The 57,671-nt window shown below is 72.2% G+C and carries 51 protein-coding genes, 1 tRNA gene and 2 rRNA genes (2 of these 54 cut by a window edge); 37 read left to right on the top strand and 17 right to left on the bottom strand.

Annotated features, from left to right (window positions below; all coding sequences use genetic code 11):
* Both O7603_RS09615 and rrf read left to right on the top strand, forming a co-directional pair.
* Positions 1-1,736: ribosomal RNA gene (locus O7603_RS09615) — 23S ribosomal RNA — on the top strand; it begins 1,374 nt to the left of the window's first position.
* Between the two features lie 81 nt (positions 1,737-1,817).
* Positions 1,818-1,934, top strand: a 5S ribosomal RNA gene (gene rrf, locus O7603_RS09610).
* A 96-nt stretch (positions 1,935-2,030) separates the two neighbouring features.
* On the opposite strand, the gene O7603_RS09605 is transcribed toward rrf, so the two are convergent.
* The gene (locus O7603_RS09605) at positions 2,031-3,704 is read right to left on the bottom strand and encodes a hypothetical protein (RefSeq protein WP_281576926.1); all 1,674 of its coding nucleotides are present in this window, start codon (positions 3,702-3,704) and stop codon (positions 2,031-2,033) included.
* Between O7603_RS09605 and O7603_RS09600 the strand changes: the two genes are divergently transcribed.
* On the top strand, positions 3,615-4,592 hold the full coding sequence (locus O7603_RS09600; protein WP_281576651.1) for a Replicase polyprotein 1ab: 978 nt from the start codon (positions 3,615-3,617) through the stop codon (positions 4,590-4,592). The genes O7603_RS09605 and O7603_RS09600 overlap by 90 nt on opposite strands.
* Positions 4,589-5,608 (top strand): HAD-IIA family hydrolase, encoded by a 1,020-nt coding sequence (locus tag O7603_RS09595; protein WP_281575344.1) that lies wholly within the window; start codon positions 4,589-4,591, stop codon positions 5,606-5,608. Before O7603_RS09600 ends, O7603_RS09595 begins: the two co-directional genes overlap by 4 nt.
* A 190-nt stretch (positions 5,609-5,798) precedes the next feature.
* On the opposite strand, the gene O7603_RS09590 is transcribed toward O7603_RS09595, so the two are convergent.
* Positions 5,799-6,137: an SCP2 sterol-binding domain-containing protein gene (locus tag O7603_RS09590; protein ID WP_281575343.1), complete on the bottom strand. Its 339-nt coding sequence runs from the start codon at positions 6,135-6,137 to the stop codon at positions 5,799-5,801.
* Between the two features lie 114 nt (positions 6,138-6,251).
* On the opposite strand from O7603_RS09590, the gene O7603_RS09585 reads away from it, so the two are divergent.
* From O7603_RS09585 to O7603_RS09565, 5 genes are all read left to right on the top strand, one after another.
* Positions 6,252-6,962 carry a hypothetical protein gene (locus O7603_RS09585; RefSeq protein ID WP_281575342.1) on the top strand — a complete coding sequence of 237 codons (711 nt, stop codon included), beginning with the start codon at positions 6,252-6,254 and terminating at the stop codon, positions 6,960-6,962.
* A gap of 202 nt (positions 6,963-7,164) precedes the next feature.
* Positions 7,165-7,374, top strand: a complete 210-nt coding sequence (locus O7603_RS09580) for a hypothetical protein (RefSeq protein WP_348651074.1) — start codon at positions 7,165-7,167, stop codon at positions 7,372-7,374.
* A 15-nt stretch (positions 7,375-7,389) separates the two neighbouring features.
* The gene (locus O7603_RS09575; protein ID WP_281575340.1) at positions 7,390-8,244 is read left to right on the top strand and encodes a TlyA family RNA methyltransferase; all 855 of its coding nucleotides are present in this window, start codon (positions 7,390-7,392) and stop codon (positions 8,242-8,244) included.
* A 67-nt stretch (positions 8,245-8,311) separates the two neighbouring features.
* Entirely contained in the window at positions 8,312-9,196 is an 885-nt protein-coding gene (locus tag O7603_RS09570; protein WP_281575339.1) for an NAD kinase, read from the top strand.
* Positions 9,197-9,397: 201 nt separating this feature from the next.
* Positions 9,398-13,126: a S8 family serine peptidase gene (locus tag O7603_RS09565; protein WP_281575338.1), complete on the top strand. Its 3,729-nt coding sequence runs from the start codon at positions 9,398-9,400 to the stop codon at positions 13,124-13,126.
* Between the two features lie 52 nt (positions 13,127-13,178).
* Here O7603_RS09565 and O7603_RS09560 read toward each other — a convergent pair whose 3' ends face one another.
* Positions 13,179-14,162, bottom strand: a complete 984-nt coding sequence (locus O7603_RS09560; RefSeq protein ID WP_281575337.1) for a helix-turn-helix domain-containing protein — start codon at positions 14,160-14,162, stop codon at positions 13,179-13,181.
* A gap of 91 nt (positions 14,163-14,253) precedes the next feature.
* On the opposite strand from O7603_RS09560, the gene recN reads away from it, so the two are divergent.
* The 9 genes from recN to O7603_RS09515 all read left to right on the top strand — a co-directional run bounded on the left by recN (position 14,254) and on the right by O7603_RS09515 (position 27,073).
* Positions 14,254-16,011 (top strand): DNA repair protein RecN, encoded by a 1,758-nt coding sequence (recN, locus tag O7603_RS09555; protein ID WP_281575336.1) that lies wholly within the window; start codon positions 14,254-14,256, stop codon positions 16,009-16,011.
* A 119-nt stretch (positions 16,012-16,130) separates the two neighbouring features.
* The gene (gene steA, locus O7603_RS09550) at positions 16,131-17,309 is read left to right on the top strand and encodes a putative cytokinetic ring protein SteA (RefSeq protein WP_281575335.1); all 1,179 of its coding nucleotides are present in this window, start codon (positions 16,131-16,133) and stop codon (positions 17,307-17,309) included.
* 26 nt (positions 17,310-17,335) lie between these two features.
* Positions 17,336-18,277: a copper transporter gene (locus O7603_RS09545; RefSeq protein WP_281575334.1), complete on the top strand. Its 942-nt coding sequence runs from the start codon at positions 17,336-17,338 to the stop codon at positions 18,275-18,277.
* A gap of 49 nt (positions 18,278-18,326) precedes the next feature.
* A complete protein-coding gene (locus O7603_RS09540) occupies positions 18,327-19,193 on the top strand; it encodes a hypothetical protein (RefSeq protein ID WP_281575333.1) in 867 nt (288 codons plus the stop codon).
* Position 19,194: 1 nt separating this feature from the next.
* Complete coding sequence (locus tag O7603_RS09535) at positions 19,195-20,889, top strand: lipid II flippase MurJ (RefSeq protein WP_281575332.1); 1,695 nt, start codon at positions 19,195-19,197, stop codon at positions 20,887-20,889.
* On the top strand, positions 20,886-22,052 hold the full coding sequence (locus tag O7603_RS09530) for a glycosyltransferase family 4 protein (protein WP_281575331.1): 1,167 nt from the start codon (positions 20,886-20,888) through the stop codon (positions 22,050-22,052). Before O7603_RS09535 ends, O7603_RS09530 begins: the two co-directional genes overlap by 4 nt.
* Entirely contained in the window at positions 22,052-24,571 is a 2,520-nt protein-coding gene (locus O7603_RS09525; RefSeq protein ID WP_281575330.1) for a hypothetical protein, read from the top strand. Before O7603_RS09530 ends, O7603_RS09525 begins: the two co-directional genes overlap by 1 nt.
* A 160-nt stretch (positions 24,572-24,731) precedes the next feature.
* On the top strand, positions 24,732-26,471 hold the full coding sequence (locus tag O7603_RS09520) for a CTP synthase (RefSeq protein ID WP_281575329.1): 1,740 nt from the start codon (positions 24,732-24,734) through the stop codon (positions 26,469-26,471).
* Positions 26,468-27,073 (top strand): NUDIX hydrolase, encoded by a 606-nt coding sequence (locus O7603_RS09515; protein ID WP_281575328.1) that lies wholly within the window; start codon positions 26,468-26,470, stop codon positions 27,071-27,073. Before O7603_RS09520 ends, O7603_RS09515 begins: the two co-directional genes overlap by 4 nt.
* A gap of 123 nt (positions 27,074-27,196) precedes the next feature.
* On the opposite strand, the gene O7603_RS09510 is transcribed toward O7603_RS09515, so the two are convergent.
* Positions 27,197-27,520, bottom strand: a complete 324-nt coding sequence (locus tag O7603_RS09510; protein ID WP_348651073.1) for a TM2 domain-containing protein — start codon at positions 27,518-27,520, stop codon at positions 27,197-27,199.
* A gap of 226 nt (positions 27,521-27,746) precedes the next feature.
* Between O7603_RS09510 and ald the strand changes: the two genes are divergently transcribed.
* The 9 genes from ald (at position 27,747) to O7603_RS09465 (ending at position 36,618) form a co-directional block, all read left to right on the top strand.
* Positions 27,747-28,862 carry an alanine dehydrogenase gene (gene ald / locus O7603_RS09505; RefSeq protein ID WP_281575326.1) on the top strand — a complete coding sequence of 372 codons (1,116 nt, stop codon included), beginning with the start codon at positions 27,747-27,749 and terminating at the stop codon, positions 28,860-28,862.
* 11 nt (positions 28,863-28,873) lie between these two features.
* Positions 28,874-29,866 carry a site-specific tyrosine recombinase XerD gene (locus tag O7603_RS09500; RefSeq protein WP_281576650.1) on the top strand — a complete coding sequence of 331 codons (993 nt, stop codon included), beginning with the start codon at positions 28,874-28,876 and terminating at the stop codon, positions 29,864-29,866.
* A 345-nt stretch (positions 29,867-30,211) separates the two neighbouring features.
* Complete coding sequence (locus O7603_RS09495; RefSeq protein WP_281575325.1) at positions 30,212-31,135, top strand: AAA family ATPase; 924 nt, start codon at positions 30,212-30,214, stop codon at positions 31,133-31,135.
* A gap of 41 nt (positions 31,136-31,176) precedes the next feature.
* Positions 31,177-32,211 (top strand): ScpA family protein, encoded by a 1,035-nt coding sequence (locus tag O7603_RS09490; protein ID WP_281575324.1) that lies wholly within the window; start codon positions 31,177-31,179, stop codon positions 32,209-32,211.
* A gap of 5 nt (positions 32,212-32,216) precedes the next feature.
* Complete coding sequence (gene scpB / locus O7603_RS09485; protein WP_281575323.1) at positions 32,217-33,239, top strand: SMC-Scp complex subunit ScpB; 1,023 nt, start codon at positions 32,217-32,219, stop codon at positions 33,237-33,239.
* Positions 33,226-33,996, top strand: coding sequence for a pseudouridine synthase (locus O7603_RS09480; RefSeq protein ID WP_281575322.1), 771 nt, complete (start codon positions 33,226-33,228; stop codon positions 33,994-33,996). The genes scpB and O7603_RS09480 overlap by 14 nt, the downstream gene beginning before the upstream one ends.
* Positions 33,997-34,187: 191 nt before the next feature.
* Positions 34,188-34,868, top strand: coding sequence for a (d)CMP kinase (cmk, locus tag O7603_RS09475; protein ID WP_281575321.1), 681 nt, complete (start codon positions 34,188-34,190; stop codon positions 34,866-34,868).
* On the top strand, positions 34,865-36,268 hold the full coding sequence (der, locus tag O7603_RS09470; protein WP_281575320.1) for a ribosome biogenesis GTPase Der: 1,404 nt from the start codon (positions 34,865-34,867) through the stop codon (positions 36,266-36,268). The genes cmk and der overlap by 4 nt, the downstream gene beginning before the upstream one ends.
* A 276-nt stretch (positions 36,269-36,544) precedes the next feature.
* Positions 36,545-36,618, top strand: a tRNA-Pro gene (locus O7603_RS09465).
* Between the two features lie 26 nt (positions 36,619-36,644).
* Here O7603_RS09465 and O7603_RS09460 read toward each other — a convergent pair.
* The 3 genes from O7603_RS09460 to O7603_RS09450 all read right to left on the bottom strand — a co-directional run bounded on the left by O7603_RS09460 (position 36,645) and on the right by O7603_RS09450 (position 38,260).
* Positions 36,645-37,670, bottom strand: a complete 1,026-nt coding sequence (locus O7603_RS09460; RefSeq protein WP_281576649.1) for a site-specific integrase — start codon at positions 37,668-37,670, stop codon at positions 36,645-36,647.
* Positions 37,671-37,843: 173 nt separating this feature from the next.
* Entirely contained in the window at positions 37,844-38,068 is a 225-nt protein-coding gene (locus tag O7603_RS09455) for a helix-turn-helix domain-containing protein (protein ID WP_281575319.1), read from the bottom strand.
* Positions 38,069-38,125: 57 nt separating this feature from the next.
* A complete protein-coding gene (locus tag O7603_RS09450; RefSeq protein ID WP_281575318.1) occupies positions 38,126-38,260 on the bottom strand; it encodes a hypothetical protein in 135 nt (44 codons plus the stop codon).
* Between O7603_RS09450 and O7603_RS09445 the strand changes: the two genes are divergently transcribed.
* Positions 38,253-38,765 carry a YfbU family protein gene (locus O7603_RS09445; protein WP_281575317.1) on the top strand — a complete coding sequence of 171 codons (513 nt, stop codon included), beginning with the start codon at positions 38,253-38,255 and terminating at the stop codon, positions 38,763-38,765. The genes O7603_RS09450 and O7603_RS09445 overlap by 8 nt on opposite strands.
* Positions 38,766-38,926: 161 nt before the next feature.
* On the opposite strand, the gene O7603_RS09440 is transcribed toward O7603_RS09445, so the two are convergent.
* From O7603_RS09440 to O7603_RS09430, 3 genes are all read right to left on the bottom strand, one after another.
* Complete coding sequence (locus tag O7603_RS09440) at positions 38,927-40,156, bottom strand: low temperature requirement protein A (RefSeq protein ID WP_281575316.1); 1,230 nt, start codon at positions 40,154-40,156, stop codon at positions 38,927-38,929.
* A gap of 243 nt (positions 40,157-40,399) precedes the next feature.
* On the bottom strand, positions 40,400-41,608 hold the full coding sequence (locus O7603_RS09435; RefSeq protein ID WP_281575315.1) for a low temperature requirement protein A: 1,209 nt from the start codon (positions 41,606-41,608) through the stop codon (positions 40,400-40,402).
* A gap of 316 nt (positions 41,609-41,924) precedes the next feature.
* A complete protein-coding gene (locus O7603_RS09430; protein WP_281570686.1) occupies positions 41,925-43,217 on the bottom strand; it encodes an IS110 family transposase in 1,293 nt (430 codons plus the stop codon).
* A 399-nt stretch (positions 43,218-43,616) separates the two neighbouring features.
* Here O7603_RS09430 and O7603_RS09425 point away from each other — a divergent pair, with 399 nt between their 5' ends.
* A complete protein-coding gene (locus tag O7603_RS09425; RefSeq protein ID WP_281575314.1) occupies positions 43,617-44,291 on the top strand; it encodes an SUKH-4 family immunity protein in 675 nt (224 codons plus the stop codon).
* A gap of 254 nt (positions 44,292-44,545) precedes the next feature.
* Here O7603_RS09425 and O7603_RS09420 read toward each other — a convergent pair whose 3' ends face one another.
* From O7603_RS09420 to O7603_RS09405, 4 genes are all read right to left on the bottom strand, one after another.
* The gene (locus tag O7603_RS09420) at positions 44,546-45,016 is read right to left on the bottom strand and encodes a hypothetical protein (RefSeq protein ID WP_281575313.1); all 471 of its coding nucleotides are present in this window, start codon (positions 45,014-45,016) and stop codon (positions 44,546-44,548) included.
* 75 nt (positions 45,017-45,091) lie between these two features.
* A complete protein-coding gene (locus tag O7603_RS09415; RefSeq protein ID WP_281575312.1) occupies positions 45,092-46,045 on the bottom strand; it encodes a hypothetical protein in 954 nt (317 codons plus the stop codon).
* A 399-nt stretch (positions 46,046-46,444) separates the two neighbouring features.
* The gene (locus O7603_RS09410) at positions 46,445-47,512 is read right to left on the bottom strand and encodes a hypothetical protein (RefSeq protein ID WP_281575311.1); all 1,068 of its coding nucleotides are present in this window, start codon (positions 47,510-47,512) and stop codon (positions 46,445-46,447) included.
* Between the two features lie 205 nt (positions 47,513-47,717).
* Entirely contained in the window at positions 47,718-48,275 is a 558-nt protein-coding gene (locus tag O7603_RS09405; protein ID WP_281575310.1) for an XRE family transcriptional regulator, read from the bottom strand.
* A 76-nt stretch (positions 48,276-48,351) separates the two neighbouring features.
* Between O7603_RS09405 and O7603_RS09400 the strand changes: the two genes are divergently transcribed.
* Positions 48,352-49,971: a bifunctional NAD(P)/FAD-dependent oxidoreductase/class I SAM-dependent methyltransferase gene (locus O7603_RS09400; RefSeq protein WP_281575309.1), complete on the top strand. Its 1,620-nt coding sequence runs from the start codon at positions 48,352-48,354 to the stop codon at positions 49,969-49,971.
* A gap of 338 nt (positions 49,972-50,309) precedes the next feature.
* Here O7603_RS09400 and O7603_RS09395 read toward each other — a convergent pair whose 3' ends face one another.
* Positions 50,310-50,897: an ATP-binding cassette domain-containing protein gene (locus tag O7603_RS09395; protein ID WP_281576648.1), complete on the bottom strand. Its 588-nt coding sequence runs from the start codon at positions 50,895-50,897 to the stop codon at positions 50,310-50,312.
* Positions 50,898-51,076: 179 nt separating this feature from the next.
* On the bottom strand, positions 51,077-52,258 hold the full coding sequence (locus O7603_RS09390) for a low temperature requirement protein A (RefSeq protein ID WP_281575308.1): 1,182 nt from the start codon (positions 52,256-52,258) through the stop codon (positions 51,077-51,079).
* A 245-nt stretch (positions 52,259-52,503) separates the two neighbouring features.
* On the opposite strand from O7603_RS09390, the gene O7603_RS09385 reads away from it, so the two are divergent.
* Genes O7603_RS09385 through O7603_RS09375 form a run of 3 tightly spaced genes read left to right on the top strand, consistent with a single transcriptional unit; the run spans position 52,504 to position 53,856 of the window.
* Positions 52,504-53,091, top strand: coding sequence for a TetR/AcrR family transcriptional regulator (locus tag O7603_RS09385; protein ID WP_281575307.1), 588 nt, complete (start codon positions 52,504-52,506; stop codon positions 53,089-53,091).
* On the top strand, positions 53,088-53,267 hold the full coding sequence (locus tag O7603_RS09380; protein WP_281575306.1) for a hypothetical protein: 180 nt from the start codon (positions 53,088-53,090) through the stop codon (positions 53,265-53,267). The genes O7603_RS09385 and O7603_RS09380 overlap by 4 nt, the downstream gene beginning before the upstream one ends.
* 25 nt (positions 53,268-53,292) lie before the next feature.
* Positions 53,293-53,856, top strand: coding sequence for a DUF4865 family protein (locus tag O7603_RS09375; RefSeq protein WP_281575305.1), 564 nt, complete (start codon positions 53,293-53,295; stop codon positions 53,854-53,856).
* Positions 53,857-53,947: 91 nt separating this feature from the next.
* Here O7603_RS09375 and O7603_RS09370 read toward each other — a convergent pair whose 3' ends face one another.
* A complete protein-coding gene (locus O7603_RS09370; protein WP_281575304.1) occupies positions 53,948-55,231 on the bottom strand; it encodes an FAD-dependent monooxygenase in 1,284 nt (427 codons plus the stop codon).
* Between the two features lie 18 nt (positions 55,232-55,249).
* On the opposite strand from O7603_RS09370, the gene O7603_RS09365 reads away from it, so the two are divergent.
* The 4 genes from O7603_RS09365 to O7603_RS09350 form a co-directional block, all read left to right on the top strand.
* Positions 55,250-55,828 carry a TetR/AcrR family transcriptional regulator C-terminal domain-containing protein gene (locus O7603_RS09365; RefSeq protein WP_281575303.1) on the top strand — a complete coding sequence of 193 codons (579 nt, stop codon included), beginning with the start codon at positions 55,250-55,252 and terminating at the stop codon, positions 55,826-55,828.
* 180 nt (positions 55,829-56,008) lie between these two features.
* On the top strand, positions 56,009-56,548 hold the full coding sequence (locus O7603_RS09360; protein ID WP_281575302.1) for a PadR family transcriptional regulator: 540 nt from the start codon (positions 56,009-56,011) through the stop codon (positions 56,546-56,548).
* 52 nt (positions 56,549-56,600) lie between these two features.
* Positions 56,601-57,341: an ABC transporter ATP-binding protein gene (locus tag O7603_RS09355; RefSeq protein ID WP_281575301.1), complete on the top strand. Its 741-nt coding sequence runs from the start codon at positions 56,601-56,603 to the stop codon at positions 57,339-57,341.
* Position 57,342: 1 nt separating this feature from the next.
* On the top strand, positions 57,343-57,671 hold the start of the coding sequence (locus O7603_RS09350; protein ID WP_281575300.1) for an FtsX-like permease family protein. 1,450 nt of this gene lie beyond the right edge of the window; the window shows 329 of its 1,779 coding nt (coding positions 1-329); it begins with the start codon at positions 57,343-57,345; the stop codon falls past the right edge of the window.

Here is a 57,671-nt window from a genome sequence, read left to right as displayed (position 1 = left end):
GGCATGAGTAGCGAAAGAAGGGTGAGAAACCCTTCCGCCGGATGACCAAGGGTTCCAGGGCCAGGCTAATCCGCCCTGGGTGAGTCGGGACCTAAGGCGAGGCCGAGAGGCGTAGTCGATGGACAACGGGTTGATATTCCCGTACCCGCGAAGGAGCGACCCTGATGAACCTCGTTGTGCTAACCACCCGAACTGCCGGCGACCTTCGGGTCAATGGTGGGGAGCGTGGGAACCTGGCGGGTAGTAGTCAAGCGATGGGGTGACGCAGGAAGGTAGCTGAGCCCGGCCGGTGGTTGTGCCGGGGTAAGCGTGTAGGCCGTGTCATAGGCAAATCCGTGGCACATGAAGGCTGAGACGTGATGCCGAGCCGATTCAGGTGAAGTCAGTGATCCTATGCTGTCGAGAAAAGCCTCTAGCGAGTTCCGAGCGGCCCGTACCCCAAACCGACACAGGTGGTCAGGTAGAGAATACCGAGGCGATCGGGCGAACTGTGGTTAAGGAACTCGGCAAATTGCCCCCGTAACTTAGGGAGAAGGGGGGCCGGAGACGTGAAGCCCCGCGCGGGTGGAGCGTTGTATGGCCGCAGAGAGCAGGGGGAAGCGACTGTTTACTAAAAACACAGGTCCATGCGAAGAAGTAATTCGATGTATATGGACTGACGCCTGCCCGGTGCTGGAACGTTAAGGGGACCTGTTAGCTCTTTCGGGGGCGAAGCGGAGAACTTAAGCGCCAGTAAACGGCGGTGGTAACTATAACCATCCTAAGGTAGCGAAATTCCTTGTCGGGTAAGTTCCGACCTGCACGAATGGCGTAACGACTTCCCCACTGTCTCAACCACAGGCCCGGCGAAATTGCATTACGAGTAAAGATGCTCGTTACGCGCGGCAGGACGGAAAGACCCCGGGACCTTTACTATAGCTTGACATTGGTATCCGAATTAGCTTGTGTAGGATAGGTGGGAGCCGGTGAAGTCCATACGCCAGTATGGGTGGAGGCAATCTTGAAATACCACTCTGGTTGATTTGGGTATCTAACTTCGGACCGTTATCCGGTTCAGGGACAGTGTCTGGTGGGTAGTTTAACTGGGGCGGTTGCCTCCTAAAAGGTAACGGAGGCGCCCAAAGGTTCCCTCAGCCTGGTTGGCAATCAGGTGTTGAGTGCAAGTACACAAGGGAGCTTGACTGTGAGACTGACAGGTCGAGCAGGGACGAAAGTCGGGACTAGTGATCCGGCACTTGCGTGTGGAAGCGGTGTCGCTCAACGGATAAAAGGTACCCCGGGGATAACAGGCTGATCTTCCCCAAGAGTCCATATCGACGGGATGGTTTGGCACCTCGATGTCGGCTCGTCGCATCCTGGGGCTGTAGCAGGTCCCAAGGGTTGGGCTGTTCGCCCATTAAAGCGGTACGCGAGCTGGGTTTAGAACGTCGTGAGACAGTTCGGTCCCTATCCGCCGTGCGCGTAGGATACTTGAGAAGGGCTGTCCCTAGTACGAGAGGACCGGGACGGACGAACCTCTGGTGTGCCAGTTGTCCCGCCAGGGGCACGGCTGGTTAGCTACGTTCGGAAGGGATAACCGCTGAAAGCATCTAAGCGGGAAGCTCGCTTCAAGATGAGGTATCCCACCCACATTGTGGGGTAAGGCCCCCAGCTAGACGACTGGGTTGATAGGCCGGAAATGTAAGCCCGGTAACGGGTTCAGTTGACCGGTACTAATAGGCCGAGGACTTGACTACTAAGCTGCTACGCGTCCACTGTGCAACTCCCGACAAACGAACAACAGACCCGTTGGGTGTTGTTTGATATGTCGATAGAGTTACGGCGGTCATGGCGGAGGGGAAACGCCCGGTCACATTCCGAACCCGGAAGCTAAGCCCTCCAGCGCCGATGGTACTGCACTCGGGAGGGTGTGGGAGAGTAGGACACCGCCGGACAATCTTCCAGTCGAGGGCCGCCCCATCCGGGTCGGCCCTCGACTGCGTAGCGCCGCGCCACCACCGGCGCAATCAGGAAGGATGTACCCCGTGAGTTCAGGACCGCAGGGCGGAGACCGCCCCCGTCGTTACGACGACCGCAGCGACCGGTCGGGCGAGCGCGACCGCGCGCCGCGGCGGGACGACCGTGACCGGCCGCCGTACCGCGGCGACCGGGACAACCGCGGCGGCCCGCGCGGCGACCGCGAGGGTGGCTTCCGGGGTGGCGAGCGCCGTGAGGGCGGCTTCCGTGGCGGTGACCGCGACGGCGGTACCCGAGGCGGGGACCGGCAGGGCGGCTTCCGGGGCGGTGACCGTCGCGAGGGTGGTTTCCGCGGCGGTGACCGCGAGCAGGGCTTCCGGGGCGGTGACCGGGAGCAGGGCTTCCGGGGCGGTGACCGTCGCGAGGGTGGTTTCCGCGGTGGTGACCGCGACCAGGGCTCCCGTGGCGGAGACCGTCCCGGCGGGTTCCGCGGTGGTGACCGTCGTGAGGGTGGCTTCCGTGGCGGTGACCGGGAGCAGGGCTTCCGGGGCGGTGACCGTCGCGAGGGTGGTTTCCGCGGTGGTGACCGCGACCAGGGCTCCCGTGGCGGAGACCGTCCCGGCGGGTTCCGCGGTGGTGACCGTCGTGAGGGTGGCTTCCGTGGCGGTGACCGGGAGCAGGGCTTCCGTGGTGGCGATCGTCGCGAGGGTGGCTTCCGCGGCGGTGACCGCGAGCAGGGCTTCCGCGGTGGTGACCGTCGCGAGGGTGGTTTCCGCGGTGGTGACCGGGAGCAGGGCTTCCGGGGCGGTGACCGTCGCGAGGGTGGTTTCCGCGGTGGTGACCGCGACCAGGGCTCCCGTGGCGGAGACCGTCCCGGCGGGTTCCGCGGTGGTGACCGCGAACGCGGCTACCGCGGCGGTGACCGCGAGGGCGGGTTCCGCGCCGGCGACCGGCAGGGTGGCTTCCGACCGGCCGACCGTGACGCGGACTTCCGCGGCGGCGACCGGACTGGCTTCCGGGGTGGCGAGCGTCGTGAGGGTGGCTTCCGCGGTGGTGACCGCGAGGGGGGCTTCCGTGGTGGCGAGCGTCGTGAGGGTGGCTTCCGGGGTGGTGACCGCGAGGGGGGCTTCCGTGGTGGCGAGCGTCGTGAGGGGGGATTCCGTGGTGGCGAGCGCCGCGAGGGGGGCTTCCGTGGTGGCGAGCGCCGCGAGGGTGGCTTCCGCGGCGGCGACCGTCGTGAGGGTGACTCCCGCGGTGGTGACCGTCGCGAGGGTGGCTTCCGCGGCGGTGACCGCGAGCAGGGCTCTCGTGGTGGCGAGCGCCGCGAGGGTGGCTACCGCGGTGGCGACCGTCGCGAGGGTGGCTACCGCGGTGGCGACCGTCGTGAGGGCGGTTTCCGTGGTGGCGAGCGCCGCGAGGGTGGCTTCCGTGGTGGCGACCGCGAGGGTGGCTTCCGCGGCGGCGACCGCCGTGAAGGTGGGTTCCGCGGCGGGGACCGTGACGGTGGCTACCGGGGCGGAGACCGTGACGGCGCGGCGCGGCGTGACGAGCGCGGGCCGCGTCCGGAGCGGGCGGGCGAGCGCGTCGAGGCGCCCGCGCTGCCCGACGACATCGTCGCGACCGACCTGGACAAGGACGTCCGCGCCGAACTGCTGTCGCTGGCCAAGCCGGTCGCGGAGAACGTCGCCCGGCACCTGGTCGCGACCGGTCAGCTGATCGACGACGACCCCGCCGAGGCGCTGGCGCACGCGCTGGCCGCCCGTCGGCTGGCGTCCCGCATCGCCGCGGTCCGGGAGGCGGTTGGCCTGGCCGCGTACCACGCCGGGGAGTGGCAGACCGCGATCGCCGAGCTGCGTACGTACCACCGGATGACCGGGCTGCAGAGCCACCTGGCGGTGCTGGCGGACTGCGAGCGGGCGCTCGGCCGACCGGAGCGGGCCATCGACCTGTTCCGTGGTGCCGACCGGGACGCGCTCGACCCGGCAACCGCCATCGAGCTGCTGATCGTCGCCGCCGGCGCGCGTGGAGACCTCGGCCAGAAGGACGCCGCGGTCGCCATGCTCCAGGTGCGCGAGCTGACCAGCGACGCGACCGAGGCGTGGACCGCCCGGCTGCGGTACGCGTACGCCGACGCGCTGCTCGCGGTCGGCCGGCGCGAGGAGGCCCGCGAGTGGTTCTCCCGCGCCGCGGAGGTGGACGCCGAGGGCGACACCGATGCGGCCGAGCGGCTGCTCGAGCTCGACGGGGTGATCATCGAGGGCGACGAGGAGGACGAGGAGTCGGCGGAGGAGATCGCCGCCGGCCCCGGCGCGCCCGGTGCTGTGCCGGCCCGGCCGGACACCGACCTCGTCGGCGACGACGACGCCGGCGAGCGTGAGCCGGACGTGCCCGCCGAGGTGCTCCCCGAGGCGGCGGCCGAGCTCGACGAGACGGCGGCCGACGGCGACGCGGCGGTTGACGACGCCGACGTGCCCGACGACGACACCGACGCGACGGATGACGACGACGCCGACCTCGCGACGGTGACCCGGGACGACGCCGTCGGCAGCGGCGGGGCGGACGATCCCGACCTGGCCGTTCGTGCCGGCGCCGAGGCTCCCGCGGGCCACGACGAGACGGGCCCGGTCGCCCGGTGACCGGAGACGCCGGGGCGCGGCTGGTCGACGGGTACGCGCAGGTCGTCTTCGACCTGGACGGCGTCATCTACCTGATCGACCGGCCGATCCCCGGCGCGGTCGAGGCGGTCGGCCGGCTGCACGCCGAGGGGCGGGCCGTCGCGTACGCGACGAACAACGCGTCGCGTCGGTCCAGCCAGGTCGCCGACCTGCTCACCGGGATGGGCGTGCCGGCCCGGCCGGAGGAGGTGCTGACCTCCGCGGCGGCCGCCGCCGAGTTGCTCCGGGACCGGCTGCCGGCCGGCGCCCCGGTGCTCGTGGTCGGCGCCGAGGCGCTGCGCGCGGAGATCGCCGCGGTGGGTCTCAGCCCGGTCGACCGCGCGGACGAGTCGCCCCGGGCGGTGGTGCAGGGGTACGGGCCGCAGGTCGGCTGGACCGACCTGGCCGAGGCGACGGTGGCGGTGCGCGGCGGCGCCACCTGGATCGCCACCAACACCGACCGCACCCTCCCCAGCGGGCGGGGGCCGCTGCCCGGCAACGGATCGCTGGTGGCCGTGCTGCGTACGGCGCTCGACCGGGAGCCGGACGTCGTGGTGGGCAAGCCGGAGCCGGGACTGTTCGCCACCGCCGCGCGCCGCGTCGACGGAGGCCGGACGCTGGTGGTCGGCGACCGGCTGGACACCGACATCGAGGGCGCGCGGCGGGCCGGGTTGGACAGCCTGCTCGTGCTCACCGGCGTCAGCGACGTACCCGAACTGCTCGCCGCCGAGCCGGCGCGTCGGCCCACGTACGTCGCACACGACCTGGCGGGGCTCTTCGACCCGGCGGCGGTGGTCCGGGTGCCGGGCACGACGGACGCCGGCGGCTGGTCGGTCACCGCGCGGGACGACCGCTTGGAGCTGAGCGGCGCCGGACGGCCGCTGGACGCGCTGGCGGCGCTCTGCGCGGCGGCCTGGTCGGCGTCGGCGGTCCCACCGGTCCGCGCCGGATCTCCGGAGGCCACCCGGGCGCTGACCGCGCTCGGCCTCCCCGACTGACCGCGGCCCGGCTTCCCGGCTGGGTGACTATCGCGTCGGCGGCTGGCCGGCTCCGCACCCACCCACGCCGGGTGGCACATCACGGGGTCAGACTCGCCGCGCCGGAGGGCCGTCGGGTCAGGCTCGCCGCGCCCCGGGCCGTCGCGGTCAGGCTCGCCGCGCCGGGGGCCACCGGGCGCGGGGCCGTCGGTCAGAGCAGCTTGCGCAGCTTCATCAGGTCGAACGGGTTGGCCTTGATCGACACTCGCCGGGAGGCCACAGCGCGGGCGATGTCGAGGTCGCCTCGGACGAGCGCGAGCAGGTCGTCGCTGCTGGTGCTCAGCGCGATCTTGGCCTTCGGGTCGTCGCCGTCGGTCAGGTCGACCAGCCGGCCGTCGGCCAGCCGGCCGTGGAACGCGGTGTCCAGGTCGGTGATCCGGCAGGCGAGCGTCCGGTCCAGGTCGATCCGCTCCCGGACGGTCTCGGCGTTGCTGTCCAACCGAGCGGCGAGCTGCTGCAACGCCTGCCGACACTCGTCCACGCTGGCCACCCGTCGCCTCCTCGCCGTACGCCACGCCGTCCCCGGCACCGTACCGCACAGGGCGGTCCCGAGGGCCCGGTAGCGTGACACCTGCACACCCCTGCCCCGTGGAAGGACTCAGGCATGCAGGACGCGTGGCGCGCCTACCTCGAGCTGGCCATGGGCCTGACGGAGGCGCCCCGGAAGAAGGCCCAGGACGCGGTGCGCCGGCTCGCCGGTTCGGGCGGCGCGACCGCCGCCCAGCTCCAGGCGCTCGGCGAGGAACTCGTCTCCACCGGCATGGCTAACCGGGAAGCCCTGACCAAGCTCGTCCGGTTCGAGGTCGACCGTGCGCTCGGCGCGGTCGGGCTGGCCACCGCCGAAGAGGTCGGCGAGCTGACCCGTCGCGTGCACGAGCTGGAGCGGCAGCTGCGGGAGGCCCGGGCCATCGGTCTCGGCGCGGCCGAGGCCGCCGCGCCGACGGGCGGTCCGGCCGCCGGGGCGCCGGTGGGCCCACCGTCCGCCCCCGCGCCGGTCACCCCCGCGCAGACCGGTTTTCGCCCGGCCACGGACCCGTCCGCCCCGCCGGCCCCCGGTCCGGTGCCGTCCACCGGTTCGCTCTCCGCCCCGGTCTCCGAGCCGCCCGCGAAGAAGGCGGCGGTGAAGAAGGCGGTCGCCAAGAAGGTCGTGGCCAAGAAGGCGGTGGCCAAGAAGGCCGTCGCCAAGAAGGCCGAGCCCGGCAAGGCCGTGGCGCGCAGGTCGCCGGCGGCGCTCAGCCCGACCGGGGGCGAGGCCGAGCCGGCCCGGCCGCCGAAGAAGGTGGCCCGCAAGCAGCCGCCGGGCGGTGCCGCGTGAGCCGGCCGACCACCTCCCGGAACCGGTCGTGACCGGCCCCATCCACCCGGGTCCGCCCGGGGCCCGGCCCGGCCCGCCGCCCGGCGGCCCGCAGGCGTCCCGTCCCGTCCCGGCACCCGGCGGCCCGCAGGCATCACGGCCCGGCCCGCCACCGTCCGGCGGTCCGCAGGCGCACCGGCCTGGCCCGCCACCGGGCGGTGTCCTGGCGTCCCGGCCCGGGCCGCCGCCCGGTGTGCGTCCGGCCCCGCCGCTCGCTGACGGGGACCTGGCGGAGGAGGGGCACCCGGCGGTCGACGCGGCCGTGCGGGCGATGGTCAACGCGGCGTCGCTGGCCCCGGCCGACCAGATCGCCCAGTACGAGGCGGCGTACGAGACGCTGCGCGAGACCCTCGCGACCATCGACCAGGCCTGAGACCGGAGAACCCCCATGGCACGTCGCAACCGGCTGGACGCCGAACTCGTCCGCCGCGGCCTGGCCCGCTCCCGTGAGCAGGCCGCCGCGCTGGTGGAGGCCGGCCGGGTCCAGCTGCGCGGTGTGCCGGCCCGCAAGGCGGCCGCGATGGTCGACCCCGCCGACGCGCTGCTGGTCACCGGCGAGGACCCCACCTCGGAGTACGTCTCCCGGGGCGGTCACAAGCTGGCCGGCGCGCTGGCCGCGTTCGGCGGGTTGCCGGTCGCCGGTCGGCGTTGCCTCGACGCCGGCGCGTCGACCGGCGGGTTCACCGACGTCCTGCTGCGCGCCGGCGCGGCCGAGGTGGTCGCGGTCGATGTCGGCTACGGGCAGCTCGCCTGGTCGCTGCGGACGGACGAGCGGGTGCGGGTGTTCGAGCGGACCAACGTCCGTACGCTCACGCCGGAGGCGGTCGGCGGCCCGGTCGACCTCACCGTGGCGGACCTGTCGTTCATCTCGCTGCGGCTGGTGCTGCCGGCGCTGGCCGGCTGCACCCGCCCCGACGGCGACCTGGCGCTGATGGTGAAGCCGCAGTTCGAGGTCGGCAAGGAGCGGGTGGGCGCCGGCGGGGTGGTCCGCGACCCGGAGCTGCGCGCCGAGGCGGTGCTCGGCGTGGCCGCGGCCGCCGCGCAGCTGGGGCTGGGCCTGGCCGACGTGGCCGCCAGCCCGCTGCCGGGGCCGAGCGGCAACGTCGAGTTCTTCGTATGGTTACGCCGGGGCGCGCCGCCGGCCGACCCGGAACGGGTGCGGGCGGTGGTCGCGGCCGGGCCGGAGGGCCCGACGACGGCCGGCGAGGTGCCGGGCGCGGCGGCGGAGGAGGTCGCAGGGTGAGCGGGAACAGCGGGCGTCGCACGGTGGTGGGTGCGGGCCGGCGTGCCGGGGTCGGACGGCGGTCCCGGTGAGCCGGTCCGCCCTGCTGGTCACCCACACGGGCCGCCGGCGCAGCACCGAGCACGCCCGGGCGGTGGCGGCGGACCTGATCGACGCGGGGTTCGAGGTGCGCGTGGTGGCCGAGGAGGCCGACGACCTCGACCTTCCCGGTGTCGTTCCGATCAGCGGTCCGGAGGCCGCCGAGGGCGCCGAGATCGTCTTCGCGCTCGGTGGGGACGGCACGTTCCTGCGGGCGGCGGAGCTGGCCCGGCCGGCCAAGGTGCCGCTGCTCGGCATCAACCTGGGCAAGGTGGGCTTCCTCGCCGAGGCGGAGATCGACGACCTCGACAGCGCGGTGCGTGACGTCGTCGGGCGCAACTACACCGTCGACGAGCGGCTCACCCTCGACGTCACCGCCGAGTTCGATGGCGGGCCGACGATCGAGTCCTGGGCGCTCAACGAGATCAGCGTCGAGAAGGGGGAGCGGGCCCAGATGCTTGAACTCCTCGTCGACGTGGACGGTCGGCCGCTGTCCCGGTACGGCTGCGACGGGGTGGTCTGCGCCACGCCCACCGGCTCCACCGCGTACGCGTTCTCCGGCGGCGGGCCGGTGGTCTGGCCGGAGGTGGAGGCGTTGCTGCTGGTGCCGATCAGCGCCCACGCGCTGTTCAGCCGGCCGCTGGTCACCGCGCCGACGTCGACGTTCGCGATCACCGTGGATCCGTTCACCACCCTGGCCGTGCTCTGCTGCGATGGTCGGCGGGTGTACGACCTGCCGCCGGGGGCGCGGGTGACGGTCCGCCGGGGCGCGCTGCCGGTGCGGATCGTCCGGCTGCGGGACCGCCCGTTCACCGACCGGCTGGTGGCCAAGTTCGGCCTGCCCGTGCACGGCTGGCGCGGCTCGCGCCGCTGACCCGCCTGCCGGAGGTCATCAAGATCCCTCGGCGGTAACCCGCCGGACATCTACGGGTCCGTCAGGTGCCCGCCCGGTGTCCACCTGGCGACATGTCGCCGGTGCGGCGGGCCGCGGCTAGTGACCGTGCGTCGATCCGCGTCGCAAACTCCGATCGGTCGATCTCTCTGAGACCGCCACCGGAGTAGAGGAGCGCATCGCATGCACAGGCCCCCACGCTGGCTGACCGCCGGCGCGGTCGGCGCGCTGGTCGTCGGACTCGCCGCACCGGCGTCCGCCGACCCGCCCGCCCGGCCCACCGGCCCGAACCCGGGTCCGACCGCCCCGGGTACCCCGCCCGTCCGCATCACCCTGATCACCGGCGACCAGGTCGACCTCGTCCCGGCGGCGCCCGGCCGGGTCGCCGCCACCGTCCGCCCCGGCCCGGGCCGGGAGCGGATCACGTTCCACAGCCTGGAGGTCGACGGCGGGCTGCGGCTGCTGCCCAGCGACGTCGTGCCCTACGTCTCCACCGGGGTGCTCGACGCCAACCTGTTCGACGTGCAGGAGCTGGCCGCCGAGGGCTACGGCGACGCCGCGCAGGGCGCGCTGCCGCTGATCGTGCGCTACCAGGAGCCGGCCGCCGGCCGGGTCCGGCCGCTCGCCGGCGCCGCCGACGCCCGGCCGCTGGAGAGCATCAACGGCGCCGCGATGCGGGTCGGCAAGGGCGACCTCGGCGGCCTGTGGACGACGCTGCGCGGCGCGCCGCAGGCGCGTACCACCGGTGCCGCGCCCCGGCTCGGCGGCGGCATCGCCCGGATCTGGCTGGACGGGCGGGTCCGCCCGACGCTGGAGCACAGCGTGCCGCAGATCGGCGCCCCGGCGGCCTGGGCGGCGGGCCGGGACGGCAGTGGCGTGAAGGTGGCGGTGCTCGACACCGGCGTCGACGCCGCCCACCCGGACCTGGCGGGCCGGATCGCCGAGGCGCAGGACTTCTCCGGCGCCGGCAGCGCACGGGACGGGCACGGCCACGGCACCCACGTGGCGGCCACCATCGCCGGCAGCGGCGCCGCGTCGGACGGCCGGCGCAAGGGCGTCGCGCCCGGCGCGCAGCTGCTGGTCGGCAAGGTGCTCGACGACGGCGGCTCCGGCTACAGCTCGAGCATCATCGCGGGCATGGAATGGGCCGCCCACTCCGGCGCGAAGGTCGTCAGCATGAGCCTCGGCGGCTCCGCGACCGACGGCACCGACCCGATGAGCCAGGCGGTCAACGACCTGACCGCCGAGACCGGGGCGCTCTTCGTGATCGCCGCCGGCAACGAGGGCATGCCCCGCAGCGTCGGATCGCCGGGCGCGGCGACCGCGGCGCTCACCGTCGGCGCGGTGGACCGCGACGACAACCTGGCCGAGTTCTCCAGCCGCGGTCCGCGGCTCGGCGACAACGGCCTGAAGCCGGAGATCACCGCGCCGGGCGTCGGCATCATCGCCGCCCGCGCCGCCGGCACCACCATGGGTACGCCGGTGGACGACGCGTACACCCAGGCGTCGGGGACCTCGATGGCGACCCCGCACGTGGCTGGCGCGGCGGCGATCCTCGCCCAGGAGCACCCGGACTGGACCGCCGGGAAGCTCAAGGACGCGCTGGTCAGCACCACGAAGGCCAACCCGGAGCTGACCGTCTTCGAACAGGGCGGCGGCCGGGTCGACGTGGCCCGGGCGCTCGGCCAGCGGGTGTACGGCTCGGCGACCGCCGACTTCGGTCGGGTGAACACCGGTGGCGCGGCGGTCGAGCGGACCGTGACGTACACCAACGGCACCTCGGCGGCGCAGACCCTGCGGCTGGCCCTGGAACTGCGCAACCTGGACAGCAACGCGGCCGAGACCGACGGGGTCTCCGTCGGCGGCGGTGAGGTGACCGTGCCGGCGGGCGGCAGTGTGGCCGTGCCGCTGCGCGCCGACCCGGCGAAGCTGGACCGTGGCCCGCACGGCGGCTGGCTGGTGGCCACCGGCGCGGACGGTGTCGCGGTCCGTACGGCCGTTGGGCTCACCCTCAGCGGCCCGCTGCACACCGTCACCCTGCGCGCGCTGGACATGGCCGGGCAGCCCGGCCTGGCGTCGGTGCTCACGCTCTTCGGCGAGCACCCCGAGTCGGACCACATCGGGTGGGTCCCCGGCGAGGCGCAGGTGCAGGTCGAGGAGGGCCCGTACCTGCTCGAGGGGCTGATCGAGCACGGCGCCCCGCTGGACGAGCAGATCACCCTGGTCACCGACCCCGAGCTCATGGTGGACCGCGACCTCACCGTGGTGCTCGACCCGCGCAAGGGCACGCCCGTGCGGATCGAGACGCCGAAGCCGACCGAGCAGCGGGCGGTGATCAGCTTCTACGAGCACCGGGTCTTCGGCAACGGTCGGCAGGTCGACCACGGCGTGATGTACTTCAGCACCATCCAGCAGGTGAATGTCACGCCGACCCGGCCGGTGCGCCAGGGCGAGTTCGAGTTCGCCTCCCGCTGGCAACTGGTGGCGCCCATGGTGGACGCCAAGGTCGGCAACGTCTCCGGCGCGTTGGACATCAACCTGCTGCACCAGTCGCCGGCTCCGACCGGCCGGCGGAAGCTGCCACTGGTGTGGGCGGGCGACGGCACCGCCGCCGAGCTGGCCCGGGCCCGGGTCCGCGGTGCGGCCGCGCTGGTCGCCGGCAGCTACGACCGCGCCGAGGAGGACCAGATCGCCGACGCCACGGCGGCCGGCGCCGCGATGGTGCTCATCGTCCGCCCGTCGGACCGGAGCGCGTGGACGGTCTGGCGCCCGGACGGGGACCGTCTGCCGATCCCGTCGCTGGTGGTCGCGTACGACGACGGCCAGCGCCTGATCGCGGCGGCCCGGAAGGGCCGGCCGACCCTGGACGTGACGCTGACCGTGGACAGCCCCTACCTGTACGACGTGTGGCAGGTCGCCAAGAACCGCGTGCCGGAGCGGATCGTGCACACGGTCACCGCGAAGAACACCGCCGAGGTGACCACCCGCTACGGCGACGTCGGCGGCGCCGAGTGGGCCACCGAGCAGCGGTTCGGATGGCGTCCCTGGCAGGAGTACTCCTGGAACGACGAGCAGCGGCTGGTGCGTACCGGCACCACCCGGCAGGAGTTCGTCAGCGCCGGTGACTCCTGGTGGCAGCAGCGGGTGCTGCACCGGCTCACCTGGTCCTGGGGGCCGCTGCTCGGCGGGCTCACCCAGCAGCCCCGACAGTACGCGGCCGACGACCGGGTCACCGAGACCTGGCACGCCCCGGTGGTCCGCCCGGCCGTGCCGGCCGGCGGCGGGGCGCGGGTGCCCACGCGCACCGGCGACACGCTCGACCTGCGGGTGACCGAGTTCGTCGACGCCGACGGCCACCACGCTCCGGCTCGCGGCAGCGAGGAGCCGGACACGGTGCAGGCCCGCCTGAGCCGGGACGGACAGCAGATCGCCGACCTCTCCGGTGGCTGGGCGCCCGTGCTCACCACCCCGGGCTCGGCCCGCTACCGGCTGGACCTGACCACGGCACGGTCCTCGGACGAGTGGCGCTACGCCACCCGGACCGAGACGGCCTGGCAGTTCACCTCGGCCCGCCCGGCCGGGGACACCGCCGCGCCGCTGCCGCTGCTCCAGGTCGACTACCACGTGCCCGCCGACCTGCGCGGTGAGGTGCCCGGTGGCCGGTCGCACCGACTCGGTCTGACCCTGCGCCAGCCGGCCGGGGTCTCCGCGCCGACCGGCACCAGCCTCCGGGCCGAGGTGTCGTTCGACGGCGGGCGGACCTGGCGGAAGGCGCCGGTGCAGGGCCACGGCACCCGGTTCACCGCCACGGTTCCGGCCGGCCGCGGCACCGTGTCGCTGCGGGTGCACGCGAGTGACCGGGCCGGCAACACCGTCGACCAGACCGTGCTCGACGCGTACGGCCTGCGCTGACGCGGGGCGGGGCGGGGCGGCGTGTGCCGTCCCGCCCCGTCGCCCGTCCGGCTCAGATCCAGCCGCGCCGGGCGACCTGGAAGGCCAGCCCGGGCCGGGTGTCCACGCCGGCGACCGCCATCAGGTCGGCGAGCCGGCGTTGCACCGTACGCCGGCTCACCCCGAGCTGGGAGGCGATGGACTTGTCCGGCACGCCGGCCACGAAGAGGGACAGCAGCCGGACCTCCTCGGCGTCCGGGCGGTAGCCGCCCGTCGCCCGGTCGGCCGGCAGGGCGGCGGAGCGCAGCGGCGTCGCCATCGACCAGTGGCTCTCGAAGAGGGCGAGCAGCGCGTCGAGCAGTTGGCTGCGGCCGATCACCGCGGCGCTCGTCTCCCCGACGTCCCGCTCCGGCACCAGCGGGCAGATGGCCGTCGTACCGTCCACGATGGCCAGTCGGACCGGCAGCCGGTCGATGACGCGGGCCTGCTCGCCGGCGCGGACGCCCTGCTCGACGTCCTCCAACGCGCCCGGTTCGAGGAGCATCTCCCGTTCGTAGATGGCCCGGTAACGCACACCGCGGGCCAGCGCGTCGAACTCCTCCACGTTCTCCTGGCCGAGCATGGCCAGCGGGTTCGCCCGGCAGAACCAGAGCACCTCGACCCGGGCCCCGTTCTGGAGGTCACGCAGGCGGTCGCGGAGCACCTGGGCCCCGGTGATCACCTCCACCAGGTGGTCGGCGTCGTGCCGGCGCATCCCGGCCCGGTACTCCTCGGTCAGCTGGGTGACCGCCGCCCGGGCGACCTCGAGGGCCTCCTGCCGGCGCAGCAGCGCCGCGCCGAGCGGAATGTCCGGTGCCAGCGGCCGCAGCGGCGCGTCCGGCTCCGGGCCGGTCGCCACCACCAACCCCTTGCCGCGCAGGGCGTCGAGGTGGGCGAGGATCTCGGCGCGGGGGCGGCGCAGCCGCTCGACCAACTCGTCGACCCGCGCGACCGTGAGCTGGACCAGGCAGCGGTAGAGCTCCTCGTCGCCCGGGGTCAGGCCGATCACGTCCAACACGGGGCAGAACTGTACGACGCCGTCGAACGGAGGACGACGCGGCGTCCGCCGGCTGGTCAACTGTCGGGCCCCGCGTCTACTGTCAGGTGCTGTGCTGGAAGAGCTGCGCATCACCGGACTGGGCGTCATCGAGGACACCACGCTGCCGTTGACCGGCGGCATGAACGTCATCACCGGCGAGACCGGTGCCGGCAAGACCATGGTGGTGACCGGCCTCGGCCTGCTCTTCGGCGGCCGGGCCGACGCCGGGCGGGTGCGGGCCCAGCCGGGCCGGGCCGTGGTGGAGGGGCGGCTGCGCCTGGCCGGCCGGGTGGCCGGCACGGTGCACGCCCGGATCACCGACGCCGGCGGCGAGCCCGACGACGACGGCTCGCTGCTGCTGAGCCGCACGGTCACCGTCGAGGGGCGGTCCCGGGCGCACCTGGGTGGGCGGAGCATGCCGGTGTCGATGCTCGGTGAGGTCGGCGAGCAGGTGGTGGCGGTGCACGGCCAGTCCGACCAGCTGCGACTGCTGCGCCCGGCCGAGCAACGGGCCGCGCTGGACCGGTTCGCGGGGCCCGAGCACGAGAAGCTGCTCGACGCGCTGCGCGAGGCGTACACGGGCTGGCGGCGGCTGGTCGACGACCTGTCCGACCGGCGGCGCAACGCCCGGGAGCGCAACCAGGAGGCGGACCTGCTGCGGCTCGGCCTGGACGAGATCACCCGGGTCGACCCGCAGCCCGGCGAGGACGACGAGCTGAAGGCCGAGGCGCAGCGGCTGGAGCACGCCGAGGGCCTGCGCACCGCGGCGCAGATCGCGCACCAGTGCGTGGCCGGGGGAGCGGAGGCGGCCGACGACACCCCTGACGCGGCCTCGCTGCTCGGCACCGCTCGGCGCACGCTGGAGGCGCAGGCCGGCACCGACGCGGCCCTGGGCGACCTGGCCGCCCGGCTGGAGGAGGCGGCGACCCTGGTCACCGACGTCTCCGCCGAGCTGTCGGCCTACCTCGCCGCGCTCGACGCCGACCCGGCCCGCCTCCAGGTCGTCTACGAGCGCCGCGCCGCGCTGCGGGCGCTGACCCGCAAGTACGCCGACGACGTCGACGGGGTGATCGCCTGGGCCGAGCGGGCCCGCACCCGACTGTCCGAGCTGGACACGTCCGACGAGCTCCTCGACGAGCTGGAGCGGGAGTCGCAGCGGCTGGCCGTCGAGGTGGCCGAGCTGGCCGGGCGGGTGTCGGCGTCCCGACAGGAGGCGGCCACCCGGTTCGCCGAGCAGGTCACCGTCGAGTTGGCCGGGCTGGCCATGCCGCACGCCCGGATCGAGGTGGCGGTGCTGCCCCGGCCGGCCGGGCGGGCCGAGCCGTCGCTGGCCGTCAACGGGGTCGAGGTCGGCGTCGGCCCGGACGGCGGCGACGAGGTGGAGCTGCGGCTGCTGGCCCACCCGGGCGCGCCCGCGCTGCCGTTGCAGCGGGGCGCCTCCGGCGGCGAGCTGTCCCGGGTGATGCTCGCCATCGAGGTGGTCTTCGCCGGCTCGGGCGGCCCGCCCACCCTGGTGTTCGACGAGGTCGACGCCGGTGTCGGCGGGCGGGCGGCGGTGGAGATCGGTCGCCGGCTGGCCCGGCTGGCCCGCAGCCACCAGGTGCTCGTGGTCACCCACCTGCCGCAGGTCGCGGCGTTCGCCGACCGGCACCTGGTGGTCGCCAAGGACACCGGCGGCGCGGTGACCACCAGCGGCGTCCGGGTGGTGGAGGACACCGAGCGGGCCCGGGAGCTTGCCCGGATGCTCGCGGGTTTGCCGGACTCGGATCTGGGTATCGCGCACGCCGAGGAGCTTCTGGCCGTGGCGGCCAAGGAAAGGCGGTCGTGACCGCCGGTATTGTGAGCGCAAGCACACCGGCGTGCGCTCTGGTGTGCTTCCCTGGGTAGGCGGCCCTGCTCAGGCATGTCGCGACAGAAAAGCCTGCCTCACATGCCAGGATGGTCACGATGCGTCTACCCACGTTGCGCCGGACCCGGAACGCGGTCCCGGGCAGTGTCCTCGGCACCGCGCGCCTCGACCGCCGGACAAAGCGGCTGGTCGGCCGGCTCCGCCCCGGTGACATCGCGGTGATCGACCACGTCGACCTGGACCGGGTGGCGGCGGACTCGCTGGTCGCTGTCGGTGTCGCGGCGGTGCTCAACGCGAAGCCGTCGGTCTCCGGGCGCTACCCGAACCTCGGCCCCGAGGTGCTGATCGGCGCGGGCATCCCGCTCCTGGACGACCTGGGTGAGGGGATCTTCGAGCAGGTCCGCGAGGGTGACACGGTGCGGATCGAGGGCAATACGGTCTTCGTCGGCGACGAGCCGGTGGCGCACGGCAGCCTGCAGGACGCCGAGACGGTGGCCAAGGCGATGGCCGACGCCCGAGAGGGGCTCTCGGTCCAGTTGGAGGCGTTCGCCGCCAACACCATGGACTACCTGAAGCAGGAACGGGACCTGCTGCTCGACGGCGTCGGCGTGCCGGAGATCCAGACCCAGATCCAGGGGCGGCACTGCCTGATCGTGGTCCGGGGCTACGACTACAAGGCCGACCTGGACGTGCTGCGCCCGTACATTCGGGAGTTCAAGCCGGTGCTGATCGGCGTCGACGGCGGGGCGGACGCGCTGGTCGAGGCCGGCTACACCCCTGACATGATCATCGGCGACATGGACTCGGTGACGGACGACGTGCTGCGCTGCGGGGCCGAGGTGATCGTGCACGCCTATCCGGACGGGCGGGCGCCCGGGCTGCCCCGGGTGGCCGGTCTGGGCGTTCCGGCGCTGACCTTCCCGGCCGCGGCCACCAGCGAGGACCTGGCCATGCTGCTGGCCGACGAGAAGGGCGCCTCGCTGCTGGTCGCGGTGGGCACCCACGCCACCCTGGTGGAGTTCCTCGACAAGGGGCGTGGCGGCATGGCCTCGACGTTCCTCACCCGGCTCAAGGTCGGCGGCAAGCTGGTCGACGCCAAGGGTGTGAGCCGGCTCTACCGGCAGAGCATCTCCGGCTCGTCGCTGCTGCTGCTGGTGCTCTCCGCGGTCGCCGCGATGGCGTCCGCGGTGGCCGTCTCCACGGTCGGGAAGGCGTACCTGGGCGTGGTCTCCGAGTGGTGGGACAATTTTGTGTTCCAGCTGGGCCAGCTCTTCTAGCTCCCGACGATCAAGAGGCTGCAAGCGTGATCAATTTCCGCTACCACGTGGTGTCGCTGACCGCGGTGTTCCTGGCTTTGGCGATCGGCCTGGTGGTCGGCACCGCCGCCCTCAACGGCCCGGTCGCCGACTCGCTCAAGGAGCAGGTCACCGCGCTGCGCAAGGACAACCAGCAGATGCGCCAGACGGTCAACAACGTGGAGAAGCAGCTGGAGTCCGAGGAGGGCTTCGCGGCCGAGATGTCGCAGGTCGTCCTGCCCGGCAAGCTCACCGGCCGCCGGGTGCTGGTGCTCAGCCTCCCGACCGGGCGGGAGCACACCGAGGGTGTGATCAAGATGCTGCGGCTGGCCGGCGCCGACATCACCGGCCGGGTCGACCTGCAGGACAAGTTCATCAACCCGGACAACAACACCAACCTGCTCGAGCTGGCGGTGACCGCCGTCCGCCCGACCAGCACCCAGACCACCGGGCTGCCGGGCAACGGGCACGGCGTGGAGACGTCCAGCGCGCTGCTGGCCAGCGTGCTGCTGGACCGGGCGCAGGGCGTCGCCCCGGTCGGCGACGCCGACCGGCGGTCGGTGCTCGCCGCGTACACCAACGCGGGCTACCTGACGACGGAGGACCCGGTCACCGGGCCGGCGGAGGCGGTCGTGGTGGTCTCCGGCCAGCCGTACGTCGACAAGGACTCCGCGAAGAAGGACGAGTCGGTGGTCAAGGTCGCCGAGCAGTTCGACCGGACCGGCGCGATCGTCGTCGGCGGCAACGGGTCGGCCGGTGGCAACCTGGTGGCGATCGTGCGCGGCGACCCGGTGCTCTCCCAGACGATCTCCACGGTCGACAACGCCAACACGATCCAGGGCCAGCTGGTCACCAGCCTGGCGCTGGTGCAGCAGCTGACCGAGAAGAAGGCCGGCCAGTACGGCGTGGGCGACAGCGCCGCGTCGTTGCTGCCTAAACTGCCCCAGTGAGCGAACCACCTACCCGGATGTCCGTCCACGAGACGATCGAGGTGACCGCGTGAGGATGCTGGGCCGGCTGCTGGCCGTCGGCGCCGGGGCGGCCGCCGCCCGCTACGCGCTGCGCCAGGTGCGCACCTCGCCGGCCGGCCCGGCGCTGGAGCGGACCAACTTCCGGGGCCGGACGGTCACCCTCGCCGCGGGCCCCGCGCTCGCGGCCGGGGCCTCGGGCGCCGCCGCGCTCGGCGCCACCAGCGCCGCCGCCGGCGCCGCGGCGCTGGTGGCCGGGGTGGGCTCCGGCGCGGTGGGGCTCTACGACGACGTCGTGGGCGCCCGACCGGAGCAGAAGGCGGCCAAGGGTTTCACCGGCCACCTGGCCGCCCTGCGCGAGGGCCGGGTCACCGCCGGGCTCGTCAAGATCGTCGGGGTGGGCGCGGCCGGGCTCGGCGCGGCCGCGCTGCTCGCCGTCGACCCCCGGGTCGCCGCGCACCGGCGTCGGCAACGGCAGGGCGCGTTCGGCCGCGGCGTTGACGTGCTGCTCGGCGCCGGCGTGGTGGCCGGCACCGCGAACCTGCTCAACCTGCTCGACCTGCGTCCCGGCCGGGCGCTGAAGTCCGGCCTGCTGCTCGGCACGCCGCTGACCGGCGGCCCGCACGGCGGGATCGCCGCCGGGGCGGTCGGCGCCGCCGCCGGGTTGCTCCCGGAGGACCTCGACGAGCAGGTCATGCTCGGCGACAGCGGCGCGAACGCGTTCGGCGCGCTGCTCGGCGTCGCGCTCGCCGCCCGCACCGGCCCGCTCGGCCGGGCCGGCGTCCTCGCCGTGCTCGCCGGCCTCACCGCGGCCAGCGAGAAGGTCAGCTTCACTCAGGTGATCCAGCGGACCCCGGGGTTGCGTGAACTCGACTCGCTTGGCCGACGCGCCGACTGACGTGACCAGACCGGCTCCCCTCGCCGGCGCCGGCCGGGTGGCCGGAGCGGCCGCGCTCATCGCCGTCCTCACCGTGGTCAGCCGGCTCGCCGGCTTCGGCCGCACCGCCGTGTTCGCCTGGACGTTGGCGCCCACCGACCTCGGCGGCACCTACTTCGTCGCGAACAACCTGCCGAACTTCATCTTCGAGATCGTCGCCGGTGGGGCGCTGGCCAGTCTGGTCGTACCGCTGCTGGCCGGCGCGGTGGCGGCGGGGGACCGGCCGGCGGTGGCGGCCACCACCGGCGCGCTGCTGACCTGGACGCTCAGCCTGCTCGTGCCGCTGGCCCTCGCGGTGGCCCTGCTCGCCCACCCGCTGGTCGGCCTGCTCGGCCCCGGGCTCAGCCCCGAGCAGCAGCAGGCCGGCGCCCGGATGCTGCTGCTCTTCGCCCCGCAGCTGCCGCTGTACGGGGTCGGCATCGTGCTCACCGGGGTGCTCCAGGCGCACCGGCGGTTCGCCTGGCCGGTGATCGCCCCGCTGCTGTCCAGCATCACCGTGATCGCGGTCTACCTCGGCTTCACCGCCTGGCAGGGACGGCTGGCCACGGTCGGCTCGGTGACCGGCGGCGGTGAGCTGCTGCTCGCCGGCGGCACGACGCTCGGCGTGGTGGTGCTCTCCCTCTCCCTGCTGATCCCGCTGCGCCGGCTCCGGCTGCGCCTGCGGCCCGGCTACCGGTTCCCGGCCGACGCCCGCGCGCGGGTCGGCGGGCTCGCCGTCGCCGGGGTGGTGGCCGTCACCGCACAGCAGATCGCCCTGGCCGTCGCGATCAACCAGGTGACCTACGGGGCCCGGTCCAACCCGGGCGTCTACAACACCGCGCAGGCGATCTACTTCCTGCCCTGGGCGGTGCTGGCCGTGCCGCTCGCGGTGGCCGCGTACCCGACTCTGGTGGCGGCGCGGGCGGCCGGCGACGAGCGGACGTACCGGGAGACCCTGGCGCCGGCCGTGCGGGGGGTGATGCTGTTCAGCCTGCTGGGCGCGGCGGCGCTGGTCGGCACCGCCGGACCGGTCGGGCACTTCTTCTTCGGCCAGCCGGAGGTCGCCGCGACCGCCGCGGCGGCGATCGCCGGTTTCGCGCCCGGCCTGGTCGGCTACGGCCTCTTCGCCGTGCTCACCCGGGCCCTCTACGCCCGGGGCGCGACCCGGTCGGCGACCGTCGCCACCGGGGTCGGCTGGCTGACCGTACCCGCCCTGGCGGTGCTGTTCGGGCAGGTGCTGCCCCTCACCGACCGGGTGCTCGCGGTGACCCTGGCCACCTCCGCGGGGATGCTGCTGCTCGGCGGCCTGCTGATCGCCGCCGTGGTTCGGGCCGCCGGTCGGGACGCCCTGGCCGGCGTCGGCCGGGCCGGGGCGGCCGGTCTGCTCGCCGCCGTGGTCGCGGGGCTCGGCGGGGCGGCCACCGGTCACTGGCTCGCCGGCCTGGGTGACGGGACCCCGACGACAGCGGGGGCACTCGGTCAGGGCATGCTGTCCGGTGTCGTGGTCGGCGCCCTGTTCCTCGCCGTCGCCTGGCTGACCGATGCGCGGGACGTGCGGCCGCTGCTCGCGGCCGTGACCCGCCGGCTCGGCCGGCGGCGCCCGTCGGCCGCCGCCGGCACGCAGGAGGACCAGCGCCCCGGGGAGCGGGGCGACGGGAAGGAGACCGTTTCCTCATGACGGACGCCTCGTCGGCGCCGCGGTGGCCCGGCTCGGTGGCGCTGGTGCTCGCCTCCAGCACCGGCGGCGTGGGGCAGCACGTCCGGTCGGTGGCCCGCGGCCTCACCGCCGCCGGCGCGTCCGTGCTGGTCTGCGGCCCGGCCGCGACCCAGGACCAGTTCGACTTCACCGGCGTGGGCGCCCGGTTCCAGCCGGTCGAGATCCCCGCCAGCCCGACGCCGGCCGACGCCCGGGCGGTCGCCTCGCTGCGCCGCGCACTGGCCGCCACCGGCGTGGACGTGGTCCACGCCCACGGCCTGCGGGCCGGGCTGGTCGCCGTGCTCGCCCGGCCGGCGGCGCCGCTCGTGGTCACCTGGCACAACGCGGTGCTCGCCGGCGGCGTCCGCGGCACGCTGTCCCGGGTCGCCGAGCGGGTCGTCGCCCGGGGCGCCCGGGTCGCGCTCGGCGCCTCCGCCGACCTGGTGGAGCGGGCCGCCGCGCTCGGCGCCACCGACGCCCGGCTCGCCCCGGTCGCCGCACCCACGCTGCCCGCCCCGCACCGCCGGCGAGCCGCCGTGCGCGCCGAATTCGGCGTGCACGACCAGCGGCCGTTGATCGTCTCGGTCGGCCGGCTGCACCCGCAGAAGCGCTACGACCTGCTCATCGACGCGGCCGCCCGCTGGCGTACCCGCACCCCGGCGCCGGTGGTGGTGATCGCCGGCAGCGGTCCGGCGTACCTGCCGCTGGCCGCCCGGATCTCCGCCGCCCGGGCGCCGGTGACCCTGCTCGGCCACCGCACCGACGTGGCCGACCTGCTCGCCGGCGCCGACCTCGCCGTCGTCACCAGCGACTGGGAGGCCCGCCAACTGTTCGCCCAGGAGGCGCTGCGCGCCGGCGTACCGCTGGTGGCGACCGCGGTCGGTGGCCTGCCGGAGCTGGTCGGGGACGCGGCGCTGCTGGTGCCGCCCGGCGACGTGGACGCGGTCGACACCGCCGTACGCGGGCTGCTCGACGACCCCGAGCGCCGGGCCGAGCTCGGTCGGCGCGGCGCCGAGCGGGCGGCGACCTGGCCCACCGAGGCGGACACCGTCGCCGCGCTGGCCGCCCTCTACGCCGAACTGGCCCCGCGATCCGGCGACTCCACCAGCCCGGATGCCGGAGCACCGTCGACGGGACACCGGTGATGCTGCGCCGACTGGTTCCCGCCCTGCTTACCCTGGTGGTGGTCGCGCTCGGCATCGCCGCGCTGGCGGCGCGCCCCGATCGCGGCACGCCGCACCGCACCGCCGATTTCGTGGTGGTCGCCGGCGTCGCCGGGCTGCGCTGGGAGGACGTGGACCCGCAGACCACTCCGACGCTGTGGCGGATGGCCGAGCGGGGCTCCATCGGTTCGCTGTCGGTCCGCTCCGCGCACCGGCCCACCTGCCCGGTCGACGGTTGGCTGACGCTGGGCGCGGGCAGCTTCGCCGCGTGGAACGGCAGCCGGCAGGCCGACGGTTGCCCGGCGGCGCCGGTGAGCGTGGAGCAGCCCGACGGCATCGGCGCCAACCTGCCCGACCAGGAGAGCGTGGTCCACTACAACCAGGAACAGCTGCCGTGGGACACCATGCCCGGGTCGCTGTCCGAGTCGGTGCGCTGCTCGGTGGCGGTCGGCCCCGGCGCGGCCGTTGCCGCCGCCCGGCCGTTCGGCCGGGTGGACCGGTACGCCGCGGCGCTGCCCGCCGACCCCGCCGGGCTGCTCGGGTCCTGCGTGCTCAGCATCGTCGACCTGGGCACCGTCGACGGCGCCACGACGGCGGACCGGGCGGCCGCCGCGCGACAGGCCGACGCCCAACTGGCCCGGGTGCTCGCCGCCCGGCCACCGCGCTCGCTGGTGCTCGTGGCGGGGATCTCCGACACCGACGAGACGGCCCGGCTGCACGTGGCCGTGGCCGAGGGTCCGGGCTGGGAGCAGGGCTGGCTGACGTCGGCGAGCACCGGCCGGGACGGCTACCTGCAGCTGGTCGACCTGGCGCCGACCGCGCTCGCCGCGCTGGGCCGGCCGATGCCGGATCGGCTCTTCCTCGGCCGCCCGGCGGTCTCGGTGGCGGGGCGCTCCGCCGAGCTGTCCGCCGCGATCGCCCGGCCGGCCGACGCGGACCGCGAGGCCGCCGCCCAGCGGACCGTGGCGGGCTGGTTCTTCACCCTGCTCGCCGGGGCCCAGATTGTCCTCGCCGTCGCGGTCCTCCCCCTGCTGCGCCGGGCGCGCCGGCACGCTGGCCCGTACGGGCCGCAGCCGGTCTCCCGCCGGGTGACGGCGACCGTCGAGCTGCTGCTCGTCGCCGCCGCTCTGGCGGTGCCCGCCGCCCTGCTCGCCGACGTGGCGCCCTGGTGGCGGGCCGAACGGCCGGGCTGGAGCTTCGCCGGGGTGACGGCCCTGCTGGTGCTGGCCGGCACGGCCGTGGTCCGGCTCGCGCCCGGGTACGCCAACACCCTCGGGCCGCTCGGCGCGGTCGCCGGGCTGACCACGCTGACCGTCGGCCTGGACGTGCTGACCGGTTCCCGGCTGCAGCTCAACGGCGTGGTCGGCTACGCCGCCCAGGAGGGCGGCCGGTACGCCGGCCTGGGCACCGTGGGGCTCGGGGTGTTCCTGGCCGGCGCCCTGCTGAGCGCGGGCTGGCTCGGGCAGCAGCTGCCGCGGGGCTGGCGGCCGGCGGTCATGGTCGCGGTCGGCGGTGTCGCCGTGGTGATCGTGGGCAGTCCGTACCTGGGCGCCGACCCGATCGGCGCGATCGCGCTCACCGCCGGGCTGAGCGTGGCCGCGGCGATCAGCGCCGGTGGCTGGCTGACGGTCAGCCGGCTGGCCTGGGCGACGATGGCGGCGCTCGCCGTCACGATCGGTTTCGCGGTGGTGGACGTGCGCCGCCCGCCCGTTGAGCGGGGCAGCCTGGGCCGGTTCCTGGCCGCGCTCGGCGACGGCACCGGCGGGCTCACCCTGCACCGCTCCAGCACGGCCAACTTCGACACCCTCGTGAACAGTCCGCTGACCCTGCTGGCCCTGGCCGGCGCGCTGCTGGTGTGGTTCGCCCTGTTGCAGCCCTGGGGCGGGCTCATGCGGCTGTTCGGCATCTATCCGGCGATCCGGGCCGCGATCGGCGGCACCGCCGTGGCGGCGGTCATCGGCGGCGTGCTCGGCGGTTCCGCGCTGGATGTGGCGGGTGCCGCCGTCGCCGTGGTGGTGCCGATGGCCGCGCTGGCCTCGCTCCGGGTGCTCGACCACTCCGCCGACCGGACGCTGCCCGCCGCCGGCCGCCCGCGCGGCGACGGCTCCGGGGTGGCCGGCGACGACGGGCCGGGCGCCACCGGCGAGGGCGGCACCGGCGGTGGGGGCGACGGCCCGACCGGCGGGGGAGGGCCGTCCGGCGCGAGCGTCGTGGCCGGGGACACCCTCCCGGCCGCCCCCGGCGGCACGGCGCCCCGGCGGCCGACCGCCGACCCGGCCGAGGACGCCACGAACGCCGGGCGCGCCGCCGACCGGCCGGACGGCCCGGCCGCCGTGGCCCCGGACCCGAGCCCCGCCGCGCCGGATCCCGAGGACTCCGCGGTGACCGCGGACCCGGATCGGACCGCTGCGCCGGACCCCGAGCATTCCGCGGCGGACGCGGATCGGCCCCCGGCGCCGCGTCAGGCCGCGCGGCCGTCGCGTCAGGTCACCGCGCCCTGACCGAGGGTTCACCACCGCACGGCACGCCGGGCGTGACCTGGGTGCGGGCTGCGTACGCCCTCCGTGGTGGTGTTACTCTGGAATCCCGTGGATCGCGTGATCATTTTGCTGATCGGCTCGGCGGTCTGCACGACCGCGACGGACGACACGGGAGCAGGCCTTGGCCCCTTCAGCACGGACGACCAGGCACATTTTCGTCACCGGGGGCGTGGCCTCCTCGCTGGGTAAGGGCCTGACCGCCTCCAGCCTCGGCAACCTGCTCAGCGCGCGGGGGCTCCGCGTGGTGATGCAGAAGCTCGACCCCTACCTCAACGTCGACCCCGGGACGATGAACCCGTTCCAGCACGGTGAGGTCTTCGTCACCGAGGACGGGGCCGAGACCGACCTCGACGTCGGACACTACGAGCGGTTCCTGGACCGGGCGCTCTCCGGCAAGGCGAACGTCACGACGGGGCAGATCTACTCCGACGTGATCGCCAAGGAGCGGCGCGGCGAGTACCTCGGCGACACCGTCCAGGTCATCCCGCACATCACCAACGAGATCAAGTCGCGGATCCTCGGCATGGCCGACCCGGACGCCGACGGCCAGGTGCCGGACGTGGTGATCACCGAGGTCGGCGGCACGGTCGGCGACATCGAGTCGCTGCCGTTCCTGGAGGCGATCCGGCAGGTCCGCCACGACCTGGGCCGGGACAACTGCTTCTACCTCCACGTCTCGCTGGTGCCGTACCTGGCGCCGTCGGGGGAGCTGAAGACGAAGCCGACCCAGCACTCGGTGGCGCAGCTGCGCAGCATCGGTATCCAGCCGGACGCCCTGGTCTGCCGCTCCGACCGGGAGATCCCGGAGAAGCTCAAGCACAAGCTGTCGCTCTACTGCGACGTGGACGCCGAGGCGGTCGTCGCCGCCCCGGACGCGCCGAGCATCTACGACATCCCGAAGGTGCTGCACCGCGAGGGGCTGGACGCGTACGTGGTGCGCCGGCTCGGCCTCTCCTTCCGGGACGTCGACTGGAACAGCTGGGACGACCTGCTCGAGCGGGTGCACCAGCCGCGGCACACGGTGACCGTCGCGGTGGTCGGCAAGTACGTCGACCTGCCCGACGCGTACCTGTCGGTCAGCGAGGCGATCCGGGCGGCCGGCTTCGGCCACCGCGCCCGGGTGCAGCTGCGCTGGGTGCCCAGCGACGAGTGCGTGACCCCGGCCGGCGCGGCGGCCGCCCTGGCCGGCGTGGACGGCATCGTGATCCCCGGCGGCTTCGGGGTGCGGGGCATCGAGGGCAAGATCGGCACCGCCCGGTACGCCCGGGAGAACGGCATCCCCCTGCTGGGCCTCTGCCTCGGCCTGCAGTGCATGACCATCGAGGTGGCCCGGCACCTGGCCGGGCTGGACGGCGCCAACTCGCTGGAGTTCGACGAGGAGGCGAAGCACCCGGTCATCGCCACGATGGCCGACCAGGAGGACATCGTCGCCGGCAAGGGCGACCTCGGCGGCACCATGCGGCTCGGGGCGTACCCGGCGACGCTCGCCGAGGGCTCGCTCGTCGCCGAGGCGTACGACAGCACCGACGTCAGCGAGCGGCACCGCCACCGGTACGAGGTGAACAACGCCTACCGGGACGCGCTCACCAAGGCCGGCCTGCACATCTCCGGCACCTCGCCGGACGGGCGGCTGGTCGAGTTCGTCGAGCTGGACCGGAGCCTGCACCCGTTCTTCGTGGCGACCCAGGCGCACCCGGAGCTGAAGAGCCGGCCCACCCGGCCGCACCCGCTGTTCGCCTCGTTCGTCCGGGCCGCGATCGCCTACTCCCAGGCCGACCAGCTCCCGGTCGACCTGGACGCGCCGGCCGCGGAGCAGGCCGCCCGCAACGGCGCGGCGGCGAAGGCGGCGTCCGCGTCGTGAGCGCCGTCGAGCACCGCTACGAGGTCCGTTCCCGCGAGCAGCGCTGGTCCGGGCGGATCTTCGACGTGGTCACCGAGGAGGTGACCATGCCGGGCGGCGGCACCGGGCTGCGGGACATCGTCCGGCACGTCGGGGCGGTCGCCGTGGTGGCGCTGGACGACGCCGGCCAGGTGGTGCTGATCCGGCAGTACCGGCACCCGGTGGGGCGGCACCTCTGGGAGCTGCCCGCGGGGCTGACGGACGTCTCGGGCGAGGACCTGGCCGCCGCGGCGGCGCGGGAACTGGCCGAGGAGGTGGACCTGACCGCCGGCCGGATGGACGTGCTGGTCGACCTGCACAGCTCGCCCGGGTTCACCGACGAGCTGGTCCGGGTCTTCCTGGCCCGGGACCTGGCCGACGTGCCGGCGGAGCGGCGCCATGACCGTCTCGACGAGGAGGCCGACCTCCAGGTGGTCCGGATCGACCTGGACGAGGCGGTGTCGATGGTGCTGGCCGGCGAGATCACCAACGCGTCCTGCGTGGCCGGGCTGCTCGCCGCGGCCCGGGCCCGGGACGCCGGGTGGTCGGTGCTGCGCCGGGCGGACGCGCCGCTGCCGCGCTGAGCCCGGCGCCGCCGTCGCGGCGGTGGATCCGGCCTGACCGGCTGTGGCGCGACCGGCGCACCCGGTCGACGAGAGAGAGAAGGGCCGTGCGGCTTTGCCGCACGGCCCTTCTCGTTGTCCGCGTCAGTCGCGCAGCGGGCGGCCCTGCCCGTCGACGCCGCCGTTCACCAGGATCAGGATGCCGTCGATGAGGCCCCAGAGGCTGCCGAGGCCGAAAGTGCACACGCTCACGACGAGCTGCAGCACGCCGATCTTGGTGTGGCCCATGTAGAACCGGCCGGCACCGAAGAATCCGAGCAGAATGCCCAGGATGCCCGCGACGACCTTGCTCTTGTCAGAAACGCCCTGGGGGTACCCGGGCTGGTAAGGAGGAGTGGTCATGACGCGACACCATATAGATCGACTCGCGTCCTGTCCGCAGCGGCACCCGGAGAGTGGGACGATAATGGACGAACACTGTCCTGACGGCTGAGGCGACGCCCCACCGGGCGGCCCGGCTCGACACCTGACACACCGTCAGTGCGTGCCGGCACCGGATGTCACAGTGCTGGCCCTCCCGGGCCGGCCACGCGCCTAGACTGCCGCCGGCGGGACCGGTGGACCGCGGCGGCAACGGGGCCGTCGCGCACCGCGCATTCGGGGGTGAGCGGCCCCGGAGAAAGGTGTCTGCATCGTGAAGGTCGGAATCCCACGCGAGGTCAAGAACCACGAGTACCGCGTGGCGATCACGCCGGCGGGCGTCAACGAGTTCACCCGCCACGGCCACGAGGTCTTCGTCGAGGCCGGTGCGGGCGTCGGCTCGAGCATCACCGACGACGAGTTCGCCGCCGCCGGCGCGAAGATCCTGGCGACCGCCGACGAGGTCTGGGACGCCGCCGATCTGGTGCTCAAGGTCAAGGAGCCGATCGCCGAGGAGTACCACCGGATGCGCGAGGGGCAGGTGCTCTTCACGTATCTGCACCTGGCCGCCTCGAAGGAGTGCACCGACGCGCTGGTCGACCGCAAGGTCACCGGCATCGCGTACGAGACCGTCGAGCTGCCCGACCGCTCCCTGCCGCTGCTCGCCCCGATGTCCGAGGTGGCCGGCCGGCTCGCCCCGCAGGTGGGCGCGTTCTACATGATGCGCACCGGGGGTGGCCGGGGCGTGCTGCCCGGCGGCGTCTCCGGCGTGTACGCGGCCAAGACCGTGGTCATCGGCGCCGGCGTCTCCGGCATGAACGCCGCCGCCATCGCGCTCGGACTGCAGTCCGAGGTGCTGCTGCTGGACAAGAACGTCGCCCGGCTGCGTCAGGCCGACGCCATCTACCGGGGCCACCTGCAGACCGTCGCGTCCAACGCGTACGAGATCGAGCGGGCCGTGCTCGACGCGGACCTGGTCATCGGCGCGGTGCTAGTGCCCGGCGCGAAGGCGCCCAAGCTCATCTCCAACGAGCTGGTGTCCCGGATGAAGCCGGGCAGCGTGCTCGTCGACATCGCCATCGACCAGGGCGGCTGCTTCGAGGACTCGCGCCCCACCACGCACGCCGACCCGGTCTACAAGGTGCACGAGTCGATCTTCTACTGCGTGGCGAACATGCCGGGCGCGGTGCCGAACACCAGCACCCACGCGCTGACCAACGTCACCCTGCCGTACGCGCTGGAGCTGGCGAACCAGGGCTGGCGCGAGGCGCTGCGCCGCGACCCGGCGCTGGCGTTGGGCCTGAACACCCACGCCGGCCAGGTCACCTACGGCCCGGTCGCCGAGGCGCACGGCATGACCGTCCTCCCGCTGGCCGACGTACTGGCCTGAGGGGCGGCGGGCTGACCGGACCATCCGACGGGGCCGGCACGGGCGTGGAGCCCGCGCCGGCCCTGCGCCGTGCCGTGCGCGGCTACCTGGACCACCTGACGGTCGAACGTGGCCTGTCGTCGAACACGCTCGCCTCGTACCGTCGGGACCTGGACCGCTACCTCACCACCCTGGTCGACGCCGGCATCGCCGACCTGGCGTCGGTCGGCGCCGGCGTCGTCGAGTCGCACCTGGCCCGGCTGCGCGCCGGCGACGAGGGGCATCCGCCGCTGGCCGTCTCCTCGGCGGCCCGGGCCGCCAGCGCGGTGCGCGGCCTGCACCGCTTCGCGCTGCGCGAGGGACTGGCCGGCGCCGACCCGAGCCGGGACGTGCGCCCGCCGACGCCGCCACGCCGCCTGCCCCGGGCGCTGCCGGTCGACGAGGTGGTGCGGCTGCTGGAGACCGCCGGCCCGGTCACCGCGACCGGCGAGGGCGCGCCGCTCGCGCTGCGGGACCGGGCGCTGCTGGAGTTCCTGTACGGCACCGGGGCGCGCATCTCCGAGGCGGTCGGCGCCGCGGTGGACGATGTGGACTCGGCCGAGGGGACCGTGCTGCTGCACGGCAAGGGCGGCCGCTCCCGACTCGTGCCGATCGGCGGGTACGCCGTCGAGGCGCTGCGCGCGTACCTGGTCCGGGCCCGCCCCGGGCTGGCGGCCGCCGGCCGGGGCACCCCGGCGGTGTTCCTCAACGCCCGTGGCGGCGCGCTGTCCCGGCAGGGCGCCTGGACCATCCTGCGCCGGGCCGCCGAGCGGGCCCGCCTGCCCATCGAGGGGCCCAATGCGGTGTCCCCGCACACACTGCGCCACTCGTACGCCACGCACCTGCTCGACGGCGGCGCCGACGTCCGGGTGGTGCAGGAGCTGCTCGGGCACGCCTCGGTGACCACCACGCAGGTGTACACGCTGGTCACGGTCGAGCGGCTGCGCGAGGTGTACGCCACCGCGCACCCCCGCGCCCGCGGCTGACCCGCGCCCCGGCGCCGCCCCCGGCTCGTCGGGCTGATCGCCGTCGGCCGCGGCGTCGTCGCCAGGGCGCCGTCGGCCGTGGCGACGCTGGAATCGGCGCCGCTGGACTCGGCGTCGTCGGCCTCGGCGCCGCTGGCCTTGGCGCCGTCGGCCTCGGCGTAGCCGGCCCACAGCGGGTGGTCGCCGACACGCCGAGCGGCTAGCGAACCGCCTGCTGATCGGTGGCGTACAGTCGGCATCGGCGCGGACCTCCTGGGGGCCTGGCAACCGGGGTACGCAGCGGCGCCGCGAAGGACGTCGGACGGCTCCGACGCCGGGTGGTCGTCGGGAGGGGGCAACGAGGACATGGCTGGCAACGGTGACCGTGCCGAGACCTGGACGTCGGAGCTCCGTGAGCAGCAGGCCGCGCTCGGCAACGACCTCGGCCCGGCCGACCCGGCCGCCTACACGATGCGCAAGCCCATCCCCGAGCCGATGCCCACCGACCGGCACGGGCCGGCCCGGATCATCGCGATGGCGAACCAGAAGGGTGGCGTCGGCAAGACCACCACCACGATCAACCTGGGCGCCGCGCTCGCCGAATACGGCCGCAAGGTGCTGCTGGTCGACTTCGACCCGCAGGGCGCGCTCTCGGTCGGGCTGGGGGTCAACCCGCACAACCTCGACCTGTCGGTCTACAACCTGCTCATGCAGGACGACATCACCGCCGAGGACGTCCTGATCAAGACGGACGTGGCGGGCCTGCACCTGCTGCCGGCCAACATCGACCTCTCCGCCGCCGAGATCCAGCTGGTCAACGAGGTGGCCCGGGAGATGGCCCTGGCCCGGGTGCTGCGGTCGATCCGCAAGGAGTACGACTTCATCCTGATCGACTGCCAGCCCTCGCTGGGCCTGCTGGCGATCAACGCGCTGACCGTCGCGCACGGCGTGCTCATCCCGCTGGAGTGCGAGTTCTTCAGCCTCCGCGGGGTGGCGCTGCTGCTGGACACCATCGACAAGGTCCGCGAGCGGCTCAACTTCGACCTGGAACTCGAGGGCATCCTCGCCACCATGTACGACAGCCGCACCACCCACTGCCGCCAGGTGCTCCAGCGGGTGGTGGAGGCGTTCGGCGACAAGGTCTACCAGACGGTCATCACCAAGACGGTCAAGTTCCCCGAGTCCACCGTCGCCGGCGCCCCGATCACCACGCTCGACCCGGCCTCGTCCGGGGCACGCAACTACCGGCAGCTGGCCCGCGAAGTGATCGCCGCCCAGACCGAGCGGTAGGCCGAACGCCGGATGTCCGGGTCGTGGACTACGGTTTTCCGGTGACCGCACCGTCCCTCGATCCGCTCGCGCCGCACGGCGCCGCTGATCCCGCGACCGCCGCCGAGCTGGCCGCCGAGGTCGACGGAGTGGCGCCCGCCGACGGGGCCACCGTCGAGGAGACGACCGGCTTCACCGTCCGGCTCGCGAACTTCACCGGCCCGTTCGACCTGCTGCTCCAGCTGATCGGCAAGCACAAGCTGGACGTCACCGAGGTGGCGCTGCACCGGGTAACCGACGAGTTCATCGCCTACATCCGGGCGATGGGCGACCAGTGGGACCTGGACGAGGCGAGCGAGTTCCTGCTGATCGCCGCCACCCTGCTCGACCTGAAGGCGGCCCGGCTGCTGCCCGCCGCCGAGGTGGAGGACGAGGAGGATCTCGCCCTGCTCGAGGCGCGGGACCTGCTCTTCGCCCGGCTGCTGCAGTACAAGGCGTACAAGGAGGCCGCCGCGCACATCGCCGAACTGGAGGCGGTCGGCGGCCGGCGCTATCCGCGCGCCGTCACCCTGGAGCCCCGGTACGCCGAGGCGCTGCCCGACCTGGTGCTCGGCATCGGCCCGGCGCGGCTGCTTAAGCTCGCGCTGAGGGCGCTCACCCCGAAGCCGGTGCCCGAGGTGTCCATCGCCCACGTGCACCTGGTCCGGGTCAGCGTCCGCGAGCACGCCACGATCATCACCGACCGGCTGCGCCGAGCCGGCATCGCGACCTTCTCGCTGCTCTGCGCCGACTGCGAGGCCACCCTCGAGGTGGTGGCCCGGTTCCTGGCGCTGCTGGAGCTCTACCGGGAGGGCCTGGTGGCCTTCGTCCAGGAGCAGGCCCTGGAGGAGCTGACCGTACGCTGGACCGGCCCCGCCGAGGGCGGCCCCGACCTGCAGATCGACGAGTACGCCGGCGCCCCGGCTGAGCCGGAGAGCACCCCGGCGGCAACCCCGCCCGCTGACGCGGCCGCCGAGACGCCGGACGACGTGGCCGCCGGTGCCGGGAAGGCGGGGGAGCGACCGGCGAACCCGGACGGGGGGACGAGCGAGGAGTGACCGCGATGAGCAACGAGGAGCGCCGGGACTCCCTGGCCGACCAGGCCGCCTCGTGGGTCCCGCCGTGGCAGCGCCCCACTCCGCTACCGGTGGAGAACGCCGAACCCGAGCCGGTCGAGGCCCCCGCGGATCTGGTTTCCGAGCGACCGCTGGACGGGCCGGAGACCACCGAGATCGCGGAGCAGGCCGAGGCCGCGCGGGCCGAGGCCCCCGCAGACCTGGGAACGGGGGCGCCCGACCCTAACCAGATCCCGAAGGACCCGGAGCCGGACCCCGATCAGGCCGACCCGTCGGCAGATCTTGGCATGGAAATGCCCCTGGAGGGGCCGCCAGGTACCAAGATCTCGCAGGCGCCGAACCTCGCGCCGGCTGACGGCGGGCTGCTGGCCGAGCCGGCGGAGACGGGGGAGGCCGGGACCGCGGCATCGGGCCGGGCGGCGGGGCGGCGGCGGTTGCCGGAGCCGGAGCCCGCGCCGGAGCTCGACGATGCCGAGCTGCGCGGCGCGCTCGAGGCGATCCTGCTGGTGGTGGACGAGCCGGTCAGCGAGCTGACTCTCGCCCAGGTGCTGGAGCAGCCGGCCGAGCGGGTCGGTGCGATGCTGGACGAGATCGCGGCCGGCTACCGCGCCGCCGGGCACGGCTTCGAGCTTCGGCGCGCCGCCGGTGGCTGGCGTCTCTACACCCGGCCGGAATACGCCACCTACGTGGAACGGTTCGTGTTGGACGGGCAGTCGGTCCGGCTGACCCAGGCCGCCCTGGAGACCCTCGCGGTCGTCGCCTACAAGCAGCCGGTCACCCGGTCGCGGATCTCCGCGATCCGGGGGGTCAACTGCGACGGGGTGATCCGTACCCTGGTGTCCCGCGGCCTCGTCGAGGAGTGCGGCACCGAACCGGAGAGCGGCGCGTTCCTCTACCGGACGACCACCCTGTTCCTGGAGAAGCTGGGGCTGAACACGGTTGACGAGCTGCCGCCGCTCGCGCCGTTCCTGCCCGACGACGTGGAAGAGCTGACCGATGCGACGCGATGACCGCACCCCCCGATCCGACGCCCCCGCCATCGAGGGCGCCGAGCGCCTCCAGAAGGTGCTCGCCGCCGCCGGCGTCGGCTCCCGGCGCGCCTGCGAGGACCTGATCTTCCGGCGCCGGGTCACCGTGAACGGGCGGGTGGCGCAGCTCGGCGACAAGGTCGACCCGACCACCGCCGTGATCCACGTCGACGGTGAGCGGCTCCAGGCCGACACCCGCCTGGTGTACCTGGCGATGAACAAGCCGCGCGGTGTGGTCTCGACCATGGCCGACGAGAAGGGCCGCACCGCCCTGGCCGACTTCCTCGGCAACCGCGTCGAGCAGCGTGTCTACCACGTCGGGCGGCTCGACGCGGACAGCGAGGGCCTGCTGCTGCTCACCAACGACGGCACCCTGGCGCACCGGCTGATGCACCCCTCCTTCGGGGTGCAGAAGACGTACCTCTGCGAGGTGTCCGGGCCGATCCCGCGCAACCTCGGCAAAAAGCTGATGGCAGGAGTCGAGCTGGAGGACGGCCCGGCGAAGGTCGACGCGTTCCGGGTGGTGGACACCCTGGGGCGGACCGCCCAGGTGGAGCTGACCCTGCACGAAGGGCGCAAACACATCGTCCGGCGCCTGCTGGGCGAGGTCGGCCACCCGGTGTCCCGGCTGGTGCGTACCTCGATCGGGCCGATCCGGCTCGGCGACCTGCGCTCCGGGCGGACCCGGCGCCTCACCAACGCCGAGGTCGCCGCGCTGTTCAAGGCGGTGGGTGACTGACCCCGCCGGACGGGGGTACCGCTGCCGGTAGGCTCCATGGCGGCCGGGCGACGGCCACGCGGTGGCGTGGGTCGCGCCCAGCGGCGTCGCGCGCGTCCCGGACGGGGACGGCGGGCATCATGGACGAGGGACATCCGCTCACGGCGCCGGAAGGCCGGCGATCCGTGAGGTACGGGCTGAGGAGGACGACGGTGGAGGAAAACGTGCGGGCCGGACGGTGCGTGGTCGCTGTGGACGGGCCGTCCGGTTCGGGGAAGTCCACCGTCTCCCGGCGGCTCGCCGCCGGCATCGGTGCCCGCTACCTGGACACCGGGGCGATGTACCGGGCGATCACCTGGGCGGTGCTGCGCTCCGGCGTCGACCTCACCGACGCCGAGGCGGTGGCCAAGGTCGCCGGGGAGGTGGACCTGCGCATCGGCACCGAACCGCAGGGGTACGCCGTGACCGCCGACGGGGTGAGCGTGGACGCCGAGATCCGTGGGCCGGAGGTGACGGGTGCCGTGTCCGCCGTGTCCGCCGTGCCGGCGGTGCGGGCGCTGCTGGTCGCCCGCCAGCAGGAGATGATCACCAATGCCGGCCGGATCGTGGTCGAGGGCCGGGACATCGGCGCCGTGGTGGCGCCGGACGCCGACCTAAAGGTGTACCTGACCGCCTCCGAGTCGGCCCGGGCGGCCCGGCGCAGCGCCGAGGACGCCACCGACGCGGCGGCGACCGCCGCCGACCTGGCTCGCCGGGACCGGCTCGACTCGACCCGCAAGACCTCGCCGTTGCAGCAGGCCCCGGACGCCGTCGTGCTCGACACCACCGAGCTGGGCATCGACGAGGTCGTCCAGCGGCTGCGTGACCTGCTCACCGAGCGGGGAGTGGCATGACCGACGGAAGTGGATGGGTCGAGCTGCGGGAACCGGAGGTCGACGAGACCGAGCCGACCGGCCCCCAGCCGGTGGTGGCCGTGGTCGGCAGACCCAACGTGGGCAAGTCGACGCTGGTCAACCGCATCATCGGCCGCCGGCAGGCGGTCGTCGAGGACATTCCCGGGGTCACCCGCGACCGCGTCCCGTACGACGCGCAGTGGTCCGGCCGCGCCTTCACGGTGGTCGACACCGGCGGCTGGGAGCCGGACGCGAAGGACCGGGCCGCGGCCATCGCCCTGCAGGCGGAGACGGCGGTGACCACGGCCGACGTGGTGCTCTTCGTGGTCGACGCCATGGTCGGTTCGACCGATGTGGACGAGGCCGCGGTGAAGATGCTGCGGCGCAGCGCCAAACCGGTGATCCTGGTCGCCAACAAGGCCGACAACGCCACGATCGAGATGGAGGCGACCTCGCTCTGGTCGCTCGGCCTGGGCGAGCCGCACCCCGTCTCCGCGCTGCACGGCCGGGGCTCAGGCGAACTGCTCGACGCGATCATGGACGCGCTGCCGGAGGCCCCGGCCATCGTCGAGAACCGTCCGCGCGGGCCGCGCCGGGTGGCGCTGGTGGGCCGGCCGAACGTGGGCAAGTCCAGCCTGCTCAACCGGTTCTCCGGGGAGCAGCGGGCGGTCGTCGACTCGGTCGCCGGCACCACCGTCGACCCGGTCGACAGCCTCGTGGAGATCGGTGGGGAGACCTGGCACCTGGTCGACACCGCCGGGTTGCGCAAGCGGGTCGGCAAGGCCAGCGGCACCGAGTACTACGCCAGCCTGCGGACCGCCTCGGCGATCGAGGCCGCCGAGGTGGCGGTGGTGCTGCTCGACGCCAGCGAGCCGATCAGTGAGCAGGACCAGCGGATCCTGTCCATGGTCACCGAGGCCGGCCGGGCCCTGGTCATCGCGTTCAACAAGTGGGACCTGGTCGACGGCGACCGCCGGTACTACCTGGACAAGGAGATCGACCGGGAGCTGCGCCGCATCCCCTGGGCGATCCGGCTGAACCTGTCGGCGATGACCGGCCGGGCGGTCGACAAGCTCGCGCCGGCGCTGCGCAAGGCGCTCGCCAGCTGGGAGACCCGGGTGCCGACGGCGCAGCTCAACCAGTGGCTGACCGCGCTGGTGCAGGCCACGCCGCACCCGGTGCGGGGCGGCCGGGCGCCGCGGATCCTGTTCGCCACCCAGGCCGGGGTGGCGCCGCCGCGCTTCGTGCTGTTCACCACCGGCCCGATCGACGCCGGCTACCAGCGCTTCGTCGAGCGCAAGCTGCGCGAGGAGTTCGGCTACGAGGGCAGCCCGATCGAGATCTCGGTACGCCCGCGCAAGAAGATCGGCCCCGGCGGTCGGGGCAAGGCGCACGGCTAGATCGACGTTCGGTCACGGGCCGGGTCGGGGCTTGCTCCCGGCCCGGCCCGTGTAGTTTCCCCACCCCTCTCACCCATCCTCGTAGTGCTGTAGAGGTGGTGCGGTGAGCCGCTCGGTGCCGGCTGCCCTGGGGTGGCACCGCGGCCGGACCTGCGGCGCTGACTGGCGGGCGACAGGCGGCCGGCGCGATGCGATGCCGGTGGGGCCTGTGCGGACGAGGGGACGATGCTGCGCTAAGCTGTACCGGCTGTCGCGGGGAAGAACACGCGGGAGCAACGGGACGTGGCGCAGCTTGGTAGCGCACTTGACTGGGGGTCAAGGGGTCGTCGGTTCGAATCCGGCCGTCCCGACGCAGGTAGAGGGGCATTTCTCGCGATCATGCGATGCCCCGCTGGGGACCATTTGGGGACCTCAGGCCGGTGAGATGCAAGGACAACGCCTCACCGGCCGCCCGGATCGACTTCCGATCCGGATGCAGATACCGCTGAGTCGTCATCAGCGAGCCGTGACCGGCGATCTTCCGCAGAACGTGCACCGGCACACCGGCATCCGCCATCCAGGTCAACCCGGTGTGCCGCAGGTCGTGCCGCCGCAGGTACTCAAAGCCCAGCGAGCTGACCACCTCATCCCAGTGCGTCGCGTCCCGCAGCACCGCCGTGCTGATCCGACCGCCACGAGGACCGACGAACAGCCGTGCGTCATCGTCGGCCGCCCGGTCGAGCTTCGCGGCCACCATCGGCCGCAACTCCTCGATGATGGGCACCTGCCGTGCTCGCTTGCCCTTGGTGCCCTTGTCGACCAGGCCGCCGGGGGCGGTGGTGGTCTGCCGGCGCACGGTCCACAGCCAGGTGTCCCGGTCGATGTCGCCCTTGCGCGCGCCGGACACCTCGCCGATCCGGGCCGCCGTGCCGGCCGCGAACATCACCACCTCACCCCAGCCGGGGTAGCGACCGTGCGAGCGCTCCACGAACGCCGCCGCCAGGGTGGTCAGCGCGGTCCAGTCCGGCAGCGCCAGGGAACGCGGGTTGTCCAACTCGTCCTCGGCCCGCTGATACTCCCGCTGCCAGCCGGTCAGCCGTGCCGGGTTGCGGTCGATCACACCATCTCGCACCGCCTGCTCCAGGACCCGGACCAGCACGGCGAGGCTGTTCTTCACCGTCGACCGTCCGCAGCCCTCGGCGATCCAGCCGTGCGCCGCCCGGTCCACCGCACCGTTCGTGATCATTCGGACCGGCAGGTGGCCGAGCGTCGGCACGACCCTCTTGCGCCACCCCGCCAGGTACGGGTCGAGCGTCTTGCCCTCCAGGCCGCGCAGCGCCAGGCGCATCACGCTCTCGCCGTACTCCGCCAGGCGCATCGACGCCGCGTCGGGGTCGACGCCGCCCCTCGCCGCGCGCTGCATGGTGCCGAGCCAGGCTTGCGCCTGCTCGACGTCCGCGAACGCCTGCGACTTGGAGCGGCGTCGGCCCGACGCCGGGTCGACCCACCGGACCCGGGCACGGTACGGGTTCGGCCGGCCGGGACGGTGCTCGACGTCCGTCGAGACGGCCACGCCGATCGGGAGCAGGGGAGTGATCACCGAGCCGAGTCCTCCGGATCGGTGCGGTGCCGCTCCAGCCACGCCCGAACGTCCTCCGGGTCGTACTTGACGACCCGGGCGGACAGCCGGATGAACGCCGGCCCCTGGACGGGGTCGGCGGTGCGCCACCGCCGGACGGTGGACGGGTCGACCTTCACGAGCCGGGCAAGCTCCTCTGTGGTCAGTAACGCGCCCGGTGCTGCCGGTACATCGATACTCATCGGATCCCCAATGTTGTCGGTTCTTCTGTCAAGGTGGGCTTGACGCTGGATCGCGCGTCAGGCGACGAGGGTCTGTAGGTACTCGCGGGCGGCGTCCTGGTGCTCTCGGGCCATCGCGGCGGACGCGTTGGCGAGTAGCGCGTCAGCGGTGGTGTGCCATCCGGCGCCCACGAATTGCAGGAAGTTGACCACGAGCGTCGTCCAGCTGAAGCGCGCGAAGATCCTCGAAGAGGGGTTCGCAGGTGAGTACTGGCTCGAGGTCGCAGGCCTCAGGACCGAGCTGTCGAAGCGCGACTGCGGCCGGGTGTCCGACATCCTCGAGATGTTCCGGATCATCACCTTCAGCATCGATCACCTCAAGGAGGACGGCACGCCTGTGGACGAGAAGCTGGCCTTCCAGCTCGAGTTCCGGGGCTTCGACCACAACGACGCGCTAGAAAGCCACATGGCGACGTACGTCGAGTACCAGATGCAGGACGATCGCTGGTCGGAGCTCAAGCCGCAGGTAGAGCGGAACGACCGCGGCAACTCCCACGCGCGAATGCTTGACACCTACATGCGGATGCTGGCCGAGTATCGCCGCATCATGGACAGCCGCAAGCGCGGATTCGATCGGTTCGATTACCTGCTGACGCTCGACGAACTGCAGCAGATCGCCGATGCGCGCGTGCATCCTTCGAACCGGCCGCAGCGCTGAGGACCCGCAGAGCGAAGCGGATTTGTCGCATCTCAGTTGGCGGACGAGTGTCGCGGATCTCTTGTCGTATCACATCTGCCCGGATTCTCTGCCTGGATTCTCTGTCGAGTCTCAGGACCTGCATGACGGAACAGTCTCAAGACGCGGCTGACACTTTCCGGCTAGCCGGGTGGTGACGGCAGTTCGGGTGGACGTCTGTGGGCGCGGGCCGTGTCGGCGATGGCGATCCCGGCGAGGACTGCGGTGGCGGCGATGGCGACCATGATTGGCGGCGCGTGGAGCATCGCGGGTGCCAGGGCTGCCAGCACGAGCACCCCGATCGGCCGATCCCGGGACACGCGGGCGAAGACCGCGTGTTCGAAGCCGGCCCGTCCGACCAGGAACAGCGCGGGTCCGCCGAGGATGACGGCGATCCAGGCCGGAGGCGTGCGTCCGAGTGGATGTTCGATGACGATTTCGGTGCTGATGGCGGTGAGGACGACGCCGGCCACCATGACCAGGTGGGCCCTTATCGTGGACGCGGCGAGGTGGGCTGGTTCACGGGCCGCTGCGATGGCTTCGGCCGTCAGTGCCCCGGCGCGGTGGATGTAGATCCGCCAGAGCAGCGTGGTGGTGGCGATCGCCACCACGAATGCCGCGCTGGTATCGGGCGTGAAGCCGGTGCCGCGAAGCGTCAGTCCGGTGACCAGGATCAACTCGCCGAGCGCGATGATGAAGATCTGCTGGTAGCGCTCGGCCAGGTGCTCGGCCACGGTCGGCAACGCCCACTTGGGTGTGCGGCCCAGCCCTGGCGCGGGAAAGTGGAGCGCGTATGCGGCGTAGTCGAGGGCGATCGCGAGCATCCACAGCGCCCCACGCGTCGTCCCGTGCGAGAGCGCCCCCGCGATCCACGGCACGGCGGACAAGCCGTACCAGAACAGCGCCCGCCCGGCGGTGCGCTTCAGTTCGCGGTGACGCAGGGCGATCACGAGGACGAGCCCGCGGCCCATGTTGACGGCGAGGTACGCGCCAGCGAAGACCAGGCCTTGCTCGCCGAACGCGTCGGGCAGCGCGACGGCCACCACGAGGCTGCCGACCAAGGATGCGATGACCAGCAGCTGTATCACCGGTCGCTGCGGGTCAAACCTGTCGGTTATCCACGCCGTGGCGATCCAGATCCGCCATACGGCCAGCAGCAGCACCAGGGCCTGGAAGGCGCCGCTCCAGGCCAGATTCTGGATCAGCGCGTGCGAGAGTTGGCTGAGCGCGAAGACGAATGCCAAGTCGAAGAACAGTTCCAGGAATGTTGCCCGCTGCGGCTGTTCGGGTCTCCGCAGCAGCTCATCCCCGCTACTCTCCATCGCTCGCCCGTTCTGTCGGCTTTGTTCAAGCGTTAGGTATTCGTACCACATCACCCTCTGGCTGCCGACAGCACGATGCGCCAAAGAGCCACTCCGAGGTCAACCACTTGCCGCTCGTTGCTGTCGGCGTCGCTGGTCGGACGTGTCACGAACATCCAAAAAGACTGGTCTGGCACCGAGGTCCTGACCCGACATGTCACGCAGGTCCTGAGACCGGACACGATGTCGAGTCCGATGTCGAGTCTCAGGACCTCCATGACAGAACGGTCGCGGGACGTGGGTGACACTTTCCGGCTAGCCGGGCGGTGAGGGCGGTTCGAGTGGGCGTCCTCGGGCGCGGGCCGCGTCGGACACGGCGATCCCGGCCAGGACGAGAGCAGCAGCGGCGGCGACAAAGACCGGCGGCAGAAAGATCATTGTCGGTGAGATGGCGGCGAGCACGAGGACCCCGGCCACGCGGATTCGGGACACCCGGCCGAACACCGCGTACTCGAAGATGGTCCGTCCGGCGAGGAACAGTGCGGGTCCGCCGAGGATGACGGCGACCCACGCCGGTGGTGTGTGCCCGAACGGGTGCTCGATGACGAGTTCGTCGCCGACGGAGATCGCGATGATGCCGGCGACCATGACCGGGTGGGCGTACATCGTCGACAGGGCAACGCGGAGCGGATCAGGGGCCGCGTCGACGGCCTCGCCCAACACCTTCCCGGCACGGCGGATGTAGATTCGCCACAGCAGCACCGTGGTCGCGAACGCCACCACGACCGCCGCGCTGTGGTCAGCCTCGAAGGCGTTGCTGCTGAGCCCGAACCCCGCCACCAGGATCAGCTCGCCGAGCGCGATGATGAAAAACTGCCGATGCCGCTCGGCCAGGAACTCGCCCGAGACCGAAAACTCCGCCGCACTGGCGCGGCCGCGCCTCGGCGTGGGCCAGCCGAGGCTGGCCGCCGTATAGTCCACGGCCACCGCTAGCGCCCACAGCACCGCACGCGGCCAACCCTGCATGACGGCGCCCGCGATCCACAGCACCGCCGACACGCCGAACCAGAACAGCAGCCGCACCTCGGGACGCTGCGCCCGCTTGTCGCCACGCCTAACGATCACGAGAAACAGGCTGCGACCGACCTGAATGGCGACGTACGCGCCGGCGAAGACCGGGCCGTGTTCGCCGAACGCCTCAGGCACCGCGGCCGCCAGCACCAAGCTGCCGAACATGGACCCGATGACCAGCACCTGTATCGCCGTCCGGCGCAAATCGGCTCTGTCGGCTGCCCCCGACGTCGAGCGAGCTCTCCACGTCGACCAATCGGTGTGGATCCACACACACCACACGGCGAGCAGCAGCACCAGCGTCTTGAAGGCGCCGCTCCAGCTCAGATGGTCCAGCAGCCCTTGCGAGAGCCGGAAGAGCGCGAAGACAAACACCAGGTCGAGGAACAGGTCCAGGAAGGTCGCCCGCTGCTCCTCCGGTTCCCGCAGCAGCCGGGGTGCGCCACCCGCCATCGATTCGCCCCGTTTCTGCCGTTTCTGTCAGCCACTGACAGTCGTACCATGCGACAGCGCTGGTGGATGTGGATGTGCTGCTGCGGCCTGGGGCCGAACAGGCTCGCCCTTGGCGGGTGACGGTAGAGGCGTCAGATCCTTCCAACCGTCGCCAGCGGTTCTGATCAGCCACGGCGGCGGGCCAGTGCCACCGGTGGCGGAGTGTTACGCAGCTCCTGACCCGTAAATCAACGGACGTGTGGGCAGGCGGCAGCGTCGGGGCAGCGCCCCGACAGCGTGCCGTGTGGAGTGCTGTCGTTGCGTGACAGCGGTGAGGTTACGCGGCTTGGACTTCGATGATCGCTTGGCCATCCCGGATGGTGATCTTCTGGCCGGTGACGGCTTGCAGTGCGGCGGCCAGGCTGCGGGCCCGGCGGTTCCTGTCGATGCGCGTGGTGAAGTAGTCGGCGCCGAGGTCGTGGAACTGGGCGGTGGGGTCGGACAGCAGATGGTAGGCGATGGTCAGCACGCAGTTGCCGGTGGCGACAATCGCTTTCTGCGGCCCGCGGCGTCGGGCGATGCGTCGGTGCCGGGCGCCGAGGAAGCCGGCACCGCTGCGGGCGACGGTCGCGGCGATGTTGCCCAGGGTGGCGGCCAGCCAGGGGTTGCCCTTGGCACGGCCCTTGTTCTTCTTCTTGCCGGCCGACTCGTGGGTCTGTGGGCAGAACTTGGCCCAGGACACCAGGTGGGCGGCGGACGGGAACCGGGCCATGTCTACGCCCACTTCGGCGATGATCTCCTGCGCGGCGATGGGGCCGGCTCCGGTGATCTGCGCCAACTGCTGTGCTTGATGTGCGAACGGGGTGATCGCCTGCTCGACCATCGTGTCCAGGGCGGCGATCTGGGCGGTGAGCCGGTCGATGTTGGAAAGCATCATCGCCAGGATGGCACCGTGATGATCGGTGAAGAACCCGCGCAACGCCTCCTGCAGCTGTGCGATCTTCGGCCGTAGGCGGCCCTTGGCCAACTGCGCGAGCACCCTCGGGTCGCGCTGCCCGGCGACCAACGCGTCCAGGATCAGCCGCCCGGTCACCCCGAACAGCTCACTGACCACCGAGGACAGCTTGATCTGGGCGTCCTCAAGCAGCTTCTCCGCCCGTTGCATCTCCCGGGTGCGATCGCGGATCAGAGAACGCCGGTACCGGGTCAGGTTGCGTAACTCCCGGATCGGTCGGGGCTGCACCAGCGACGGTCGGCACATACCCCGCTCGGCAACCTTGGCCAGCCACACCACATCGAGCTTGTCGGTCTTGGCTCGGCCCGGGACGTTCTTGACGTCCCGGGCGTTGACCAGCCAGCACTCGAAGCCCTCCGCCTCCAGCAGGTAGTAGGCACCTTTCCAGTAGTCGCTGGTGCTTTCCATGACCACCCGGGTCACACCCCAGATGCGGAACCAGTCCGCCATCTGCAGCAACGCCACCGTGGTGGTCGGGTAGGTCCGCACCTCCTGCATCCGCCGGCCCGGCCTGGACTCGTGCGGCACCCGCACACACGCCTCCAACACCGCCTTGCCAAGATCAAGCGCGGCTACCCGCTCGACGTGTAGCTCCTGCTCATCGACTTCTTCCATGACAACCTCTGAGGAGGAAAGGGGGATCGGGGACGGTCACCCGCGGGAGCCATCGGGGAAACAGGAAGAGTCGGACCCTCGTGCTCGTAGCTACAATGCGCAGCCCCTCGTGGCGGCTCCCAGCGTCAAACTGATACACGGCCTCACCTGCGCCAAGGACGACCGACGTCGGCGGGCGACCAACCCGATTTTCCCGCACGCGCGGCGTCCCCATGGACCAGAAAACTGATACCGATGTGTCACGCAGGTCCTGAGACCCGACACGCGCTGCGACGCGCTGCGACGCTGAGACGCTATGCCTGGTCTCGCATGATGGTTGACGCTCTGGCCCCACCTGACCCTTTACACGATCAAGAATATGGACGGGCGACTACGATCTTCTCGCCATTGGAGGTGAGGGTGCCAAGCCTGTACGACGAGATGCTGTCTCTCCTCAACGCGCCGCTGCACGTGGTGATCCAGCCGGATGTCCAGGTACGCGCCGGTGAAGTCATCAACCACTGGGACCTGCCGGGATCAGATCGATCGGCGCTGCGGACTTGGGGCCTGCCCGACGGACCGCTGCTACGCCCGGCACCGCAAGTCGACTCCCTCCCCACGCTAGTACCCAACGTCGCAGGCGAGCCAGAACGTCGACTGATTTCGGCAGACGAGAGGCTCTATCTGCTGGGCGTCTATGGCGCGAACTTCGACCCCACTCTCTCGATTCGAGTAGGGGCGGTCGCCGGCACCGGCCGAGTCATGGGCATACGAGCGCGTCCGATGACCACAGACGACCTCCACCCACAGCTGCGTCCTTACCATCAGAACCTCTACCACCCGGCCGTCTGCTACTTCAACGCCTCGGTGGCGTCGTTCGTGGAGGTCGCCTGGCGCTGGCGCGCTGCCGTTCAACTACTCCGAGCGCACCCCGAGCCGCACTACACCGCGCCTTCCGACGAGCACGAACAGCACCACGCCGAGGTGGATAGATCCTGCGAAGCTTTCCTCGCCCGAATGACGATGCTCGACCCCACGCTGGGCGACCTCAACCTCGGCTCGTTGTGGGTGGAGACCATCACCGAGGATCTATGACACCTGAGTGATCGCACAGTGCCGTGACGGAACGACAGATCGGGTGACGAGTCGCGCTCGCGCAACCCATCGCGATCATGTCAACGGTCAACCGAGGCCGCGGTGTCAACCATCAACCGGCGCAGGACAGACGCTGCGACGCTGCGACGCTATGTCGGGTCTCAGGACGTCCATGACAGATCAGTCTCGGGACCTGGGTGACACGTCCGGCTAGACGATCTTCGGTTGAAGGGTAGCGCTTGTGTATGCCCTGGTTAGTTGGGGTTCGCAAGAACTTCGATGTGGATCGGCTCGTGGCTGTTGAGGTAGAGGACGTAGCCCGCTTCTTGGTCCTCGATCGCGTCGACAGGAACCACCTCAAGCGCGTAGTCCGGCCGGGGGAGGAATCCGAAGTCGGCGGGAGGATCGAACCTCTCGATGGAGGTAACTCGCACCTGCGTTGGTGGGATGCCGACGAAGCAAGGGTCACCGGCTTGGAGTTCGGAGGCGTCGGGCTCCAGTCGCCAGGGTGTGTTGAGCCAGCCGTGAGCGTCAGCGTCACGAGGGAAGCCCACAGTGCCGTCCCATGAGTTGGCTGACTCGGGGTCGACCTCCCACCATGGCCAGTCGATGAGCAGGCGCTGGGGCGTGGTCCTGGCGACCCGCGCGTCGAACGCCTCGGCTGAGATCAGGAGCAGGTCGCCGACGCTGTATCCGAGCGCCTCCGTCAACCTGACGCTATCCACGGTCTGATCCGCCAGTTCCGTTGCTCCAGCTCATGAGCGACAAAGCTAGGAATGCCACCGCCGGGGCGTCAAGCTTCACCCGGTGCTGCGACCCGCGCGTGAGGGTTCGGGTTTGCGGACCTTGAACCGGGCGATCGGCTTGACGGTGGTGCGGGCGACCTCGATGACGATCTGGTCGCCGTCGTGGACGCGGAAGGTGGTGTCGGCGGCTTCGACGGTGAGGGTTGCTCCGGCGTGGGTGATGCCGACGTGGATGCGTTGGCCGGCGATTACGAGTGCTCCGCGGCAGCTGACGCGGCGTTCGACCACGATCGGTTCGGATGCCGGGGTGGGTGGTGGTCCGGCGGGGCGGGCGTCGCGGATGCGGGTGATCTCGGCGGCGGTGAGGGGGTTGGGCAGGCTGCGCAGGAGGACGCCGTCGGCGGTGACCTGCATGAGGCCGCGGTCGAGTCGGACGGTGACCCGCCTGCCGGCGAAGTGGTAGCCGACGGGGTGTTGCCGGCCGGCAAGACCGATCAGGCCAGTGGCATTGACGAGCCGTTCGACCTCGATCGGGGCGCCGGCCTGGACGGTGCCGGTGGTGATCGGTGGTGGCCCGGCGGCCTGGCCATCGTCGTCGAGGAGCTGCCGCAGGTGGGCGGGGGTGAGCCGGGACGGGACGGTTTTGAGCCGGACGCCGTTGATGAGCAGGTGGACGACGGTGGTGTCGGCCCAGAGGGTGACGGGGAGTCCGGCGCGGGTGGGGCTGAGCCAGAACTGTTGTCCGCAGACGGTGAGGTTGCCCGAGGCGGGAACGATGCGGGTGACCTCCACGGCCAGGCCGACGTCGTCGCCGGTTGCCGCTGGTGCGGAGGCGATGGTGGCCGAGTCGGTGGATGACGCCGGTGCTGGCGGTGGCGCTGGCAGCGGCTTTCGGGGTGCGGGGATCGTGGTGGTCACGCTACGCGGCAGCAGCAGTGGCAGTTGCTCATCGGCTGGTGGGGCGATCTGCGCCAGCCGGCGGTGGATCGGCGGGGTCTGGCCGACCACTACGCGGCGTGTCGGCGCGTGTTGGCCAGCTCGGGGAATTGTGCTTCCCAAAGTCGGCGGACCTGCGGTGGCATCACGAGGGCCGGCCACAGGCGTTGCAGGGTCGCGCCGTCCAGCCATCGGGTGAGATCGGCGGGGGCGGTGGCCTCGCGCAGCACGGCTTCGGCTTGCCAGGCGACGTGGGTTGTCCAGGTCGTAGCGCGCCCGCCCGGCGGTGCTGCTGTGCGGGGCGGCACACCGCCGTGTGCAGGCGGAACGGGCGACCTGGAGCGTGACAACGCCACTCCGACCCGTAGAAGACCCGGAAATCCTTGCACATGAATGTGATTTCCATCAGGGGTTCGCGTGGTGGTCTTCTCGACGGGCGCGACGGCCGCTGCCGGTCTGCCCAGCGGCACCTCAAACGGTTCGCAGGTCGATCGAATGACGTACGAAGGATTCCGGAGTGCCGGTGGTCCACCAAAGCACACCGGCCCGATATGCCACGTTGCCGGCCTCGGGACTGATCTGGACGGTCTGGCCGGTGGCCAGGTCGTACACCATCAGCCGGCCCCTGCCGGTGAAGCGAGTGGTGGGAGCGAGCTCGACGAACAGCTCGAAACGATTGAGCACCGCGACGTCGGTGACGACGGTGGTCGCCGTTCGGCGGGCGACCACCCGGCGATCCGAGCCATCCGACCTCACGACCTCGATAATGGGCCAGCCGTCGTCGTCGGCCGAGACCGCCCGACACCAGGTGGGCGTGCACTCGGTCAGGCTCGACCGGGTCCACGGCATCGCACGTTCCTGACCGGTCAGCAGGTTTCGCAGCCGGCCCGTGCCGGCGAGGTCGGTGAGGCTGTCGACCAGCCACGGCCATGCGGTCATGGCCCAACGGCCGGGTTCTGTCCGCACCTCGACAGCGCCGCCGGTCAACGAGACCGACCGCACTTCGGTGTCGTCCCGCGATCCGGCGGCCACCCAGTGCACTCGCCCCTCGGCGATGACCAGGTCGTACTGCGTCTGGTGGAACAGCGGATAGCCCAGGCTGGCCGTGAGTCGCCGGGGCCGAACCCCACCGTGCAGATCGGCTGCCCAGAGCTCCCGGTAGCCCCCGCCGAAGCTCTCGACCCAGACCAGAACCTCGCCGTCGGTGGCCGGCCTCTCGAAGGCCGGGTTGCGATCGAGCGTTAGCCGGCGCAGCTCGCGACCCCGGCCGCCTGCTGATTGCAGCACCAGACGCAGGTGCCGAGCGTCAGGGCTGGGCGCGCTGCCCACCGATCGCGCGGCGTCGAAGAACAGGATGGGCGTGTACGGCATCCCGTCGGTGAGGTCGGCCGGTACTCTGCCGCGCTGGGCGCCGGGCCAGGCCTGCGCCGCCGTGGGAGGTGGCGGCGGCTGCCCCGGAGGCGGGGCGAATGGCGAGAGAAGCAGCACGCCGCCTGCGGTCAGGGCTGCTCCGAGTGAAAGGAACCGGTGTTCATCCAACCCTGGTGTCTCCGTTTCCGGCAGCCGCCGGCATCCAGTGGCCGGGCGATGGCCGCATCTGAGATCCTTGAAACCGGCTCTGCCCGTGTTCCCAAGTCAACGACACACTGTCGAGCGTCGTCGCGGCAGACACGCCATCCGCTCGCCGATACCCGACCTCGGCACGTTCGCCCGACCGGGCGACATCGCTTCCTGTCACGCGCTGTCACTGGTGCAGGTGGGCGCGCTGCCCCTCGCGGTCGAAGATCATGATCAGTTCGGCCGGCTCGTCGAGTGCTGTCATCGAGTGTGGTGTCATCGTCGAGAACTCGGCTGCTTCGCCCTTTGCGACCTCGATCTGCCGCTCACCGAGCCGCAGCAGCACCCTGCCCTCGAGGACCAGGAACCAGTCGTACCCCGGATGGACCCGCTGGGCGGGCGTCGTCGCCTCGGGCTCCAGCCGGATCTTCATCGCCATGGTGCGCCCATCGACGCGGCTCAGCGGCCACGTCGTGCGTGAACCCGAGCGGTGCTGCACGGGACGGATCACCACGTCCTCGTCGCTGGTTGCCTCGAAGAGGACGTCGAGGCTGACCTGTAGGGCGCCGGCCAGGGGCACGAGCACATCGAGGCTGAGCGTTCGTTTGCCTGTCTCGACCCGGCTGATCGTCGACGGGCTGAGGTTGCTGCGCTGGGCGAGTTCGTCCAGGGAGTAGCCGAGCGTGGTGCGGATGCTCCGCAACCGGGTACGCGCCAGACGCTCCACCTCACTGCGGTCCGTCATGTCCCCAGCATGGAGATACCTTGCGGATTCCGCAAGCTGCCTTTCATATCCCGGCTGGTATTCCTACGCTGGACCCATGACGGACCATGCCCACGGAACACACGAACACACACCGCACCAGAGCATCGTCCGCAGGTGCGACGTCGCCGTCATCGGCGGATCGGCCGCCGGTCTGGCCGCCGCGCTGCAGCTCGCTCGTCAGCGACGCTCGGTCATCGTCGTCGACGACGGCACGCCGCGGAACGCGCCGGCGGCGCACATGCACGGCTACCTCGGACGCGACGGCACCCCGCCCGAGGCGATGCGGGCCATCGGGCGGGAGGAGGTCCGTAGCTACGGTGGCAGCGTCCTGACCGGCCGTGTCCTGGCGGTGCGGGAAGAGGACGACGGGTTCCACCTCGCCCTGTCGGGCGGTCACGGCCTCGTCGCACGCCGGATCCTGGCCGCGACCGGCATCGTCGATGAGCTTCCCGACATCGAGGGCCTGGCCGAGCGTTGGGGTCGTCAGGTGTTCAACTGTCCGTTCTGCCACGGCTGGGAGGTCCGCGACCTGCGGGTCGTGCAGATCGTCACGACGCCGATGGGACTGCATCCGACCTCGCTGATGCGGCACCTGACCGATCGGTTGACCGTGGTGCTGCACGACGCGACGGGGATCGACCCGGCCGCGGTGCGGACCCTCGTCGCCTCCGGGGTCCCGGTGCTCGAGGGCGCGGTGCGCCGGGTAGCCGACGCCGGCCCGGACGGGTCACTTGTCGTCGAGCTCGCCGACGGCCGCAGCCTGCCGGCCGATGCGATCCTCGCCGGGGCCCGGTTCCGTCCCCGGGTCGAGATGCTCGCCGGGCTCGGCATCGACACCGCGGCCCACCCCAGCGGACTCGGTGACGTCGTCGCGGTCGACCCCATTGGACGTACCAGCGTGGCGGGCGTCTTCGCCGCCGGAAACCTGACCGACCCGAGCGCCCAGGTCCTGCAGTCCGCGGCGAACGGCAGCTGGGTCGGGGCGCAGATTGCCTTCAGCCTCGCCGCCGAGGACACCACGGCCGGCATTCGCCGCTGCGGTGTCGCGATCGAGTGGGACAGCCGCTACGGGGAGCAGGAACGCGTGTGGAGCGCCAACCCGAACGGCACCCTCGTGGCAGAGGTGACGGACCTGCCGCCCGGGCGGGCGCTCGACGCCGGCGCGGGGGAAGGAGCCGACGCGCTCTGGCTGGCCGAACGCGGCTGGCAGGTGACCGCCTCCGACGTCTCCAGCAGGGCACTCGACCGCATCCGGGCCGAAGCGGAACGTCGCGGGCTCGACGTGCGTACGCTGCACCGCGACGCCAACGACCCCGCCGCCTTCGCCGACGAGACCTACGACCTCGTCTCCCTGCAGTACGGCTCGTTCCAGCGCACCCCCGAGCAGCGCGGACTGCGCAACCTGCTCGACGCCGTGGCCGTCGGCGGGACCCTGCTCGTCGTCGGTCACGACCTGACCTGGCTCCGGCAGCCGTCGGACCCCGGCGAGCAGACCCGCATGTACGACCCGCAGGCGTACGTCGGCATCGACGAGATCACCGCCGCGATCACCGCTTCGGACCACTGGCGCATCGACGTGAACGAGACCCGCCAACGCCCCCCAGGGGCGATCAGCACACACCACGTCAACGACGTCGTGCTGCGCGCCGTGCGACTGAGCCACCGCAAGGAGTAGGGCTTGCGGCTTCCCGCGGGTGCCGCGCTGTGGCCGCGTGCCGCCGCCGACCGCTCCGTTACCAGTTCGGCGCGACCGCGGTCCTGGCCGTCTGCGCGGTGGTGTGCTCCGTAGCGCCGGCGGCCGCAGCGGTGGTGCCCTCGTCCCGTGGCTTACCCTGCCCCGACGAGGGCCACGCCCATGGCTGCGGGGGCTGATGACGGAGGTGCTGCACGCTGCGGCGCACCGGGTGACCGGCCATGACTGAGCATCCCAATCCGGTCCGCCGCACAGGCTGTTCGTCCGGCAAGCATGTTTCCGGCGTCGGCGCCAGGTCGGGCCGGGTCGCGCCACCGGAGTCAGCCGAGCCGCCCCTCGGAGAGGGTGAGGATCCGGTCGGTGCGGGCCGCGACGCGGTCGGAGTGGGTGACGAGCACGACGGGGGTGCCGTCACGGCGGCGGAGGCCGTCGAGAGTGTCTAGGACGTGGGCTTCGGTGTCGCGGTCGAGGGAGGCGGTGGACTCGTCGCAGACGAGTACCGTGGGCGTGGCGGCAACGGCCCGGGCCAGCGCGACGCGGTGGCGTTGGCCGCCGCTGAGCCGGTCGGGTGTGCGGTCGAGGACCTCGGCCGGGAGCGCGAACCGCTCGATGACCTCCTCCAGCGTCCAGCCCGAGGTTCGACCGTGCCGGGCGGTCACGGCGAGTGCCCGGGTGAGCGCGCGACGGACGGTCTCGTGCGGGTTCAGGGCCGCCCGGGCGTCCTGGCCGACGTAGGCGAGGTACGGCTGGCCGGTACGCGCACGGATGGCCGTGTCCCAGCTCACCGGCACGCCGTGCACCAGCAGCCGTCCGGCGGCTGGCGGGGCGAGCCCGCAGAGAGCCCGCGCCAGCGAGGTCTTTCCGCTGCCGGACGTCCCGCGGACGCCAAGGCGCTCGCCGACGTCGATTCGTCCCTAACTGAACGGCGTTGGAACTAGACCCCGGGCGGGCACTCCCAACCCATGCCGGACCGCAACCGTCAGGTTGACGGGAAGATTCACTCCGGGTGGCTTGCGGTGATCACCTGCGCCCGGACGATCCCCGATGATCGTCCTCAGCGGACAGACGCCGGGTTGCGAGAGGTCTCCTAGCCGGGTGGTGACGGCGGCTCGGGTGGGCGTCCGCGGGCGCGGGCGGCGTCGGATACGGCGATCCCGGTCAGGACGAGGGCAGGGGCGGCGGCGACCGCGACGGGCGGCAGGGGGAGCATCGCCGGTGTCAGGGCGGCCAGCGCAAGGACGCCGATCGGTCGGGACCGGGACACGCGGCCGAATACCGTGTGCTCGAAGCGGGCGCGTCCGGCCAGGTACAGCGCGGGTCCGCCGAGGATGACGGCGATCCAGGCCGGTGGGGTGTGCCCGAGCGGTTGGGCGATGATGAGTTCGTCGCCGACGGCTACCGCGACCACGCCGGCCACCATGGCGAGGTGGGCGTATGACGCCGATCCGGCGAGGCGGACCGGGTCGGGGGACACGGCGATCGCTTCCGCCAGGACTTGCCCGGCGCGGTAGATGTAGATCCGCCACAGCAGCACGGTGGTCGCGATCGACACTGCGAACGCGGCGACCTCGTCCGGCGCGAAGCCGTTGCTGCTCAGCGCCAGGCCGGTAACCAGGATCAGCTCGCCGAGCGCGATGATGAAGAACTGCCGGTAGCGCTCGGCCAGGTGCTCGCCCGAGATCACGAGGTCTTGGCTGGGCGTACGGCCCGCCCCCGGGGTGGGGAAGCCGATCCTGCCTGCCGTGTGGTCAAGGACCACCGCGAGGGCCCACAACGCCCCACGCGCCGTGCCGTGCACGAGCGCCCCCGCGATCCACGGCAGCATAGACAGGCCGTACCAGAACAGCCCGCGTACGCCGGTGCGCTGCAGCTCGTGGCCACGCAGAACGGCCACGAGGACGAGCCCGCGGCCGAGCTGGATCGCGACGTACGCGCCGGCGAAGATCAGGCCCGTGTCGCCGAATGCCTCGGGCACCGCGGCCGCCATCACCAGGCTGCCGACCATGGTCGCGATGACCAGCGCCTGGATTACCGCTCGTTGCGGGTCGGTCCGGTCGGTCAGCCACGCGGTGCTGGACCAGACCCACCACATGGCCCCCAGCAGCACCAGCGTCCGGAAGGCGCCGCTCCAACCGAGATCCTCGGCCAGGCCGCACGAGAGCTGCGCGAGCGCGAGGACGAACACCAGGTCGAAGAAGAGTTCCAGGAACGTGGCCCGCTGTGGATCCCCGGCTTTCCGCACCAGCTCGGCCGCCCTGCTCGTCGTCATCGGCTCGCCCGTTCTGCCAGCTCTGCTCCAGGTTTGGGGGCATTCTGACATGCGCCAGCGGCGGTGACCGCGGACGTGCTGCCGTGGACTGGATCGAGCGACCCGCGTGACACGGACGGGCGACGGTCGAGGTCGGGCGCAGCATCCTCGAGTTCCACGGCAACAACTCGACCGGCTTGGATGACTGACTGACCAGGGAGGCAGGGAGAGTCGATCACAGACGCTGTAACTACTAGTATGTACACATGCCGAGAACTGGCAGCACCCGCGACCAGCTGATCGAAAGCACCCGGGAGCTTCTCTGGGAACGTGGCTATGCCGCAACCAGTCCGCGCGCGATCCTCGACAGGGCGGGCGCCGGGCAGGGCAGCATGTACCACCATTTCGCCGGTAAGGAAGACTTGGCCGCCGCGGCGATGCGGTCCACCGCGCAACAGTTGCTCGGGCGCGCCGAGGCGGATCTGACCAGCGACGGTTCCGCGTTCGAGCGTGTGAAGGCCTACCTGCTGCGCCAACGCGAGGTCCTGCGGGGGTGTCCGGTGGGACGGATGACCGGCGACGCCGAGGTCCTGGAGTCCGCTGTCCTGCAGGACGTGGTCGCCACGACGTTCGACCAGTTGCGGGCACACATCGTGGCCGTCATTCGTGACGGTGTGAACAACGACGAATTCAGCCGCGGCGTGCAACCTGCCGATCTCGCCGACACCGTGCTTGCCGTCGTACAGGGCGGCTACGTGCTGGCCCGCGCGGCCGGCGATCCCGCGCCGTTCGACCGTGCCGTCCGCGGCGCCCTCGCGATGCTCGAACACCTCCGAAGGAAGGACAACCGATGAGGCGGATCGACGCCGCGCTGACCGGTCTTCCGAACGACCCGCGCGTCACGGGCTCGGTCTCCGGGCTGCACCTCGTTCCACAGTCCACGATGACCCATGTCGCAGTCCAGACCGGGACGCCCGGCAACGACTCCGTGCGTGGGCTGGAGCCCGTCGACGGCAGCCGTGGGAGGTGACGCGGTGAGACAAGGCCAACTGTTGATGCAGTACCCCATCGCGCTGCCAACCGACTACGACATGGACATCATTCGGACACGAGTGCGCACGAGAGGCGGCGCGCTCGACAATCGCAGAGGGCTTCGGTGCAAGGCCTACTGCATCCGTGAGGCAGGCGTCGACGGGTCGCAGGTGAATCAGTACGCACCCGTCTACCTGTGGGCGGACAGCAGCGCCGCTGCCGAGTTCCTGTGGGGGGCCCAGGGGTTCGACGGCATCGTGCGCGACTTCGGTCGACCGCGTGTGCGGACCTGGGTGCCGAGCGCGCTCGGTGTGGGCGGGTGCGGAAGGTCAGACGTCACCCACGCGTGGTTGCGGACTGAGGCGATCGCCCAAGAGGCCGATCTGGTGACGGTGGCGGAGATGCTGACAGCACGGGTGGACGCCCGAGCCCGACGACCGGAAACTCACCTCGCGTTCGCCGGCATCGATCCGACAACCTGGCAGGCGGTCGAGTTCACCACGGTCGCCGGACTCGGTCGCGCGGCGATACCGACTGACGGCACGCTCTTCACCGTGTTGCACGTCAGCGAACCGGACCAGCGGTGAATCATCCCACATATACACGCACCGTGCTGTCGGGCGGAGCAGTGGCCGGCCTGATCCGGGTGCGGATCGATCCTGCCCGCGCAGCGCGTCCTCAACCCACGGCGGCCGGCTCGGTGGGTCGCGCCGTGAAGAAGCGGGTGACGTCGTCCGCCGCGGTGGGGGACAGCATCATCGCCTGGACCCGTGCGGACATTTCGGCGATCGGGCGAATTCTGGTGAACATCGCCTCTTCGTACGTCCGGATCGCCGAGTCCGGGTCGGCGGGGTTGGCGGCGAGCTCGCCGGCGAGCTCGGCGGCGTCGAGCATGGCCTGGTTGGCACCCTCGCCGACCGGCGGCATGAGGTGCGCGGCGTCTCCGATGAGGGTGATGCCCGGCTGGTGGGCCCAGCGTGTGCCGATGGGCATCGCTTCGATCCTGCGCGGCGTCGGCGTGCTGTCGCCGGCTTCGATGAGTGCGGTGAGGCTTGGGTCCCAGCCGTCGAACATGTCCAGCAGGGCACGCTTACTCCGGTAGGTGTCGAGGTCGCGATCTTCTGCGCGCAGGGAGATCCCGACTCGTATGCCGCCGTCGCCGAGGCGTTGCGCGGCCAGGATCTGGTTCACGCCGATGCACCACAGGTTCCCGGGGCCGACCAGCTCGGCGAGATCCGGGTGGCGCCGGTCGGCGTCGCTGATGTTCAGCTCGACCAACGTGGCCACGTGGGACAGTCTCGCGTCGGTCAGCAGCGACCGGACGACCGAGCGCGCGCCGTCCGCGCCGATGAGGACGTCGCAGTCGGTCTTGTGGCCACCATGGAACGTCAGCCCGAAGCCCCCGTCGGGTCGTGGCGTCGCCGCGACGAGCTGATGCTGCCAGGCGACCGCGTCGCCGGGGAGGGAATCGAGCAGAAGATCGCGTAGTGCGCTCCGATCGATCTCGGGACGTCCGGAGAATGAGCCGGGTTGTGGCTTGTGGTGCACGAGGGTGCGTCCGGCCGGGTCGAGGATGCGATGTTCTTCGCCCTCGGGCCGCGCCTCGGACCGGAACCGGCCGGCGAGACCCGCCGCGGCGAGGGCCTGTTGCCCGGATTCCGGGTGCAGGTCGAGCGATCCGCCCTGCGATCGTGCGGATCGGCTCGCCTCGCGTTCGTACACCACCGCGTCGATGCCGTGGCGGTGCAGGATCCGTGCCAGCGTCAGGCCGCCAAGGCCACCACCGGCGATCGCGACTCGCATCACCATCTCCCTTACCGTACGCTGTATTCTATGGATACGCCGTACGGTAGCGCATCGTTGCCCGTCTGGGAACGGCCCGAGCCTCAGCCTCGGGCGGCGCCGGTGCCGCTGAGCCGAGCGAAGATCGCCGCCACGGCGATCCGGCTCGCCGACGCACACGGCCTCGACGGGCTGTCGGTGCGCAAGATCGCCAAAGAGCTCGGTGTCGGTCCGATGCGGCTCTACGACTACGTGATCAACAGATCCGAGCTGCTCGATCTGATGGTCGACGCCGTGTACGCCCAGATCGCCGAGGCCGGCCAGCACTCCGAGTGGCGCGTAACGGTCCTGGCCATCGCCCACGCGACCCGTGCCGCCGCACTTGATCACGAGTGGTTCGCCGACCTGCTCGGCGGAAGGCCGCAGTTGGGGCCTCACGCGCTCGCCGTAGGCGAATCGACCGCGGCGGCGCTCAGTCAAGCCCCTGGCGTGCGTGGCGTCGACGACCTCCAACGAGCCTTGGGCGCCCTCAACGCCTTCCTCATCGGAGCGCTCCGCAGCGAGGTCACCGAGCGACGCACCGCCCGTTCCACCGGCACCGACGTGACCGCCTGGCAGGCCAGCCTCGGGCCCTACCTGACACGCATGCTCGACACCGGCCGCTATCCCACCGTCGCCCGGCTCGTCATCGACGGCGCCCACCTCGACGCCGAGGAAACCTTCCACCACAACCTGACCACCATCGTGGACGGCATCACCAGCCATCCCCACCGGTGACCTCCTGCTCGAAGGCCAGGGGCGGCTGAGCACGATGCACCTCGACCAGACATCCGGACCAGCCGCAATTCGCGCATCGAGCGGTCGCGATCGTCGACCGCCCCAGGGTTGGGCGTCCGTCAGATTTGACAGCGCTATGGCTAGCGGTTATCTATTGTCGGTCGACGGAGGTGTGCCCGGGTGCAGGATGTGGTGCTGGCCATGCTGGCGAAGGAGCCGGCGTACGGCTATGAGCTACGAAGCCGGATACGCGCCGCGCTCGGCCCACTCGGCGAGGCGATGAACGCCGGGCAGATCTACGTGACACTGGCGCGGCTGGCCAAGGCGGGGCTGGTGACGTCGCAGCGGGCCGAGGGCCTGCCGGACCGACCCGATCGCCGGGTCTACGCGTTGACTCCGGCCGGGCAGCAACGGGTCGCCGCGTGGCTGACCGAGGTGAGCTGGCCGAAGCCGGACCTCAGCGAGTTCCATCTCAAGCTGGTGGCCGCCGCGGCCGCCCGGCTGGCCGATCCGGTGGCCCTGGTCGACGCGCAGCGGCGCGAGCTGCTGCGCCGACTGCGGGACACCCAGCGGGCCGCGTTGGATCGGTCGGTGGATCCGGTCGCCGGGTTGTTGGTGGAGGGGGTCGTGCTGCGGCTGCGGGCCGACCTCGAATGGCTGGAGGCGTGCGAACGGATGTGGACCGAACGCGACCGGACCCGACGGAAGGCGAACCCATGACCGAGCACACCGAGCGAAGCGAGCGCCGCGAGGCCGTACCCGGTGGTGCCGCATGACCGGATCGGCGCTGCTGCGGGCGCGCGGGGTGACCAGGTGGTACGGCCGGGGGAGCGCGTTGGTCCGGGCGGTCGACGAGGTCGACCTGGACGTGCCCGCCGGGCAGACGCTAGCGATTATGGGCCCGAGCGGCTGCGGCAAGTCGACCCTGCTGCACCTGCTCGGCGGTCTGCAACGCCCCACCGACGGCGAGATCTGGCTGGCCGAGCACCGGATCGACACGATGAGCGAACGCGCCCTGGCCCGACTGCGGCGCCACCACATCGGCTTCGTCTTCCAGTCGTTCCACCTCATGGACGAACTCACCGCCGTGGAGAACGTCGAACTGGCCGCGCTGCTGGCCGGGCGGTCTCCCCACCGAGCCCGGCAACGTGCCCTGCACCTGCTCGACCGGGTCGGGCTCGCCGACCGCGCCACGCACCTGCCGTCGGCGCTGTCCGGCGGCCAACGTCAGCGGGTCGCCATCGCCCGCGCGCTGAGCAACGAGCCGCTGATCCTGCTCGCCGACGAGCCCACCGGCAACCTGGACAGCGCCGCCACCCTCGAGGTGCTGCGGCTGTTCGAGGAGCTACGCACGGCGGGGCAGACACTGGTGGTGGTCACCCACGACGCACGCATCGCCGCGATCGCCGACCGGATGATCTCCATGCGGGACGGGTCGTTCGCCGACGACAACCATCTCGCCGCCAGCCCCGCCGCCGCGGGCGCCGGTACGGTCTACGGCGGGTGGCGCTGAGGTGCGCGGACGTCTGCTGCTGATGTGCCGGCTGCTGGTGCGCGACCTCCGCCGACGGCGCACGGAGACCGTACTGCTGCTGATCGCGATCAGTGCCGCGACCGGCACGCTGACCCTCGGCCTCGCCCTCGACAGGGCTCTCGCCCGCCCGTACGAGCGGACCCGGGCCGCAACCGCGGGCCCCGACGTGGTGGCGATGCCGGGAGCGACGGGCGCGGAGGCCTTGACCGCCCTCGCGCCGCTGTCCACCGCGCCCGGCGTCACCGCAGACAGTGGGCCGTACCCGATCGCCTTTCTGATGCTGACCGCTCGCGGCAAGACCGTGCAGGC

Source organism: Micromonospora sp. WMMD812 (assembly GCF_027497215.1).
In the GTDB taxonomy this organism is placed as follows: Bacteria; Actinomycetota; Actinomycetes; order Mycobacteriales; family Micromonosporaceae; genus Micromonospora.
Note: the sequence above shows the minus strand (reverse complement) of the source record. Positions and strands in the feature narration are given on the sequence as shown.

Excerpts from the sequence above, each read along its gene's own strand:
- O7603_RS09455 (WP_281575319.1), bottom strand. The coding sequence starts at position 38,068 with ATGAGTATCGATGTACCGGCAGCACCGGGCGCGTTACTGACCACAGAG.
- O7603_RS09585 (WP_281575342.1), top strand. The coding sequence starts at position 6,252 with ATGCAGGACGCGTGGCGCGCCTACCTCGAGCTGGCCATGGGCCTGACG.
- O7603_RS09430 (WP_281570686.1), bottom strand. The coding sequence starts at position 43,217 with ATGGAAGAAGTCGATGAGCAGGAGCTACACGTCGAGCGGGTAGCCGCG.
- O7603_RS09355 (WP_281575301.1), top strand. The coding sequence starts at position 56,601 with ATGACCGGATCGGCGCTGCTGCGGGCGCGCGGGGTGACCAGGTGGTAC.
- O7603_RS09495 (WP_281575325.1), top strand. The coding sequence starts at position 30,212 with ATGGCTGGCAACGGTGACCGTGCCGAGACCTGGACGTCGGAGCTCCGT.
- steA (WP_281575335.1), top strand. The coding sequence starts at position 16,131 with ATGCGTCTACCCACGTTGCGCCGGACCCGGAACGCGGTCCCGGGCAGT.
- O7603_RS09435 (WP_281575315.1), bottom strand. The coding sequence starts at position 41,608 with ATGGCGGGTGGCGCACCCCGGCTGCTGCGGGAACCGGAGGAGCAGCGG.
- O7603_RS09380 (WP_281575306.1), top strand. The coding sequence starts at position 53,088 with ATGAGGCGGATCGACGCCGCGCTGACCGGTCTTCCGAACGACCCGCGC.
- der (WP_281575320.1), top strand. The coding sequence starts at position 34,865 with ATGACCGACGGAAGTGGATGGGTCGAGCTGCGGGAACCGGAGGTCGAC.
- O7603_RS09575 (WP_281575340.1), top strand. The coding sequence starts at position 7,390 with ATGGCACGTCGCAACCGGCTGGACGCCGAACTCGTCCGCCGCGGCCTG.
- scpB (WP_281575323.1), top strand. The coding sequence starts at position 32,217 with ATGAGCAACGAGGAGCGCCGGGACTCCCTGGCCGACCAGGCCGCCTCG.
- O7603_RS09385 (WP_281575307.1), top strand. The coding sequence starts at position 52,504 with ATGCCGAGAACTGGCAGCACCCGCGACCAGCTGATCGAAAGCACCCGG.
- O7603_RS09390 (WP_281575308.1), bottom strand. The coding sequence starts at position 52,258 with ATGACGACGAGCAGGGCGGCCGAGCTGGTGCGGAAAGCCGGGGATCCA.
- O7603_RS09460 (WP_281576649.1), bottom strand. The coding sequence starts at position 37,670 with ATGCAGCGCGCGGCGAGGGGCGGCGTCGACCCCGACGCGGCGTCGATG.
- O7603_RS09375 (WP_281575305.1), top strand. The coding sequence starts at position 53,293 with ATGCAGTACCCCATCGCGCTGCCAACCGACTACGACATGGACATCATT.
- O7603_RS09440 (WP_281575316.1), bottom strand. The coding sequence starts at position 40,156 with ATGTGGTACGAATACCTAACGCTTGAACAAAGCCGACAGAACGGGCGA.
- O7603_RS09525 (WP_281575330.1), top strand. The coding sequence starts at position 22,052 with ATGCTGCGCCGACTGGTTCCCGCCCTGCTTACCCTGGTGGTGGTCGCG.
- O7603_RS09405 (WP_281575310.1), bottom strand. The coding sequence starts at position 48,275 with ATGACGGACCGCAGTGAGGTGGAGCGTCTGGCGCGTACCCGGTTGCGG.
- O7603_RS09480 (WP_281575322.1), top strand. The coding sequence starts at position 33,226 with ATGCGACGCGATGACCGCACCCCCCGATCCGACGCCCCCGCCATCGAG.
- O7603_RS09400 (WP_281575309.1), top strand. The coding sequence starts at position 48,352 with ATGACGGACCATGCCCACGGAACACACGAACACACACCGCACCAGAGC.
- O7603_RS09565 (WP_281575338.1), top strand. The coding sequence starts at position 9,398 with ATGCACAGGCCCCCACGCTGGCTGACCGCCGGCGCGGTCGGCGCGCTG.
- O7603_RS09530 (WP_281575331.1), top strand. The coding sequence starts at position 20,886 with ATGACGGACGCCTCGTCGGCGCCGCGGTGGCCCGGCTCGGTGGCGCTG.